At 73.5% G+C, this 56,430-nt stretch carries 52 protein-coding genes and 1 riboswitch; of the genes, 14 read left to right on the top strand and 38 right to left on the bottom strand.

Annotated elements, in window-relative coordinates:
* Positions 1-82: 82 nt before the first annotated feature.
* Both ACERUN_RS09595 and ACERUN_RS09590 read right to left on the bottom strand, forming a co-directional pair.
* Entirely contained in the window at positions 83-733 is a 651-nt protein-coding gene (locus ACERUN_RS09595; RefSeq protein WP_370289684.1) for a DsbA family protein, read from the bottom strand.
* A gap of 64 nt (positions 734-797) precedes the next feature.
* The gene (locus ACERUN_RS09590; RefSeq protein ID WP_370289682.1) at positions 798-1,088 is read right to left on the bottom strand and encodes a helix-turn-helix domain-containing protein; all 291 of its coding nucleotides are present in this window, start codon (positions 1,086-1,088) and stop codon (positions 798-800) included.
* Between the two features lie 143 nt (positions 1,089-1,231).
* Between ACERUN_RS09590 and ACERUN_RS09585 the strand changes: the two genes are divergently transcribed.
* Positions 1,232-1,582 (top strand): hypothetical protein, encoded by a 351-nt coding sequence (locus ACERUN_RS09585; protein ID WP_370289681.1) that lies wholly within the window; start codon positions 1,232-1,234, stop codon positions 1,580-1,582.
* A gap of 97 nt (positions 1,583-1,679) precedes the next feature.
* Here ACERUN_RS09585 and ilvC read toward each other — a convergent pair whose 3' ends face one another.
* The 5 genes from ilvC to ilvD all read right to left on the bottom strand — a co-directional run bounded on the left by ilvC (position 1,680) and on the right by ilvD (position 7,891).
* A complete protein-coding gene (gene ilvC, locus ACERUN_RS09580) occupies positions 1,680-2,705 on the bottom strand; it encodes a ketol-acid reductoisomerase (RefSeq protein ID WP_370289679.1) in 1,026 nt (341 codons plus the stop codon).
* 52 nt (positions 2,706-2,757) lie between these two features.
* Positions 2,758-3,297 (bottom strand): acetolactate synthase small subunit, encoded by a 540-nt coding sequence (gene ilvN, locus ACERUN_RS09575; protein WP_370289678.1) that lies wholly within the window; start codon positions 3,295-3,297, stop codon positions 2,758-2,760.
* Positions 3,297-5,036 (bottom strand): acetolactate synthase large subunit, encoded by a 1,740-nt coding sequence (locus ACERUN_RS09570; protein WP_370289677.1) that lies wholly within the window; start codon positions 5,034-5,036, stop codon positions 3,297-3,299. Before ACERUN_RS09570 ends, ilvN begins: the two co-directional genes overlap by 1 nt.
* 276 nt (positions 5,037-5,312) lie before the next feature.
* On the bottom strand, positions 5,313-5,963 hold the full coding sequence (locus tag ACERUN_RS09565; RefSeq protein ID WP_370289676.1) for a GNAT family N-acetyltransferase: 651 nt from the start codon (positions 5,961-5,963) through the stop codon (positions 5,313-5,315).
* 80 nt (positions 5,964-6,043) lie between these two features.
* Positions 6,044-7,891: a dihydroxy-acid dehydratase gene (ilvD, locus tag ACERUN_RS09560; protein WP_370289675.1), complete on the bottom strand. Its 1,848-nt coding sequence runs from the start codon at positions 7,889-7,891 to the stop codon at positions 6,044-6,046.
* Between the two features lie 80 nt (positions 7,892-7,971).
* On the opposite strand from ilvD, the gene ACERUN_RS09555 reads away from it, so the two are divergent.
* From ACERUN_RS09555 to ACERUN_RS09540, 4 genes are all read left to right on the top strand, one after another.
* Positions 7,972-8,940 carry a DMT family transporter gene (locus tag ACERUN_RS09555; protein WP_370289674.1) on the top strand — a complete coding sequence of 323 codons (969 nt, stop codon included), beginning with the start codon at positions 7,972-7,974 and terminating at the stop codon, positions 8,938-8,940.
* Positions 8,941-9,020: 80 nt separating this feature from the next.
* Positions 9,021-9,374, top strand: coding sequence for a hypothetical protein (locus ACERUN_RS09550; RefSeq protein ID WP_370289673.1), 354 nt, complete (start codon positions 9,021-9,023; stop codon positions 9,372-9,374).
* A 33-nt stretch (positions 9,375-9,407) separates the two neighbouring features.
* Positions 9,408-10,337, top strand: coding sequence for an alpha/beta fold hydrolase (locus tag ACERUN_RS09545; protein WP_370289671.1), 930 nt, complete (start codon positions 9,408-9,410; stop codon positions 10,335-10,337).
* Between the two features lie 77 nt (positions 10,338-10,414).
* Positions 10,415-11,608 carry a sorbosone dehydrogenase family protein gene (locus ACERUN_RS09540; protein ID WP_370289670.1) on the top strand — a complete coding sequence of 398 codons (1,194 nt, stop codon included), beginning with the start codon at positions 10,415-10,417 and terminating at the stop codon, positions 11,606-11,608.
* Positions 11,609-12,012: 404 nt separating this feature from the next.
* Here ACERUN_RS09540 and ACERUN_RS09535 read toward each other — a convergent pair whose 3' ends face one another.
* The 8 genes from ACERUN_RS09535 to gatC all read right to left on the bottom strand — a co-directional run bounded on the left by ACERUN_RS09535 (position 12,013) and on the right by gatC (position 21,854).
* Positions 12,013-12,744, bottom strand: coding sequence for an ECF transporter S component (locus ACERUN_RS09535; RefSeq protein ID WP_370289686.1), 732 nt, complete (start codon positions 12,742-12,744; stop codon positions 12,013-12,015).
* A 173-nt stretch (positions 12,745-12,917) separates the two neighbouring features.
* Complete coding sequence (locus ACERUN_RS09530; protein WP_370289685.1) at positions 12,918-14,555, bottom strand: ABC transporter ATP-binding protein; 1,638 nt, start codon at positions 14,553-14,555, stop codon at positions 12,918-12,920.
* On the bottom strand, positions 14,555-15,745 hold the full coding sequence (locus ACERUN_RS09525) for an energy-coupling factor transporter transmembrane component T (RefSeq protein WP_370289669.1): 1,191 nt from the start codon (positions 15,743-15,745) through the stop codon (positions 14,555-14,557). The genes ACERUN_RS09530 and ACERUN_RS09525 overlap by 1 nt, the downstream gene beginning before the upstream one ends.
* A gap of 12 nt (positions 15,746-15,757) precedes the next feature.
* Positions 15,758-16,684 carry a hypothetical protein gene (locus ACERUN_RS09520; protein ID WP_370289668.1) on the bottom strand — a complete coding sequence of 309 codons (927 nt, stop codon included), beginning with the start codon at positions 16,682-16,684 and terminating at the stop codon, positions 15,758-15,760.
* Positions 16,681-18,270, bottom strand: coding sequence for a hypothetical protein (locus ACERUN_RS09515; protein WP_370289667.1), 1,590 nt, complete (start codon positions 18,268-18,270; stop codon positions 16,681-16,683). Before ACERUN_RS09515 ends, ACERUN_RS09520 begins: the two co-directional genes overlap by 4 nt.
* Before the next feature lie 94 nt (positions 18,271-18,364).
* A riboswitch (cobalamin riboswitch) is annotated at positions 18,365-18,451 on the bottom strand.
* A gap of 90 nt (positions 18,452-18,541) precedes the next feature.
* The gene (gene gatB / locus ACERUN_RS09510) at positions 18,542-20,035 is read right to left on the bottom strand and encodes an Asp-tRNA(Asn)/Glu-tRNA(Gln) amidotransferase subunit GatB (protein ID WP_370289666.1); all 1,494 of its coding nucleotides are present in this window, start codon (positions 20,033-20,035) and stop codon (positions 18,542-18,544) included.
* Entirely contained in the window at positions 20,032-21,558 is a 1,527-nt protein-coding gene (gene gatA, locus ACERUN_RS09505; RefSeq protein ID WP_370289665.1) for an Asp-tRNA(Asn)/Glu-tRNA(Gln) amidotransferase subunit GatA, read from the bottom strand. Before gatA ends, gatB begins: the two co-directional genes overlap by 4 nt.
* Entirely contained in the window at positions 21,555-21,854 is a 300-nt protein-coding gene (gene gatC, locus ACERUN_RS09500; RefSeq protein ID WP_370289664.1) for an Asp-tRNA(Asn)/Glu-tRNA(Gln) amidotransferase subunit GatC, read from the bottom strand. Before gatC ends, gatA begins: the two co-directional genes overlap by 4 nt.
* A 43-nt stretch (positions 21,855-21,897) precedes the next feature.
* Between gatC and ACERUN_RS09495 the strand changes: the two genes are divergently transcribed.
* Positions 21,898-22,326, top strand: coding sequence for a hypothetical protein (locus ACERUN_RS09495; protein WP_370289663.1), 429 nt, complete (start codon positions 21,898-21,900; stop codon positions 22,324-22,326).
* 18 nt (positions 22,327-22,344) lie between these two features.
* On the opposite strand, the gene ACERUN_RS09490 is transcribed toward ACERUN_RS09495, so the two are convergent.
* Together ACERUN_RS09490 and ligA are read right to left on the bottom strand one after the other, a co-directional pair.
* Entirely contained in the window at positions 22,345-23,415 is a 1,071-nt protein-coding gene (locus ACERUN_RS09490) for an alpha/beta hydrolase family protein (protein ID WP_370289661.1), read from the bottom strand.
* A gap of 17 nt (positions 23,416-23,432) precedes the next feature.
* Positions 23,433-25,574 carry an NAD-dependent DNA ligase LigA gene (gene ligA / locus ACERUN_RS09485; RefSeq protein WP_370289660.1) on the bottom strand — a complete coding sequence of 714 codons (2,142 nt, stop codon included), beginning with the start codon at positions 25,572-25,574 and terminating at the stop codon, positions 23,433-23,435.
* A gap of 189 nt (positions 25,575-25,763) precedes the next feature.
* Between ligA and ACERUN_RS09480 the strand changes: the two genes are divergently transcribed.
* Complete coding sequence (locus tag ACERUN_RS09480; protein WP_370289659.1) at positions 25,764-26,375, top strand: TetR/AcrR family transcriptional regulator; 612 nt, start codon at positions 25,764-25,766, stop codon at positions 26,373-26,375.
* 33 nt (positions 26,376-26,408) lie between these two features.
* Positions 26,409-27,983: an MFS transporter gene (locus tag ACERUN_RS09475; RefSeq protein ID WP_370289658.1), complete on the top strand. Its 1,575-nt coding sequence runs from the start codon at positions 26,409-26,411 to the stop codon at positions 27,981-27,983.
* 83 nt (positions 27,984-28,066) lie between these two features.
* Here the strand turns inward: ACERUN_RS09475 and ACERUN_RS09470 are convergent, their stop codons facing one another.
* From ACERUN_RS09470 to ACERUN_RS09425, 10 genes are all read right to left on the bottom strand, one after another.
* Entirely contained in the window at positions 28,067-28,618 is a 552-nt protein-coding gene (locus ACERUN_RS09470; protein ID WP_370289657.1) for a type 1 glutamine amidotransferase domain-containing protein, read from the bottom strand.
* Between the two features lie 68 nt (positions 28,619-28,686).
* On the bottom strand, positions 28,687-29,712 hold the full coding sequence (locus tag ACERUN_RS09465) for a methionine synthase (RefSeq protein ID WP_370289656.1): 1,026 nt from the start codon (positions 29,710-29,712) through the stop codon (positions 28,687-28,689).
* Positions 29,709-30,869: a tRNA 2-thiouridine(34) synthase MnmA gene (mnmA, locus tag ACERUN_RS09460; protein WP_370289654.1), complete on the bottom strand. Its 1,161-nt coding sequence runs from the start codon at positions 30,867-30,869 to the stop codon at positions 29,709-29,711. Before mnmA ends, ACERUN_RS09465 begins: the two co-directional genes overlap by 4 nt.
* Before the next feature lie 3 nt (positions 30,870-30,872).
* Positions 30,873-32,066, bottom strand: a complete 1,194-nt coding sequence (locus ACERUN_RS09455) for a cysteine desulfurase family protein (protein WP_370289653.1) — start codon at positions 32,064-32,066, stop codon at positions 30,873-30,875.
* Between the two features lie 76 nt (positions 32,067-32,142).
* Positions 32,143-33,273 (bottom strand): glutamate 5-kinase, encoded by a 1,131-nt coding sequence (gene proB, locus ACERUN_RS09450; RefSeq protein WP_370289652.1) that lies wholly within the window; start codon positions 33,271-33,273, stop codon positions 32,143-32,145.
* A complete protein-coding gene (gene obgE / locus ACERUN_RS09445) occupies positions 33,266-34,828 on the bottom strand; it encodes a GTPase ObgE (RefSeq protein ID WP_370289651.1) in 1,563 nt (520 codons plus the stop codon). Before obgE ends, proB begins: the two co-directional genes overlap by 8 nt.
* Positions 34,829-34,948: 120 nt before the next feature.
* Entirely contained in the window at positions 34,949-35,203 is a 255-nt protein-coding gene (gene rpmA / locus ACERUN_RS09440; protein ID WP_370289650.1) for a 50S ribosomal protein L27, read from the bottom strand.
* A gap of 39 nt (positions 35,204-35,242) precedes the next feature.
* A complete protein-coding gene (rplU, locus tag ACERUN_RS09435; RefSeq protein ID WP_370289649.1) occupies positions 35,243-35,545 on the bottom strand; it encodes a 50S ribosomal protein L21 in 303 nt (100 codons plus the stop codon).
* Between the two features lie 213 nt (positions 35,546-35,758).
* Positions 35,759-39,100 carry an Rne/Rng family ribonuclease gene (locus tag ACERUN_RS09430; RefSeq protein WP_370289648.1) on the bottom strand — a complete coding sequence of 1,114 codons (3,342 nt, stop codon included), beginning with the start codon at positions 39,098-39,100 and terminating at the stop codon, positions 35,759-35,761.
* 412 nt (positions 39,101-39,512) lie between these two features.
* A complete protein-coding gene (locus ACERUN_RS09425) occupies positions 39,513-40,241 on the bottom strand; it encodes a TIGR03936 family radical SAM-associated protein (protein ID WP_370289647.1) in 729 nt (242 codons plus the stop codon).
* 78 nt (positions 40,242-40,319) lie between these two features.
* Between ACERUN_RS09425 and ACERUN_RS09420 the strand changes: the two genes are divergently transcribed.
* The gene (locus ACERUN_RS09420) at positions 40,320-41,189 is read left to right on the top strand and encodes a DUF4190 domain-containing protein (RefSeq protein ID WP_370289646.1); all 870 of its coding nucleotides are present in this window, start codon (positions 40,320-40,322) and stop codon (positions 41,187-41,189) included.
* Between the two features lie 109 nt (positions 41,190-41,298).
* Positions 41,299-41,661 carry a GntR family transcriptional regulator gene (locus ACERUN_RS09415; RefSeq protein ID WP_370289645.1) on the top strand — a complete coding sequence of 121 codons (363 nt, stop codon included), beginning with the start codon at positions 41,299-41,301 and terminating at the stop codon, positions 41,659-41,661.
* A 222-nt stretch (positions 41,662-41,883) separates the two neighbouring features.
* On the opposite strand, the gene ACERUN_RS09410 is transcribed toward ACERUN_RS09415, so the two are convergent.
* Positions 41,884-43,830: a TIGR03960 family B12-binding radical SAM protein gene (locus ACERUN_RS09410; RefSeq protein ID WP_370289644.1), complete on the bottom strand. Its 1,947-nt coding sequence runs from the start codon at positions 43,828-43,830 to the stop codon at positions 41,884-41,886.
* Positions 43,831-43,914: 84 nt separating this feature from the next.
* On the opposite strand from ACERUN_RS09410, the gene ACERUN_RS09405 reads away from it, so the two are divergent.
* The gene (locus ACERUN_RS09405) at positions 43,915-45,030 is read left to right on the top strand and encodes a calcium:proton antiporter (protein WP_370289643.1); all 1,116 of its coding nucleotides are present in this window, start codon (positions 43,915-43,917) and stop codon (positions 45,028-45,030) included.
* Here ACERUN_RS09405 and ACERUN_RS09400 read toward each other — a convergent pair.
* A complete protein-coding gene (locus tag ACERUN_RS09400; RefSeq protein WP_370289642.1) occupies positions 45,014-46,423 on the bottom strand; it encodes a copper resistance protein CopC in 1,410 nt (469 codons plus the stop codon). The two genes, ACERUN_RS09405 and ACERUN_RS09400, sit on opposite strands and share 17 nt — an antisense overlap.
* 56 nt (positions 46,424-46,479) lie before the next feature.
* On the opposite strand from ACERUN_RS09400, the gene dapD reads away from it, so the two are divergent.
* Both dapD and ACERUN_RS09390 read left to right on the top strand, forming a co-directional pair.
* On the top strand, positions 46,480-47,421 hold the full coding sequence (gene dapD / locus ACERUN_RS09395) for a 2,3,4,5-tetrahydropyridine-2,6-dicarboxylate N-succinyltransferase (protein ID WP_370289641.1): 942 nt from the start codon (positions 46,480-46,482) through the stop codon (positions 47,419-47,421).
* A gap of 91 nt (positions 47,422-47,512) precedes the next feature.
* The gene (locus tag ACERUN_RS09390; RefSeq protein WP_370289640.1) at positions 47,513-48,472 is read left to right on the top strand and encodes a hypothetical protein; all 960 of its coding nucleotides are present in this window, start codon (positions 47,513-47,515) and stop codon (positions 48,470-48,472) included.
* A 29-nt stretch (positions 48,473-48,501) separates the two neighbouring features.
* Here the strand turns inward: ACERUN_RS09390 and ACERUN_RS09385 are convergent, their stop codons facing one another.
* From ACERUN_RS09385 to fdxA, 4 genes are all read right to left on the bottom strand, one after another.
* Positions 48,502-49,281: a hypothetical protein gene (locus ACERUN_RS09385; protein ID WP_370289639.1), complete on the bottom strand. Its 780-nt coding sequence runs from the start codon at positions 49,279-49,281 to the stop codon at positions 48,502-48,504.
* A 117-nt stretch (positions 49,282-49,398) separates the two neighbouring features.
* Positions 49,399-49,560, bottom strand: coding sequence for a hypothetical protein (locus tag ACERUN_RS09380; RefSeq protein WP_370289638.1), 162 nt, complete (start codon positions 49,558-49,560; stop codon positions 49,399-49,401).
* 184 nt (positions 49,561-49,744) lie between these two features.
* Positions 49,745-50,899, bottom strand: coding sequence for a succinyldiaminopimelate transaminase (gene dapC, locus ACERUN_RS09375; protein WP_370289637.1), 1,155 nt, complete (start codon positions 50,897-50,899; stop codon positions 49,745-49,747).
* Positions 50,900-50,904: 5 nt separating this feature from the next.
* Positions 50,905-51,231, bottom strand: a complete 327-nt coding sequence (gene fdxA, locus ACERUN_RS09370; protein ID WP_370289636.1) for a ferredoxin — start codon at positions 51,229-51,231, stop codon at positions 50,905-50,907.
* A 72-nt stretch (positions 51,232-51,303) separates the two neighbouring features.
* Between fdxA and ACERUN_RS09365 the strand changes: the two genes are divergently transcribed.
* Positions 51,304-52,278, top strand: a complete 975-nt coding sequence (locus ACERUN_RS09365; protein ID WP_370289635.1) for a GNAT family N-acetyltransferase — start codon at positions 51,304-51,306, stop codon at positions 52,276-52,278.
* Here ACERUN_RS09365 and ACERUN_RS09360 read toward each other — a convergent pair.
* The 5 genes from ACERUN_RS09360 to ACERUN_RS09340 all read right to left on the bottom strand — a co-directional run.
* Positions 52,262-53,272, bottom strand: coding sequence for a glycine betaine ABC transporter substrate-binding protein (locus ACERUN_RS09360; protein WP_370289634.1), 1,011 nt, complete (start codon positions 53,270-53,272; stop codon positions 52,262-52,264). The two genes, ACERUN_RS09365 and ACERUN_RS09360, sit on opposite strands and share 17 nt — an antisense overlap.
* Complete coding sequence (locus ACERUN_RS09355) at positions 53,272-54,111, bottom strand: ABC transporter permease (RefSeq protein ID WP_370289633.1); 840 nt, start codon at positions 54,109-54,111, stop codon at positions 53,272-53,274. The genes ACERUN_RS09360 and ACERUN_RS09355 overlap by 1 nt, the downstream gene beginning before the upstream one ends.
* Complete coding sequence (locus tag ACERUN_RS09350; RefSeq protein WP_370289632.1) at positions 54,108-55,298, bottom strand: ATP-binding cassette domain-containing protein; 1,191 nt, start codon at positions 55,296-55,298, stop codon at positions 54,108-54,110. The genes ACERUN_RS09355 and ACERUN_RS09350 overlap by 4 nt, the downstream gene beginning before the upstream one ends.
* On the bottom strand, positions 55,295-55,948 hold the full coding sequence (locus ACERUN_RS09345) for an ABC transporter permease (RefSeq protein WP_370289631.1): 654 nt from the start codon (positions 55,946-55,948) through the stop codon (positions 55,295-55,297). Before ACERUN_RS09345 ends, ACERUN_RS09350 begins: the two co-directional genes overlap by 4 nt.
* Before the next feature lie 130 nt (positions 55,949-56,078).
* A partial coding sequence (locus tag ACERUN_RS09340; protein ID WP_370289630.1) for an N-acetyltransferase family protein occupies positions 56,079-56,430 on the bottom strand: 352 nt, incomplete at its 5' end.

Here is a 56,430-nt window from a genome sequence, read left to right as displayed (position 1 = left end):
AATGTTGCGGTTTGGCGCCAAACCGCAACCCGCCGGACCACCGACACGCCCGACACCGGCGGGCCGAGAGGCCTCGGGACGCTCAGCCCTCGCGGGTCTCCCAGGCCTGGTCGAGGGCCTGCGCGAACAGCTCGGTGGGCTGGGCCCCGGAGATGCCGTAGCGGCCGTCGACCACGTAGAAGGGCACGCCGCTGCTGCCGTAGGCGCGCGCCTGCGCGACGTCGGCGAGGACGTCGTCCAGGAACTCCTCGCTACCGAGCACCTGCTCGACCCGGTCGGCGCCGAGTCCGGCATCCGCGGCCGCGTCGCGCAGGGTCTGCGGATCGCCCAGCGATGCCCCGCGGGTGAAGTAGGCGGCCATGAGCGCCTCGACGATCGCATCCTGGGCGGCCGCTCCCCCCTCGGCGCGGGCCAGGTGGATGAGGCGGTGGGCGGTGAGGGTGCGCGCGTGGAGCGCGTGCTCGTAGTCGAACTCGAGGCCCTCCGCGCGGGCCAGGTCGTCGACGCGACCCATCATCTCGCGCGTCCCGGCGTCGTCGGCGTTGAACTTGCGCCCGAGCACGGCCAAGGTGGTCTCGCTGCCGACCGCGGGGGCGAACGGGTCGAGCTCGTAGCTGCGATAGACCACCTCGACCTCGTCGCGGTGGGCGAAGCCCTCGAGTGCCGCGGCGAAGCGTCGCTTGCCGATGTAGCACCAGGGGCAGACGACATCGGCCCAGATCTCCACGCGCATGGCCGCCTCAACGTCACGCGCGGCGAGCGTTGTTCCCACCGGGCAGCAACCGGCGGATCGCGGCTCAGTCGCGCGCCGGCAGCTGCGGCTCCCAGTCGGGCAGCAGGTCGACGACCGGCACGCCGAGCACCTGGCTGAGCGACACCAGGGTCAGCAGCTGGGGGTTCATCGGGTGCCCCGGACGCGACTCGCCCTTCTCGAACTTCTGGTAGGTGAAGCCGGCGATGCCCGCCAAGTGGGCAACGCGCTCCTGGCTCATACCCGTCGCCATGCGGGCGCGGTGGAGGTTGACCCCCAGCTCGCGGGCGTAGGCCACCCAGCTGCGGTCACGTGAGGAGCGCTTGGTCGAGGACACCCCTGCATCATCTCCAGATGACCACGTCAGATCGACCATACTTACATGGTGAATCATCCCTGTGGACGACGGGAGCCGGCGACCTCGATTGAGTCGGCACCCGTTCCTACGGTGCCGGCACGCCGATCTCGAGGAGCACCACGATGTCACACGACCGATCCACGCAACCTCCGCCGCCGACCTGGCTCAGCGAGCCCTGTCCCACCTGGTGCACTCGCGAGCACCTCGACGACGACCACCCCGACGACCGCTTCCACCAGAGCGAGGCCCGGTTCGTCGCCGCCATCGCCTCGCCTGCTGCGGTGCCCGACCCCGCGGCACTGGCCTCGCTCGACCTCGTCGTGCGCGCCGGGCGCCACCTCGGCCACGATCTCACCTGGATCCAGGTCAGCGCCGCTGAGGCCGCCCACCCCACCCTGGTGCTGTCGCTCGACTCGGCGCTCCTGCTCGGTGGGGCGATCGCCGCCGCCGCAGCAGACGTCGGACGGGAGTGAGGCGGCCGGCGTGCCGGGACGAGCAGGAAGCACGACGCCCCCGCGCCGAGGAGCGCGGGGGCGTCGTGGGCAGCGGCGCTCGAGGCACCGCGGAGGATCAGCGTGCGGCCGAGCCCTCGGTGTAGTCGTCGTCGGTCTGCTTCCACGAGAAGTGGCCGCGCAGGGTCTTGCCCACCGCCTCGATCGGGTGCTGGGCGCCCTTCTCGCGCAGGGCGAGGAACTCCGGCGCACCGGCGTCCTGGTCGCCGATGAAGCGCTCGGCGAAGGCACCGCTCTGGATGTCGCCGAGCACCGCCTTCATGTTGTCCTTCACGCGGGGGTCGATGACGCGCGGGCCCGACACGTAGTCGCCGTACTCGGCGGTGTCGGAGACCGACCAGCGCTGCTTGGCGATGCCGCCCTCCCACATGAGGTCGACGATGAGCTTGAGCTCGTGCAGCACCTCGAAGTAGGCGATCTCGCCCTGGTAGCCGGCCTCGGTGAGGGTCTCGTAGCCGTACTGGATCAGCTGCGACACGCCGCCGCAGAGCACGGCCTGCTCGCCGAAGAGGTCGGTCTCGGTCTCCTCGGTGAAGGTGGTCTTGATAACGCCCGCGCGGGTGCCGCCGATGCCCTTGGCGTACGACTTCGCGATCTCCCAGGCCTGGCCCGAGGCGTCCTGCTCGACGGCGATGATGTCGGGGATGCCGCGACCGGCCACGTACTCGCGGCGCACGGTGTGGCCGGGGGCCTTGGGGGCGACGAGGATGACGTCGACGCCGGCCGGGGGCTGGATGTAGCCGAAGCGGATGTTGAAGCCGTGGCCGAACACGAGCGTGTCGCCCTCGGTGAGCGCCGGCGCGATGTCCTCGGCGTAGAGGTGGCGCTGCACCTGGTCGGGGGCCAGGATGACGATGACGTCGGCCTCCTCCGCCGCCTCGCGCGGGGTGAGGACCTTCAGGCCCTCCTCCTCGGCCTTGGCGCGGCTCTTCGAGCCCTCCTTGAGGCCGACGCGCACGTCGACGCCCGAGTCGCGCAGGTTCAGCGCGTGGGCGTGGCCCTGGCTGCCGTATCCGATGACCGCGACGTGCTTGCCCTGGATGAGGGACAGGTCGGCGTCGTCGTCGTAGAAAATCTCAGCCACTTCGGGCCTCTCCTTGTTGGGGTGGGGTTGGGAGTTGGTTCGGGGTGCGGGATCAGGCGTTCGCCGCGGGCGGCACGGGCACCGCCACCGGCTTGCTGCGCTCGGAGATCGACCGCGAGCCGCGACCGATCGCCACCATGCCCGACTGCACGAGCTCGCGGACGCCGAAGGGCTCGAGCACGCGCAGGAAGTCGGCGATCTTGCCCTCGTTGCCGACGATCTGCATGGTGATCGCCTCGGCGGAGACGTCGATCACCTTGGCCTTGAACAGCTGGACGATGTCGAGCACCTCGCCGCGGTTCTCCGGGGTCGCGCCGACCTTCACCATCACGAGCTCGCGGTTCACCGAGGACGTCGGGTCGAGCTCGACGATCTTGATGACCTCGACCAGCTTGTTGAGTTGCTTGGTGACCTGCTCGAGCGGCAGCGACTCGACGTTGACCATGATCGTCATGCGCGAGATCTCGGGGTGCTCGGTGGGGCCGACGGCCAGCGACTCGATGTTGAAGCCGCGGCGGCTGAACAGCGCCGAGATCCGGGCGAGGACGCCGGGCTTGTTCTCGACCAGGACCGACAGGGTGTGCTTGGCCATCAGAGATCCTGCTCGCTCCACTCGGGCGCGAGGTCGCGCGCGTACTTGATGTCGTCGTTGCTCGTGCCGGCGGCGACCATCGGCCACACCATGGCGTCGCGGTGCACCCGGAAGTCGACCACGACCGGGACGTCGTTGATCTCCATCGCCTTCTCGATCGTGGCGTCGACGTCCTCGGGCGTCTCGCACGCGAGGCCCACGCAGCCGTAGGCCTCGGCGAGCTTCACGAAGTCGGGAATGCGCTTGGAGTGCAGGTCGGTGTTGGAGTAGCGCTCGTTGTAGAACAGCGACTGCCACTGGCGCACCATGCCGAGCGACTCGTTGTTGATCACCGCGACCTTGATCGGGATGTCGTTGATCGCGCAGGTGGCGAGCTCCTGGTTGGTCATCTGGAAGCAGCCGTCGCCGTCGACGGCCCAGACCGTGGACTCGGGCTTGCTGACCTTCGCGCCCATCGCGGCCGGCACGGCGTAGCCCATGGTGCCGAGGCCACCGGAGTTGATCCAGGTGTTGGGGTTCTCGTAGCCGATGAACTGCGCCGCCCACATCTGGTGCTGGCCCACGCCCGAGGAGAAGATCGTCTCGGGGCCGGCGATCGCGCCGAGGCGCTCGATCACGTACTGCGGGGCGAGTCCGCCGTCCGCCGGCTTGTCGTAGCCGAGCGGGTAGCGCTTCTTGACGTCGGCGCAGAAGGCCACCCAGCCCTCGTAGTCGCCGGTGTTGCCGGCGTCGGCCTCGGTGCGCAGCACCGTGATGAGGTCGACGAGCACCTCGCGGACGTCGCCCACGATCGGCACGTCCGCGTGACGGTTCTTGCCGATCTCGGCGGGGTCGATGTCGGCGTGGATGACCTTCGCGCCGGGGGCGAAGGAGTCGAGGTTGCCGGTCACGCGGTCGTCGAAGCGGGCGCCGAGGCTGATGAGCAGGTCGGCCTTCTGCAGCGCGCCGACCGCGGCCACGGTGCCGTGCATGCCGGGCATGCCCAGGTGCTGCGGGTGGCTGTCGGGGAAGGCACCGCGAGCCATCAGCGTGGTGACGACCGGGATGCCGGTGAGCTCGGCCAGCTGCAGCAGCTCGCGGTGGGCCCCGGAGCGGATGGTGCCGCCTCCGACGTAGAGCACCGGCTTGCGTGACTCCAGCATCAGGCGCGCGGCCTCGCGGATCTGCTTGGCGTGCGGGCGGGTGACGGGCCGGTAGCCGGGGAGGCTCAGCTCGCTGGGCCACTGGTAGGAGGTCATCGACTGGAGCGCGGACTTCGTGACGTCGACGAGCACCGGGCCGGGGCGACCGGTGGAGGCGAGGTGGAAGGCCTCGGCGATGCGCACGGGGATCTCGGCCGGATCGGTGACGAGGAAGTTGTGCTTGGTGATGGGCATCGTGATGCCCCGGATGTCGGCCTCCTGGAAGGCGTCGGTGCCGATGAGGCTGGCGCCGACCTGGCCGGTGACGGCCACCACGGGCACCGAGTCCATGTAGGCGTCGGCCAGCGGGGTGACGAGGTTGGTCGCACCCGGACCCGAGGTGGCCATGCAGACCCCCACGCGGCCGGAGGCGGCAGCGTAACCCTGGGCGGCGTGACCGGCGCCCTGCTCGTGGCGCACGAGGATGTGCCGGATGCTGGAGTCCATCAGCGGGTCGTAGGCGGGGAGGATCGCCCCGCCCGGGATCCCGAAGATGTCGGTCACACCGGCCGCCTCCAGCGACCGGACCAGGCTCTGCGCCCCGGTGATCTCGCTCATCCGACTCATTCCTCACTCTGTGCCGCACCGTCGCGGTGCTCGCCCTCGTGGGGCGGTTGATCTCTGACCCAACAAAAAACCCCTCGGTTGCGAGGCAACGAGGGGAGGGACGTGCTGTCTGCGGCGAGACGCCTCAGGCGGCACGTCCGGTGGGTACGAGGAGCGTCTTACGCATGGCGCCAGACTACGCGGCGTCGCTCGCGGCGTCGAATGTACGGGCGGGGCGTCCCACATCCCGGGACATCCGTCTCATCCTGCGGCTGGCGCCGAGGCCTCTCAGGACGACGCCGCGGCTGCCGGGATCAGGTCGGCGAGCCGGGCTACCTGGCCACCGGCGGCGTCGAAGTTGTCGGGCGCGAGCCAGCGTCGGTGGGCCTCGCGCAGGGCCGGCCACTCGTCGTCCACGACGGAGAACCAGTCGGAGTCGCGGCTGCGCCCCTGGGTGACCATGTGGCGGCGGAAGCGGCCCTCCTCGGTGAACCCGAGGCGGGCCGCAGCGCGGCGCGACGGCTCGTTGAGGCTGTCGCACTTCCACTCGAAGCGGCGGTAGCCGAGGTCGTCGAGGGCGTGCGCCATCAGCAGGTGCACCGCCTCGGTGGCGGCGCGGGTGCGCTGCAGCGAGCGGCCGAACAGCACTCCCCCGAGCTCGATCGTGCCGTGGCCGGGGTGCACGTTGAGATAGGTGGCGAGCCCGGCAGCGCGCCCGGCCGTCTCGCCCTCGAGCGGCACCAGGGCGAACCCGACCCGGTCCTCGGACTCCACCTGGTCGGCCAGGTGCATCCACAGCGTCGGCAGCGACGTCGGCCGCGGGACCGGCCGGTAGACCCAGAGGTCGTCGTCCTCGGCGCCGCACGTGGCGGCGTACAGGTCGGCGTAGGCCGCCGAGGTCAGCGGGCGCACCTCGACGTAGCGACCGCGGAGGGTCACCGGCTCGGGGTAGGGACGCGCCGACCAGTCCGCCACCGCCCGCCCCACCGGTCGACCGTGGAGCCGGTGCTGCTCCGGCGTCACTCGGGGACGAGGCGGTAGGCGCCGTCGGAGGCCGAGGTCGCCATCGAGGCGTACGCCCGCAGCGCCGCCGTGAGCGGGCGGTCGCGGTCGAGCGGGGTGTAGGGCTTGTCGCGCTTCTCCTGCAGCACCCGCCGCTCGGCGATCACCTCGTCGCTCACGGCGAGGTGGATCGAGCGGTTCGGGATGTCGATCTCGATGGGGTCGCCGTCCTCGATGAGGGCGATGAGGCCGCCGCCGGCCGCCTCGGGCGAGATGTGGCCGATGGAGAGCCCGCTCGTGCCGCCGGAGAAGCGGCCGTCGGTGATGAGCGCGCACTTCTGACCCAGACCGCGGCCCTTGAGGAAGGCGGTCGGGTAGAGCATCTCCTGCATGCCGGGGCCGCCCTTGGGGCCCTCGTAGCGGATGACGACGACGTGCCCGGCCTCCACCTTCTTGCTCAGGATGCCCTCGACCGCGTCGTCCTGGGACTCGAAGACGATCGCGGTGCCGCGGAAGGTGTGGCACTCCTCCGGCACGCCGGCGGTCTTCACCACGCAGCCGTCGACGGCGATGTTGCCCGACAGGATCGCCAGGCCCCCGTCGGCGGTGTAGGCGTGCTCGACGTCGCGGATGCAGCCCTCGGCGGCGTCGGTGTCGAGGGAGCCCCACACGTTCTCGGTGCTGAAGGGCTCGGTGGTGCGCACGCCGCCGGGCGCGGCCTGGAAGAGGTCGAGGGCGGCGGCGCTGGGGGTCTCGGCACGGATGTCCCAGGCGCCGAGCCAGGAGTCGAGGTCGGGCGCGTGCACGCTGTGGACGCCCTCGTTCAGCAGCCCTCCGCGGCGCAGCTCACCCAGCAGCGCGGGGATGCCGCCGGCCCGGTGGACGTCCTCCATGTGGAACTTCGGCGAGTTCGGCGCGACCTTGCTCAGGCAGGGGACGCGCCGCGAGATCGCGTCGATGTCGTGCACGTTGAAGTCGAGCTCGGCCTCACGGGCGGCGGCGAGCAGGTGCAGGATCGTGTTGGTGGAGCCGCCCATCGCGACGTCGAGCGCCACGGCGTTCTCGAAGGCCTCGCGGGTGGCGATGTTGCGCGGCAGGACGCTGTCGTCGTCCTGGTCGTAGTAGCGACGGCACAGGTCCATGACCACGCGGCCCGCCTCCTCGAAGAGGGCGCGCCGCTTCGCGTGCGTGGCCAGCGTGGAGCCGTTGCCGGGCAACGAGAGGCCGATCGCCTCGGTGAGACAGTTCATCGAGTTGGCGGTGAACATGCCCGAGCACGAGCCGCAGGTGGGGCACGCCGAGCGCTCGATGACATCGAGCTGCTCGTCGCTCACGCGCTCGTCGGCAGCGGCCACCATGGCGTCGACGAGGTCGAGCTTGGAGTGGACGACGCCCTCGATCGCCGTGGTCTTGCCGGCCTCCATCGGCCCGCCCGACACGAAGACCACCGGGATGTTGAGGCGGAGCGAGGCCAGCAGCATGCCGGGAGTGATCTTGTCGCAGTTGGAGATGCAGACGATGGCGTCGGCGCAGTGCGCGTTGACCATGTACTCGACCGCGTCGGCGATCAGCTCGCGGCTCGGCAGCGAGTACAGCATGCCGCCGTGGCCCATCGCGATGCCGTCGTCCACGGCGATGGTGTTGAACTCCTTGGCCACACCGCCGCTGGCCTCGATCGACTCGGCGACGATCTTGCCGACGTCGCGCAGGTGCACGTGGCCGGGCACGAACTGCGTGAAGGAGTTCGCGATCGCGATGATCGGCTTGCCGAAGTCGGAGTCGGTCATGCCGGTGGCGCGCCACAGGGCGCGCGCGCCGGCCATGTTGCGGCCGGAGGTGGAGGTCGCCGAACGGAGGGTGGGCATGGCCCCAGGCTACGCCTGCGCCCGGCGCCGCCAGGAGCCCGGTCGCGGTGCGGAACACCGTGCGCCGTTACGGTCGGGAGGTGGCGACAGCGGGGGTCTCGGGAGGTCCGGACGGCGTGCTCGCGCGCGGCGGACCGCACCGTCCGTCGCTGGGGGTCGCCGTGGCGCTCGTGCTGCTGGGCATCGGCTCGGTGCAGCTCGGCGCCGGGTTCGCCAAGCTCCTCTTCGACGACCTCTCCCCCGCCGCCGTGGTGTGGCTGCGGCTCATCACCAGCACCCTGGTGCTGCTCGCGTGGGCCCGCCCCCGCCTCGCCGGTCGTGGACGACGCGCCTGGCTGGTCGCCGTCCGCTACGGGGTGTGCCTGGGCACGATGAACTGGGCGATCTACCAGTCCTTCGCGCGCATCCCGATCGGCGTGGCGGTGACGATCGAGTTCATCGGCCCGCTGCTGCTGGCCGCGGTGGGGTTCCGTCGTCCACGCGACCTCGCCTGGGTCGGGCTCGCGGCGGTGGGCGTGGCGCTCCTCGGCTTCGAGCGCACGGTGCTGGACCCGGTGGGCGTGGGCTTCGCGCTGCTCGCCGGGGCGGCGTGGGCGGGCTACCTCACCGGCAGCGCGGCCACCGGAAGGGAGTGGGCCGGGCTGGACGGGCTCGCGGTGGCGAGCCTGGTGGGCGTCGCCGTCGTGACCCCCACGCTGCTGCTCCCGACCCTCGGGCCGGAGTCGGGCGCCGCCGGGGCCGCCGGCCTGCTCGAACCACGCGCCCTCCTGATCGGCGCGGCGGTCGGCCTGCTCAGCTCAGTGGTGCCCTACAGCGCCGAGCTCACGGCGCTGCGCACCCTGCCCACCGCCACGGTCGGCGTCATGATGAGCCTCGAACCGGCGGCCGCGGCCCTCGCGGCGCTGGCGGTCGTGGGCGAGACGTTGGCGCCGGCGCAGTGGGCCGCGATCGGGTGCGTGGTGGTGGCGAGCGTGGGCGCCACCCTCGCCGCCCGGGGCCGCTCGCCGGTGGGGGCCGAGGTGCCGGCCGACCGGTTCACCGAGCCGTAACCTCGCCCTGACCCCGTGCACACCCGCGGGCGCTAGCGTCGGTGACACCCCACCGGAACCCCCCACCGCGAAGGTCCCGCATGTCCCCCGTGTCCCACCTGCCGACGTCGGCGGCGCTGCCGGCTCCCCTGTCCCCCCTGTCTCCTGGACGGGTCCGACGCGTCGCGCACACCCTGCAGCCCCTGCTGGCCCCTGCCCTCGCCCCCGTGCTGCGGCCGGTCGCCGCCCTGCGGGCGTGGCCGACCACCGCGCACCACCAGGCGCGGCGCAACGCCATGGTCGCCCTCACCGAGTGCACCCGACGCCGCGCCGAGCGCGAGGACGTCGAGCGCTACCTCGCCGCGCGGGCGGCAGCGGCCGACGGGACGGCGCACGGGGCAGCGGACGGCGAGCGGGCGTCGTCCACCGTGACGGTCGTCTCGCGCCACGCCTGACCCGCATCCACCGCCGTCGGGCAGAATCAGCCCATGGCGACCTCAGCTCCCGGGGACCGCGTGCGACGGGCCTCCCTCGCGTTCCGCGACATCCTCTCCGACGACGGCACCCACGTGCGGGCCTGGACCAACGATCCCGACGGGGTGATCGACGGCCCGACCGTCGTGCTGTGCAACGGGCTGGGCACCAACGCCTACATGTGGCCGTGGCTGCTCGACCCCGACTGCGGGGTGCGGGTGGTGTCGTGGAACCACCGCGGCGTGGGGGGCTCGGAGCGGCCGCGCGACCGCGGCCACATCGAGATCGAGCACGTCGTCGCCGACGGCCTCTCGGTGATGGACCACTTCGGCATCGACAGCGCAGTGCTGATGGGCTGGTCGATGGGGGTCAACACCGCCTTCGAGCTCACCTACCGCCACCCCGAGCGGGTGCAGGGCATCTTCGCCATGTGCGGCGTGCCGGGCGACACCTTCGCCACGATGCTGGCGCCGTTCCACCTGCCGCGACCGGTGGCGCGGGCCCTGACGGTGAACCTGTGCCGCGTCGCGCAGCACGTGGGAGCCGTGGCCAACCCGATCGTGCGGCAGATCCCCGCCGGGCCCGGGCTCGTGCGGGCACTGGGGCGCACCGGGTTCATGTTCCCCGTGCCGGACGCCGACGCCACCGCCGTCGGCGTCAAGGAGTTCCTGACCACCCCGGTCGACTGGTACGCCCGCCTGGCGCTCGCCACCTCCCGGCACCCGCGCGTGCGGCTGAGCCGCATCCAGGTGCCGACCCTGTTCGTGGCCGCCACGTGGGACGTCCTGGCCGGCGCCCGCGACATGGCTAGCGCCTCGCGCCGCCTGCAGGAGCGCGGCGTGCCCAGCGAGTACGTCGAGCTCAACGGGTCGCACTTCATCCAGCTCGAACGCCCCGACGAGGTGCACCGCCTCCTCCTCGACTTCGTGCGGCGGACGGCGTGAGTCCCCGGCCGCGATCGCGCGGCCGGTTCTCGGGTCCGTCGCGCCGACACGGTCGCGGTGCCGCAGCCGCGGCCACCGTGGTCGTCGCCTCCGCCCTGCTCGCCGGGTGCTCCGGCGGCGGCAACGAGGTGACCATCGACATCCGTCGACCCGATGCCGCCGGCAGCACCACCCCCGGGGCCACCCCCTCCACCCCGGCGCCGTCCTCGGGCGCGGCAGCACCCTCGGCGTCCGTGCCCTTCACCGCCGACGGCGAGCCGAACGCGATCGGCACCGTCGCCACCGGTCTCACCTCCCCCTGGGGCATCGCCTTCCTGCCCGACGGCCGCGCGCTCGTCACCGAGCGCGACACCGCCCGTGTGCTGCTCCTCAGCCCGCGCGACGGCGGCTACGTCCGCTCCGGCGCGAGCGGTCGGACGCAGGCCGTGAAGGCGCGCGTCAGCGAGGTCGGGCAGCTGCGCATCGCCCGCCCGCGGGGCGAGGGCGGCCTCCTCGGCGTCGCGGTGTCGCCGACCTACGAGCAGGACCGGCTCGTCTACTTCTACGTCTCGACCGAGCGCGACAACCGCGTGGTCCGCGCCCGCCTCAGCGGCGGTCGGCTCTCGCCCACCACCCCGGTGCTCACCGGCATCCCGGTGAACAGCACCCACAACGGCGGCCGGCTGCTCTTCGGACCGGGCGGTTACCTGTTCGTGAGCACCGGCGACGCCCAACGCCGCGAGGAGGCCCAGCAGCGCGACTCCCTCGCCGGCAAGATCCTGCGGATCACCCCCGACGGCGCCCCCGCCCCCGGCAACCCCTTCGGCTCGCCCGTGTGGTCGCTCGGCCACCGCAACGTGCAGGGCCTCGCGCTCGACGCGGACGACTCGCTGTGGGCCTCGGAGTTCGGCGACCAGACCAGCGACGAGCTCAACCGCATCCTGCCCGGCAACGACTACGGCTGGCCCCGGGCCGAGGGACGCGAGGGCTCCACCGATCCCTCGCTCACCGCCCCCCAGCTCACCTGGCCGACCGAGGACGCCTCACCCTCGGGGCTCGCCGCCACCGACGGCTACCTGTGGATGGCCGCCCTGCGCGGCGAACGGCTGTGGCGCATCCCGACCCGCTCGGGTCAGGTCGAGCAACCCACCGCCCACCTCACGGGGCGCTACGGGCGCCTGCGCTCCGTCGTCCGCGCACCCGACGGGCGGCTGTGGCTGGCCACCAGCAACACCGACGGCCGCGGCGAGCCCCGCCGCGGCGACGACCGCATCGTCGTCCTCGAGCCCTGAGGCCCTCCGCGCCCGGCTGCGGGTGGTGGCCGGCGCCGCGCCGGGCGGGATGTCACACGCCGTCCACCCCACTACCCACCGCTTCTCAGTCGCCGACGCCCCGAAACCGCCCCCGGACGACGGACACGCGGCAGGTAGATCGTGCAACGGCGTGTTACATCCGCGCCCGTCGCGCTGGACCGGGCAGGAGGCACGGCGGGTGGTCGGCGCCGCGCCGGGCGAGATGTAACACGCCGTCCACCCCACTACCCACCGCTTCTCAGTCGCCGATGCCCCGAAACCGCCCCCCGGACGACGGACACGCGGCAGGTAGATCGTGCAACGGCGTGTTACATGCGCGCCCGGGGCGCCAGGCAGGGCCGGGCGGGTGCAGGAGGCGCGGTGCAGGGTGGTGAGCGCCGCCGCTACGCCGCCACGTGGACGACGCGCGCCCGCCGCGCGGCGCGGCGCAGGGTGGTGAGCACCGCCGGGCCGAGGAGCACCAGGCCGGCGGCGGTGGTGATCGCGCGGCCGGTGTCCCAGCCGGCGGTGGAGGTGAAGAGGGTGTAGAGCCCGAAGCGGTGGAGGTTCTCCAGCAGCGGGGCTCCGGGCACGTACGACAGCACGGTGGAGTCCTGGCCGGGCACGTCGAGGCCGAGGGCGAAGGGCCAGCCCTGGAGGTTCATCAGCAGGCCGTAGAGGTAGGCCGCGATCACGCCGTAGACCACGAGGACGGCGATCTCGCGGCGTCCGCGCAGCGCGCGCGGCAGCAGACCGGCACCGAGGCCGACCCAGGCGATGCACAGCATCTGGAAGGGCAGCCAGGGGCCGACGCCGGCGGTGAGCAGGGCGGAGGCGAAGAGGCTCAGGCTGCCGAGCACGAATCCGAAGCCCGGCCCGAACACCCGCCCGCCGAGGATGACGAGGAAGAACACCAGCTCGACGCCGGCGGTCCCGGGGCTCAGGGTGCGCAGCACGGCGTTGACCGCCACGAGCACGCCCAGCACCGCCAGCACCCGAGCGTCGATCCCGCCCTCGCTGAGCTCGGCGAGCACCACGCCCAGCACGAGCGGCAGCAGCGCGAGGAAGAGGAACGGGGGGTCGACGCGCGTGCTCCCGGGTTCGACCTCGAGGAACAGCGGCCACGCCAGCATCATCAGCCCGATCACCGAGGTGATCGCGAGCACCAGCGCCGAACGGCGGCCGACGGGCACCGCCCAGCGCCTGTCACCAGCAGCACCGGCCGCTTGACCGGCCGTGCGCCCCGCCGTGCGCCCGACCGTTCGCCCAGCCGTGCGCCCGGCCGGCGTGCGCTCGCGCTCGACGGCACTCACGAGACGCTCCCCGCCAGCGCGGCCGCGACCTCGTCGACGCGCAGCCAGCCCGGCCCCAGGATCTTGGTGACCTGCGGCGCGAAGGACGGCGACTCGCTCACCGCGGTGCGCACCGGCCCCGCCGAGAGCACCTCGCCCTCGGCCAGCACCACGAGGTCGTCGGCCGCCTCCGCCACGAACTCGACGTCGTGGGTCGCCACGAGCACCGCCCGCGGACCGCCGGGGCCGTCGTCGGCGGCGAGCTCGCGCAGCACCGCGGCGAGCGCCCGCTTGCCGGGGTAGTCGAGGCCGCGGGTGGGTTCGTCGAGCAGCAGCAGCGGCGGACGCGCGGTGAGCACGATCGCCACCGCCAGCGCCAGACGCTGCCCCTCGGAGAGGTCGCGCGGATGGGTGGCGTCGTCGATGGCGGGGGCCAGGCGCTCCAGCAGGGCGCGGCAGGTGCCGGCCGGCGCGTCGGCGTCGCGGTCGGCGGCCCGGCACTCGGCCCCCACCGACTCGAGGTAGAGCAGGTCGGCCGGGCTCTGCGGCACCAGCCCGGTGGTGGCGCGCCGCTGCGCGGCGGAGCGCTCGGCCGGGGCACCACCGGCGACCCGGACGCTGCCGGCGCTGGGCTCCTGCCGGCCCTGGAGGGTCCACAGCAGGGTCGACTTCCCGGCGCCGTTGCGGCCCATCAGCGCCGTCACCGTGCCGGCACGCAACCGCAGGTCGACCTCCTGCAGCACCGGGCGTCGTCCACGGGCCACGCCGAGGCCGCGCACCTCGACGAGCGGACCGCCGTCCACCTCGCGCGCGTGCCGTGCCGTGACGACGGGGGGCCGGCCGAGGCGCTGGCGCAGCTCGCCGGCCCGGCGGCGCGCGTCGCGCACCGCGAGCGGCAGCGGCTCCCACCCGGCGAGGCGGCCGAGCTCGACGATGGGCGGGGCGGTGGGAGCCTCGCGCAGCACCACGGCGGGATCGCCGCAGACGAGCGTGCCGGGTCGGGCGGGGTCGGCCCCCAGGAGGAGGAGCCGGTCGGCGAAGGGAACCACGCGCTCGAGCCGGTGCTCGGCCACCACCACGGACAGGCCGAGGTCGTGCACGAGCCGGGTGAGGGTCGCGAGCACCTCCTCGGCGGCGGTGGGGTCGAGGGCGCTGGTGGGCTCGTCGAGCACCAGCAGGCGCGGGTGCATGGTCAGCACCGAGCCGATCGCGACGCGCTGCTGCTCACCGCCCGACAGGGTGCGGAGGTCACGGTGGCGCAGCTCCGCGATGCCCAGGAGGTCGAGGGTCTCCTCCACCCTCCGCCGCATCGTGGTGGGGTCCATGCCGAGCTGCTCCATGCCGAAGGCGAGCTCCTCCTCGACCGTGTCGGTGACGAACCACGCGGCGGGGTTCTGCCCCACGTAGCCCACCTGCTGCGCACGCTCGCGGGCCGGGCGCTCGACGATGCTCTCGCCGTCGAGCAGCACCTCGCCGCGCAGCTCTCCCCCGGTGAAGCCGGGCACCAGGCCGGCGAGCACCCCGAGCAGGCTCGACTTGCCCACACCGGTGGGGCCGGCGAGCACCACGAGCTCGCCGTCCTCGAGGTCGAGGTCGACCGCGTCGAGCACCCGGGGGCCGTCGTCGTAGCGCAGGCTCACCCCGCGCAGCTGCATCACGAGGCCACCGCCTCGTCCGCGGCCGCCTCGCGCGCGCCCGGCGCCGGAGCGCTGCGCCGCCGAGAGGCGGGGTGGACGACGGGGGGCGGCACCGCGACCTCGTCGGCGCCGCGCAGGGCGGTGGACGGCGGCGGCGCCACGAGCAGCGCGACCACCCCGACCAGCGCAGCGGCGAGGGCGAGCAGGCTCACCGTGGGCACGACCTCGACCCCGGGATGGGCGATGCGGCTCGCACCCGAGCCGACGAGCGCCATGAGCGCGGCCGCAGCGACACCGGCGAGCGCGACGAGGATCTCGGGCAGTCGCCAGCGATCGGGGCGGTACCGCGTGCGTTGCACCCCGCGGCCGGCGCTCACGAGTCCGACGAGCGCGAGCGTCAGGCCGAGGGCCAGCATCGGGATGCCGAGGGCGGGCGGCACGGTGCCGTCGAGCACCGCGTAGACACCGATCGCCACCCCCAGGAGGCCGAGGAGCATCAGCGCACCCGTGAGCCGGCGCCGAGCCGGCGGCACCTCGCCGGTGCGGCCGTAGCCGCGGGCGTCCATGCCCGCGGCGAGCGCCAGCGAGCGCTCGAAGGCGTCCTCGAGCACGGGCACCAGCAGGCGTCGCACCGCACGCAGCCGCGCCCAGCGCCCCGCCGGTGCGCCGCGCAGCTGCTGGGCCGCGCGCACCCGGGCGGCGCTGTCGGCCAGCTGCGGGATCACGGTGATCGCGACCGTCATGGCTGTGCCGACCTCGTAGAGCGCGGGCGGCAGCGACTTCATCAGCCGCTTCGGGTTGGCCAGCGCGTTCGCGGCGCCCACCGCGATGATCACGACGGCCAGCCGCAGGCCCTCGTAGCTCGCGGCCAGCACCTCCTCGCGGGTCAGCGGGCCGAGCAGCGAGATGCCGGCCGCGGCCTCGGGCAGCGGCAGCGACGGCAGCTGGAGCAGCACGTGGCCGGGCGCATCGCCGCCCAGCACGACTCGCAGGAGCACGCGGAAGACGACGGTGAACACGCCGAGCCACAGGTACAGGCGGAACGAACGCGACCACGGGTGGTCGGACCGGCACACGAGCACGGTGGCGCACACCGTGACCAGCAGCAGACCGAGGAGCAGCGGGTTGGTCGTCTGCGATGCGCACGCGGCGATCCCGATGGCCCAGATCCACCAGGCCACCGGGTGCAGGTCACGTGCGGTCCGCATCCGTGCTCTCCCCTAGCCGACCCGCCGACGCAGCAGGGGCACCGCGACCGCGATGGTGAGCACGCCCACCCCGATGAGGGCGCCGAGCCACACGGGCAGCCCGCCGCCGTCGTCCTCGACCGGGGCGGCGGCGGGGTCGACGCTCGGCAGGTCGTCGGTCGTGGCCGGCGAGGCCGCGCCCGCCGGAGCCTCCGCGCCCGCGGCGGCGGTGGACGACGCGCCGCCCGGTGTCGCCGAGGCGCTGGGCGCGCCGGCGCGGCCGGTCGCTGCGGCGGACGGCGAGGCCGACGCGCCGCCGGAGGCCGAGGGCTCGGCGCTCGACGTGGCGGCGGGGGCGCTCGCGGCGGCGGGCGGCGTCGTCCGCGGGCCCTTCGACGGAGCGGCACCGCCCTTGGTCGGTGCTGCGGCCGGCGCCGCGGGTGCGGCAGCGGTGCGCACGGCGGGCGTCACCGGCGGCTGGGCGTCGCCGCGCCCCTGGTGCCACGCGAAGGCGACGTAGCCGCCCTCGACCAGGCGCAGCGAGGTCGCCCCGCGGGTCGCGTACTTCCAGCCGCCGCCCTTGCCGTCGTTGGTCCACAGGCTCCAGTAGGCCGTGGCGGGAGAGGCGTCCTGGCAGGGGTCGGAGGCGGGCTTGCCGGACACCCGGCAGACGAAGTCGGGCTGCGACGTGGCGTAGGTCAGGTCGTAGCCGGCGGCCTCGAAGACCTTCGCCGCCGTGCCCCCGCGGGCCGAGCACCCCTTGGTCGTGCCGCCACCGAGCTCGGCGAAGTCGACGACGACCACGACCCCCTGTCGCCCCGAGCAGGACGACGCCGGGGCCGCCTGCGCCGCGCCGACGCCCGCTGGGGCCAGCAGGGCGAGCGGCCCGGCGAGTCCGAGCAGGGCGAGCGACGCGGCGAAGCGACGACCGCGCCGCGGGGAGGCGACGCGCCGGCTCATCGGACGGTGAAGCCGATGCTGCCGCGACGGTTCTCGAACTGGCCGCGGGCGACGACGGTCTTCGCGCCGGCGGTGCGACCTACCGCGAAGGTCACCCGGAAGATGCCCTCGGAGCTCGCGACGCCGGTGCCGACGATCGTGGAGCCGTAGCGCACGGTGACGTTCTCGCCGGCGACGAGGCCGGTGACGCGCACGGTCTGCGATCCGCCACGCGCCACGGTGGCGCTGCGACGGACGAGCGGCAGGGTCTTCGGAGCGAGCGCCACGACCGAGGCCAGGGCCCGCGCACCGGGCACCTGGACGGCGGCCGTGTAGCCCTTGGTGCCGGCTGGCACCGCGAGGGTGGTGCTGGGCGCGGTGCGGCCCACCACGGCGGCGGAGGTGCCGTTGAGGCTCACGCAGCCGCGCTCGCCGGGAGCGAGACCGGTGACGGTGAGCGGCACCCGGGAGCCCGCGGGCACGAAGCGCGGTGCGGTGACGGCCAGGTCCGCCGTGGCGGCCGGAGCCAGGGTCAGGGCGGGGAAGGCTTGGGCGGTGGCCAGGGTGATCTCGCTGCGCGAGCCCAGGCCGTCGACCAGGTCGGAGGCCAACGCCTCGTCGGAGTAGGTGATCGCGCCGGTCTCACCCTGCAGCGCCCGGTCGCAGGCGAACCCGGTGAGCTGGTGCGAGCGCACCCAGGCGGCGGCCTTCGTCGCGGCGGAGGTCTGACCGGCCGCGGCGAGCGCGGTGGCGGCCAGGCCGGTGGAGTTGGTGTTGTAGGGCAGGAACGCGCTCTGGCCGAACGAGCCGTCGGCGGCCTGCTGCGACTTCAGCCAGAGCGAGGCCTGCGCCACGGCGGCAGCGATGCGCTCGTCGCCGGTGATCGGCTGCAGCGCCGCGATGGCCAGCGAGGTGGTGTCGACGTCGGAGGTGCAGGCGGAGGCCGGGTCGGTGCCGTCGGCGTGGAAGCCCCAGCCCGCGCCGGCGCACCGGTAGGTCAGGAGGTAGGTGAGCGCCTGCTGGCCCTCGCCGCTGAACGGCTCGCCCGCGTCGGCGTCGGGGCCGATGAGGGCGGCGACGGCCGCCGACTGGTTGAACAGGTCCTCGTAGGGCACCTCGATGGTGCCGTCGAGGTAGGTGGAGTCGAGCCCGCCGTCGGTGTCGCGCACGACCTGCTCCAGCCGCTGCAGCAGGCTGGGCTCGCCGCCCACGAGCGAGATGTCCGCGCCCGCGGCGGTGTAGAAGCCGGCCGCCTTCGCGACGCGGCTGGCACGGGTGCGGTCGCCCGGCTCGCCGAGGTAGCCGGCGAGCGCGCCGTCGATGCCCTCGCGGACGCGGGCGAGCAGCGCGGGGTCGGCGCCTGTGCGGGCCAGGCCGAGACCGAGGTCGAGGGTCGCCGTCACGTCGGGGGCGGCGGGCGTGCCGAGGAGGTCGTCGTCGCCGAGCTCGTCGGCCAGCCAGGCCACGGCCGAGGCGGTCGCCTGGGAGGCGGGCACGGCGGCACGGGCGGGGGCGGCGGTGCCGGCGAGGCCCGTCGACAGGCCGGTGGCGACGACGGCGGTGGCGGCGAGCGTCGCGCTGAGGCGGCGACGAGCGCGCTGGTTCACGAGGATCACGGTGGTCCTTCCCGCTGCACACAGCAGGGGACGGCGCGTCCACCTGCTGCTTTCCACGACAGCGTCGGTGTCAGGACGCCCGGGCAGGTGTTCCGGCTCGCCGTCGCGATCCCTCGCGGGATCCGGACGGCCTACGGTTGCGGGTCAGCGCCGGCTTCGGACCGGCTTCCCCCACCGCGGGCGTGGTGAGTGTTGACCGCACCCTACCCCCGCTCGGCGGAGGTGTCGGCATCCCCGTCCGGAGTGGGACGGGGATGCCGGATCAGGCCAGCTTCTCCAGGATGAGCTCGCGCACGCGGCCGGCGTCGGCCTGGCCGCGCATCTCTTTCATCACCGCACCGATCAGGGCTCCGGCGGCGGCGTGCTTGCCGTCGCGGATCTTGTCGGCCACGTCGGGGTTCGCGGCGATCGCCGCCTCCACCGCGGCCGAGAGCGCACCGTCGTCCGAGACGACCTCGAGGCCGCGGGCGGCCACGATCTCCTCGGGCGTGCCCTCGCCGGCGAGCAGGCCGTCGAAGACCTGCCGGGCGAGCTTGTCGTTGATCCGCTTGGCGTCAACCAGCGCCTGGACGCCGGCGACCTGCTCGGGGGTGACGCCGAGGTCAGCCAGCTCCACGCCGGTGTCGTTGGCACGCCGGGCGAGCTCGGAGAGCCACCACTTGCGGGCCGCCTGCGGGGCGGCGCCGGCCGCGACGGTGCGCTCGACCAGCTCGAGCGCACCGGCACCGACGGTGTCGCGCATCTCGAGGTCGCTGAAGCCCCACTCGCCCTGCAGGCGGGTGCGCTTGAGCGCGGGGTTCTCGGGCAGCGTCGCGCGCAGCTGCTCGACCCACTCGCGGCTCGGGGCCACCGGCACGAGGTCGGGCTCGGGGAAGTAGCGGTAGTCCTCGGCGTCGGACTTCTCACGCCCGGACGACGTGGTGCCGTCGTTCTCGTGGAAGTGGCGGGTCTCCTGCAGCACCGCGCCGCCGGCGTCGAGGATGCCGGCGTGGCGCGACATCTCGAAGCGCACCGCACGCTCGACCGAGCGCAGCGAGTTGACGTTCTTGGTCTCCGAGCGGGTGCCGAGCTTCTCCGAACCCTTCGGGGCGAGGGACAGGTTGACGTCGGCGCGGATCGATCCCTGGTCCATGCGGGCGTCGGACACACCGAGCGCCACGATGATGTCGCGCAGCGCCGAGACGTAGGCCTTGGCCACGAGCGGAGCCTTCTCGCCGGTGCCGAGGATCGGCTTGGTGACGATCTCGATGAGCGGGATGCCGGCGCGGTTGTAGTCGACCAGCGAGTGGTCGGCGCCGTGGATGCGACCGTCGGTGCCGCCCACGTGGGACGACTTGCCGGTGTCCTCCTCCATGTGGGCGCGCTCGATGCCGATGCGGAAGACCTCGCCCTCGACCTCGACGTCGAGGAAGCCGTCGAAGCAGATCGGCTCGTCGTACTGCGACGTCTGGAAGTTCTTCGGCATGTCCGGGTAGAAGTAGTTCTTCCGGGCGAAGCGGCACCACTCGGCGATCTGGCAGTTCAGCGCCAGGCCGATGCGGATGGCCGACTCCACGGCCTTGGCGTTGACCACCGGCATAGCGCCGGGCAGGCCCAGGCAGGTGGGGCACACCTGGGTGTTCGGCTCGGCACCGAAGGCCGTCGGGCAGCCGCAGAACATCTTGGTGTTGGTGTTGAGCTCGACGTGCACCTCGAGACCCAGCGCGGGGTCGTACTTGGTGAGCACCACGTCGAAGTCGACGAGCGTGTCCGTCATCGCAGGTCCTCCAGGTCGGGCGCCGTCGTCAGGATCGGTGCACCCCAGCGGGCGGTGAGCGCCGCCTCCACGGCCGCACCCACGCGGTAGAGCCGGTCGTCGGCCAGGGCCGGCGCCAGCACCTGCAGGCCGACCGGGAGGCCGTCCTCGTCGGCGAGACCCGCCGGCACCGAGATGCCCGGCACCCCGGCGAGGTTGGCGGGGATGGTGGCGAGGTCCTGCAGGTACATCGCGAGCGGGTCGTCGAGCTTCTCCCCCAGGGCGAACGCCGTGGTGGGCGAGGTGGGCGAGACGAGGACGTCGACCTGCTCGAACGCCGCGGCGAAGTCGCGGCTGATGAGTGTGCGCACCTTCTGCGCCTGGCCGTAGTAGGCGTCGTAGTAGCCGCTCGACAGCGCGTAGGTGCCGATCATGATGCGGCGCTTGACCTCGTCGCCGAACCCGACGTCGCGGGTGGCCCGCATGACCGCCTCGGCACTGGGGTCGCCCTCGGGCACGACCCGCAGGCCGTAGCGCATCGCGTCGAACTTCGCGAGGTTCGACGAGCACTCCGCCGGCAGGATCAGGTAGTAGGCGGCCATCGCGTGGACGAAGGTCGGGCACGAGATCTCCACGACCTCCGCGCCGAGGTCCTTCAGCAGCTGCACGGACTCCTCGAAGCGCGTCATCACCCCGGCCTGCCAGCCGTCGCCGGCCAGCTCGGTGATCACACCGACCCGCAGGCCGGCGAGGTCGCCCGCGGCGCCCTGGCGGGCGGCGTCCACGAGGCCGGTGACGGGGGTGGGCACCGAGGTGGAGTCGCGGGGGTCGTGCCCGCCGATGAGCTCCTGCAGCAGCGCGGAGTCGAGCACCGTGCGGGTGACCGGGCCGACCTGGTCGAGGCTGTTGGCGAGCGCCACCAGGCCGTAGCGCGACACGGCACCGTAGGTGGGCTTGACGCCCACCGTGCCGGTGACGGCGCCGGGCTGGCGGATCGAGCCGCCGGTGTCGGTGCCGAGCGCCAGCGGCGCCTCGAAGGCCGCCACCGCTGCGGCCGAGCCGCCGCCGGAGCCGCCGGGGATGCGGGTGAGGTCCCACGGGTTGCGCGTGGGGCCGTAGGCCGAGTGCTCGGTGGAGGAGCCCATCGCGAACTCGTCCATGTTGGTCTTGCCCAGGATCGGCAGGCCGGCCGCCTTGATCGTGGCCACGACCGTGGCGTCGTAGGGCGGCACCCAGCCCTCGAGGATCCGCGAGCCGCAGGTCGTGGGCAGGCCGCGGGTGGCCAGCACGTCCTTGACCGCGATCGGCACGCCGTCGAGCAGGTGGCGGGTCTCGCCGGCGGCGCGACGGGCGTCGGAGGCGGCGGCCTGCTCGAGCGCGCCCTCGGCGTCGACGTGCAAGAAGGCGTGGACGCCGCGCTCGGCGTCGCCGTCGACGGCGGCGATCCGGTCGAGGTGCGCCTGCGTCAGCTCCACCGAGGTGGTCTCTCCGGCGGCCAGCGCATCGGCCAGCTCGGCGGCGGTGCGCGTGATCAACTCGCTCACTGCTCCTCCCCCAGGATCCGCGGCACCCGGAAGCGCTGCTCCTCGGCCTCCGGCGCGCCCGACAGGGCCTCCTCGGCGCTCAGGCCGGGCACCACGACGTCGTCGCGGAAGACGTTGGTCATCGGGATCGGGTGCGACGTCGGAGGGACGTCGTCACCGGCGACCCCGCTGATGGACGCGACCGCCTCGAGGATGACGTTGAGCTGCGGGGCCAGGTGGTCCAGCTCGGCGTCGTCGAGGTCGATCCGGGCGAGATCGGCCAGGTGGGCCACCTCGTCGCGGGAGATCTGAGCCATGGCGGCCATCCTAGGGCCCGGGGACCTCCCTAGAATCCGGCGGGTGCACGCCCCTCACCCCGCTCGGCTGCCCCAGCGCGTCGTCGTCACCGGCCCCACCGGGCCCGCCCTCGACGCCTTCGCCGTCCGTGTCGCCCTCGCCCTGGACCTTCCCGCGGTCGGCGCCGCCGACCTCGGGGCCCCCGGCGCCGCCGAACGGCTCGCGGCCTTCGAGGGCTGGCTCCTCGTCGTCGTGGACGACGCCCCGCCCGCCGTCGTGCTCGACCGCGCCGAGCTCGTCGTCCACGCGGTGCCGGAGGCGCGCGGCGCGCTGCGGGGGCTCGTGCGACGCGCCAAGCGCCGTCTGCTGGCGGATGCGGCCGACGAGGCGCCCGCCTGGTTCGCCGCCGTCGAGGCCCAGCGGTCGCCGGACGTCGCACGTCTCGACGGTCCCGACGAGGTCGAGGAGTGGCTCACCACCCTCGCGCGCTGAGACGCGGACGAGGCACTCTCACAGCCGGGATCGCAGGAAGCGCAGCGTCACCTGCATCGAGCGATCGAACTGCGGGCCGAAGGCGTGGCCCTCACCCTCGTACTCGCGCAGGGCGACCTCGACGCCGGCGGCACGCATGGCCCGCGCGGTGGCGCGGCTCCACCGCGGCGGGCAGGTGTCGTCGGCCTTGCCGTGGTGGATGAGCACGGGTTCGGTGATCGCCGCGAAGTAGGGACGAGCGCTGACCCCGCGCCACAGCCGGGGGTTGTCCTCGGGGGCGCCGTGGCGGCGCACGATCGCCGCACCCACGCCCACCGTGTCGAGATCCGGGCGGTTGAACTGGTCGAAGTTCTCAGCCGCCAGCGAGCTCACCGGCGCGAACACGACGCCCGCGCGCACCAGGCCGGGGTGCGTGATGAGCGCGTTGTAGACGATCCCGCCGCCCATCGAGCGGCCGACCAGGGCGACGCGGTCGTCGTCCACCGGGCCGCTCCACGAGCGCAGGGCGAGCACCGCGTTGAGCACGTCCTCGGTGTAGCCCAGGCGGAGGTCGGTGCCACCCGAGGGATCGGGGGCCGAGTCGGCGTGGCCGCGGTAGTCGGCGTGCAGGACGACGAAGCCGCGATCGGCCAGCCAGGCCCGCTCGCGCGTCATGCCCTGGCCGTTGACGTAGATCGACGGCTCGATGTAGCCGTGGGCCAGCACCACGGCGGGGAACGGCCCGGCGCCGTTCGGCACGGCGAGCCGGCCGGTGACGCGCAGGCCACCGCTGCGGTAGCTCACCTCGTACTGGCGGTGGCGTGCCGAGCCGAGCACCTCCCGCCCGATCCGCAGGCCTCCGCCGTCGAGCCGGCGCTGGGCCAGCGCGGCCAACGACACCGGCTCGCTCGGGTCGCCCAGCACACCGGCCGCCGAGGGCGTCGGGCTCGCGGCACCGGAGGTCGACGCCGAGGAGCCTGAGGTCGGCGCCGAGGACGACGCGCCCGCCGACGGCGCGGGGCCGACCGACCGCTCGGGCTCCGTGGAGCAGGCCGCGAGCGAGGCGAGCAGGATCGCGGCGACGAGGGCTGCGCAGAGGCGGCGGAGCATGCGGCCAGTGTGCCGGGTCAGTCGGCGTCGGCGGCCGTCTCGGAGCCGGCCTCGTGGTCCGCGGCGGACTCCGCAGGGGGCGGTGGACCCTCGGCGAGCAGCCGCACGAACCCCTCCTCGTCGAGCACCGGCACACCCAGCTGCTCGGCCTTCTCGGCCTTGGAGCCGGCGTTCTCACCGACCACGACGAAGTCGGTCTTCTTCGACACCGAGCCGGCCGCCTTGCCGCCGCGGGCGAGGATCGCCTCCTTGGCGGAGTCGCGCGAGAAGCCCTGGAGCGAGCCGGTGACCACGACGCTGAGCCCCTCGAGCGTGCGGGGCAGCGACTCGTCGCGCTCGTCGGCCATCGCGACACCGGCCGCGGCCCAGGCGTCGACGATGCGGCGGTGCCAGTCGACGTCGAACCACTCCACGACGGCCTCGGCGATCGTGGGCCCGACGCCCTCGGCGGCGGCGAGCTGCTCCTGCGAGGCGGCGCGGATGGCGTCCATCGTGGCGAACTCGGTGGCCAGCGCGCGGGCCGCGCTCGGGCCGACGTGGCGGATCGACAGGGCCACCAGCACCCGCCACAGCGGCACCCGCTTGCGGGCGTCGAGGTTCTCGAGCAGCTTGATCGCGTTCGCGGTGAGCTGCGGGCCCTCCTCGCCCTTCTTCGGGGCCCGGGTGAACAGCGGCGTGCGCAGCAGCCGATCGGCGTCGAGGTCGAACACGTCGCCCTCGTCGGCGATCGCGCCCGCCTCCAGCAGGGCAGTGGCCGCCTCGTACCCGAGGCCCTCGATGTCGAAGGCGCCGCGGCCCGCGACGTGGAAGACCCGCTCGCGCACCTGGGCCGGGCAGTGCCGGTGGTTGGGGCAGCGGCGGTCCTTGTCGCCCTCCTTCTGCTCCACCAGGGGCGTGCCGCAGCTCGGGCACTCGGTAGGCATCTCCCAGGCGGGCAGGCCCTCGGGCCGCAGCGCGAGCACGGGCCCGACGATCTCGGGGATGACGTCGCCGGCCTTGCGCAGCACGACGGTGTCGCCGGGGCGGACGTCCTTGCGGGCGACCTCGTAGGCGTTGTGCAGGGTGGCCATCTCGACGGTGGAACCCGCCACCCGCACCGGCTCCATGCGGCCGAAGGGAGTAACCCGCCCGGTGCGCCCGGTGTTGACCTCGATGGCCACCAGCAGCGTGTTGACCTCCTCCGGCGGGTACTTGAACGCGATCGCCCACCGGGGAGCGCGACTCGTCGAGCCCAGGCGGCGCTGCAGCGAGGTGTCGTCCACCTTGACCACGACGCCGTCGATCTCGTGCTCGACACTGTGGCGCTGCTCGCCGTAGCGCTCGATGTAGGCCGCCGCTCCGGCGAGGTCGGGGACGACGGCCACGCGGTCGGAGGTCGGCAGCCCCCAGGCGCGCAGCGCCTCGTACGCCTGCGACTGCGCGAGCGGCTGGAAGCCCTCCCGGGCACCGATGCCGTGACAGACCATGCCGAGGGCGCGGGTGGCGGTGACGCGCGGATCCTTCTGGCGCAGCGATCCGGCCGCGGCGTTGCGCGGGTTGGCGAAGGGAGCCTTGCCGGCCTCGGTCATGGCGAGGTTGAGCGCCTCGAACGCCTCGACGGGCAAGAACACCTCGCCACGCACCTCCACCAGCGCGGGCACCGGGTGCTCCTCGGTGCCGGTGAGGCGGTGCGGGATGCTCGCGATCGTCTTGACGTTGGGCGTGACGTCCTCGCCGGTGCGCCCGTCGCCGCGGGTGAGCGCGCGCACGAGTCGACCCTGCTCGTAGAGCAGGTTGATGGCCAGGCCGTCGACCTTCAGCTCGCACAGCAGCGCCGGGGCCTCCACGCCGTCGCGACCCAGCCGGGCGTACCAGGCGGCCAGCTCGTCGAGGTCGAAGGCGTTGTCGAGGCTCTCCATGCGCTGCAGGTGGTCGACCGCGGTGAAGTCGGTGGCCACCGCTCCCCCGACCTTCTGGGTGGGCGAGTCGGGCGTGCGCAGCTCGGGGTGGGCCTCCTCGAGCTCCTCCAGGCGACGCAGCCGGGCGTCGAAGTCGGCGTCGGAGAGCGTGGGGTCGTCGAGCACGTAGTAGCGCCAGCGGGCCTCCTCCACCTCGTCGACGAGGCGGCTGTGCTCCTCGCGGGCCTCGGCGGGGACGACGGAGGTGACGGCGTCGCTCATGGGGGCCAGTGTGCCGGTCCCCTCCGACACGCGGTGCAGGAGGCGCACGCCAGCGGGCGACCGGCAGGCGACCGGCCAGCGGAAAGGGACTGGACAGAACGGTACCGTTCCGTTCTATCCTGAGGTACGGAACGGTTCCGTTCCATCTTCTGCGTCTCCACTGCACCACCGCACCCGAAGGGCACCGCCGTGAACCTCCGCTCCCCCCGCCTGCGTGCCGATCACGTGGCGGCACGTCCTCGGGTCGAGGGCGACCGGGAGCAGGAGATCCTCGACGCGGCCATCGACGTCCTCACCGACGCCGGCTACGACCGCCTCACCATGGACGCCGTGGCCACCCGCGCACGGGCCTCGAAGGCCACGCTCTACCGGCGCTGGGAGGGCAAGGCGGCGCTCGTGATCGACGCCCTGCTCTCGCAGAAGACGCCGATCGCCGAGCCGCCCGACACCGGCAGCCTGCGCGCCGACCTGATCGCGATGTTCTGCGGTCACGGCGGCCTCACCGACGACCGCCAGATCGCCCTGCTGAGCAGCGTGATCACCGCCATCGGGCGCGACGCCGAGTTCGCCGCGGCCTTCCGCGACCGCTTCATCGCTCCCAAGCTCGCCGTCAACCGGGTCGTCTACGAGCGCGCCGCGGCCCGCGGCGAACTGCGCGACGACCTCGACCTCGACCTCCTCCTCGCCGCCCTGCCCGGCATCGTGCTGCACCGCACGTTCCTGCTGGGCGAGATCCCCACCCCCGAGCTGATCGCGCGCGTCGTCGACCAGCTGATCATCCCGGCCGCCACCCGCGGCTGAGACACCTCCACCCACCGTTCTGAGGACACCACCGTGACCGACACCCAGTCGCCCGACCTGCCGCAAGGCAGCGCCGAGGCCTTCACCGAACCGGCACCGACCCGTCACTACGGCTGGGCGCTGGTGCTCATCTGCTCCGCACAGCTGATGGTCGTGCTCGACTCCACCATCGCCAACATCGCCCTGCCGTTCATCGGCAAGGACCTCGCGATCGACCAGTCCAACCTGTCGTGGGTCGTCACCGGTTACGCGCTCTGCTTCGGCGGGTTGCTGCTCCTCGGGGGTCGCCTCGGCGACCTCTACGGACGCCGACGCATCTTCATGACCGGCGTGATCATCTTCGCCCTGGCATCGGCCCTGGGCGGCCTCGCCCAGAACGAGGCCATGCTGCTGGGCTCGCGCGGCCTCCAGGGTCTCGGCGCCGCACTCGCCTCACCCACGGCGCTGGCGCTGATCACCACGACCTTCCCTGCCGGCCCCCAGCGCAACCGCGCCTTCTCCGTCTTCGCGGCGATGGCCGGTATCGGCGCCGCGATCGGCCTCATCCTCGGCGGCTGGCTCACCGACCTCGACCCCGGCTGGGGCTGGCGGCTGACCTTCCTGATCAACGTGCCGATCGGGCTGGCCGCCGCCGCGCTGGCGCCGCGCCTGCTGCCCGACACCGACCACCACGCCGGTCGCCTCGACCTCCCCGGTGCCGCACTCGCCACCGGCGGTCTGCTCGCACTGGTCTACGGGATCACCCGCACCAGCAACGTCGACCCCGACACCGTCAGTGCCGCGAACCCCAGCGGGTCCAGCTACGGCTGGGGTGACCCGGTGGCGCTCGCGGCCATGGTCGCCGGTGTCGTGGCCCTGGCAATGTTCATCCTCGTGGAGCGGCGCACCAAGGAGCCGATGATGCCGCTCTCGATCTTCGCCAGCCGCAACCGCGCGGTGGCCTTCGTCGCGATGATGATCACCCCGGCCGCGATGTTCGCGATGTTCTTCTTCCTGTCCCTCTTCGTGCAGAACGTGATGGGCTACTCGCCGCTGCGCACGGGATTCGCCTTCCTGCCCTTCTGCGTCGGCATGATCTTCGGCGCGACGTCCTCCTCGAAGCTGATCGCCCGGGTCGACCCCCGCTTCCTGGCGGGCACGGGCACCCTCCTGGCCGGAGCAGCACTCTTCGCCTTCTCTCGCCTCGAGATCGGGAGCGTGAACTACTGGACCGACATCGCACCCTTCATCGTGCTCATGTCGCTGGGCATGGGCCTCACCTTCGTGCCCATGACCCTGGTGGCGGTCCACGGCGTGCGCAGCCAGGACGCCGGCATCGGGTCCGGCGTGCTCAACACCATGCAGCAGGTGGGCGGCGCGCTCGGTCTCGCCACGCTGTCGGCTGTGGCGGCGCACTACACCACCTCGAAGGTCGGCGAGCTCGTGCAGGCCGGAGGCGACCCCACCGACCCGCGCGTCGGCCTGACCGCCTTCGCCGACGGTGCGACCCACGCCTTCCTCGTGGGCGCCTTCATGATCTGGACGGCCTCACTGATCGTCTGGTCGCTGCTGAGCGTCAAGCACACCGAGCTCGCGGGCGAGGCGCCCGAGGGCGTCCACGTCGGCTGAGCCACGCCCCCCGAAACGACGCGAACGGGCCCGCCGGAGCAGTGCTCCGGCGGGCCCGTTCGTGCGTGTGCGGCCCGTGGGGATCAGCCGACCGGCACCGCGGCCGCCGCCTGCGCGATGGCGTCGACGAAGGCCGGGACGTCGTCGGGGTTGCGGCTGGTGATGAGGCCTCGGTCGACCACGACCTCGGCGTCCACCCAGTCGCCGCCGGCGTTGCGGATGTCGGTCTCCAGGCTCGGCCAGCTGGTGAGGCGCCGGCCCTCCACGAGGCCGGCCGAGACGAGCAGCCAGGGGCCGTGGCAGATCACGGCGAGGGGGATGCCCGCCCCCGAGGCCTTGCGCACGAGGGTCTGGGCCTTCTCGTCCACGCGGAGGTGATCGGCGTTCACGGTGCCGCCGGGCACCACGAGCGCGGCGAGGTCGTCGAGGTCGATGGCGTCGAAGTCGCCGTCGACCTCCACCATCGACGTGGGCTTCACGTCGCCCTCGACCGCCTGGATCGCCTCGCCGTCGCGCGAGTGCACGGTGACGGTGGCACCCGCCTCCCGCAGGCGGTCGCGGGGCCCGACGATCTCGGCCTCCTCCACGTGGTCGCTGGCGATGATGGCGATGCGTCGGCCGGTCAGGTCGTACACAGGGGGCTCCTCGAGATCGGATGGTCCGCGGGTGTGCGGTGACCCCGCGGTACCCCGTCGCGCCCGCGCTAGCCGAGCGAGCGGGCCGCGGCGGCCACGAGCGTGACGGCGCGACGCGCCTGCGCGCCACCGAGACCGGCCAGCCCGCACGCCGGTGTGAGGACGACGCTCCTGCCCACCGCGTCGAGGTCGAGGCCCACGAGGTCGATCCAGCGCAGCACGCGCTCGACCACCTCGCGGTCGCCGGGGAGCCCGTCACCGGGCACGGTCGGCACGACACCGAGACCGATGGTCGTGCCCGCCTCCAGCGCCTCCGCGGCGGCGTCCACCCCGTCGGCACCAAGGAGGCCGAGATCGATCAGCACGCCGCGCACGCCAGCTCCGCGTAGCAGGGCGATCGGCACGTCCGGCGCGCACGAGTGCACCCACGGCGTCGCTCCGGCGGCCTCGATCGCGCTCGCGACCCGCGCGAGCGCCTCGCTCGCCTCGGGCGGGTGCACGGTGCGGTGCCGCGAGAAGCCCGAGGCCGTCGGCACGGCTCCGGCGAGCACGGCGGGCAGCGCCGGCTCGTCCAGCTGGACGACGACCTCGCTCGCCCCGGGCACCCGGCGGCGCACGTCGTCCACGTGGGTGCGCACGGCCTCGGCGAGCCCCTCGGCGAGCTCGCGGCGTGCGCCGTGGTCGGCGAGCAGCTTGTCGCCGCGCGGGCGCTCCACGGTCGCCGCGAGCGTCCACGGCCCGACCACCTGCACCTTCACCGGCCCGGTGAGCTCCTGGGTGCGCTCCTCGAAGGAGTCGAGGTCCTGCGCGAGCAGGCTGGCGGCCCGGCGCTGGTCGAGCGGCGGCGCCCCGGAGGTGCCGGTGAGGCGCCACCCCTCGGGCTGCAGATCGGCATCGAGGACGACGCCCAGCAACCCCAGCGTGCGCCCGAGCATGCCGGCGCCGGGGCCGCGTCCGGGCACCTCGGGCAGGTGCACGAGGCCCCGGTGCTGCGGCAGGTCGCCGAGCTCTCCCAGCACGACGGCCAGCGCCTCCTCGAAGTCGCGCTGGGTCTCGCCGGGGAAGGAACCGACGCCGGTGGCGCGCACGCTCACGCCTCGTCACCCACGGAGGAGAGCGAGGTGTCTCCCACCTCGGCGGCACCGACCCGGTGCGTGCTGGCGATCGTGCCGGACCCGACCACCCGGGTGCCGTCGTAGACCACGACGGCCTGGCCGGGCGCGATGCCCTCGGCGTGATCGAGCAGCGTGACCTCCAGCCGGTCGTCGCCGACGCGCACCTCGGCCCGGTGCTCGGCGCCGTGCGCGCGCAGCTGCACGGTGATCTGCTCACCGCTCAGCACGGTGCCGGCCGGCAGCGGCGCACCGCACCAGCGCAGCTCGGTGGCGTGCAGCGCGTCGATCGCGAGGCTCGCGCGGGGGCCCACGGTGACCGTGCCGGACACCGGCTCGATGTCGAGCACGTAGCGCGGGCGGCCGTCGGGCGCGGGACGACCGAGGCGCAGCCCGCGTCGCTGGCCGATGGTGTAGGCCCACGAGCCCTCGTGGTGGCCGAGCACCTCGCCCGTGGCCTCGTCGCGCACCTCTCCCCCGCGGTTGGGCGCGCGATCGCCGAGCTTCTCGCTGAGCCAGCCGGCGTTGTCGCCGTCGGCGACGAAGCAGATGTCGTGGCTGTCGGGCTTGTCCGCGACGAGCAGGCCGCGGGCGGCCGCCTCCTCGCGCACCCGACTCTTCGGGGTGTCGCCGAGCGGGAAGAGCGAGTGGCGCAGCTGGTGCTCGTCGAGCACGCCGAGCACGTACGACTGGTCCTTGCCGGCATCGACCGCCCGGTGCAGCTCCACCCCGCCGTCGGCGGTGGTGCGCACGGTGGCGTAGTGGCCGGTGACCACGGCGTCGAAGCCGAGTGCCAGCGCCCGGTCGAGCACGGCGGCGAACTTGATCTTCTCGTTGCAGCGCAGGCACGGGTTGGGCGTGCGCCCGGCGGCGTAGGTGTCGATGAAGTCCTCGACGACATCGGCGTGGAAGCGCTCGGAGAGGTCCCACACGTAGAACGGGATGCCGATCACGTCGGCGGCGCGCCGGGCATCGTTGCTGTCCTCAATCGTGCAGCAGCCGCGCGCGCCCGAGCGGTAGGAGGCGGGGTTGCGCGAGAGGGCCAGGTGGATGCCGGTGACCTCGTGGCCGGCCTCGTGGGCCCGCGCGGCGGCCACGGCCGAGTCGACACCGCCTGACATGGCGGCGATCACGCGCACGGCTCAGGCCCTCGCGGCGCGGGCGCGCTCCACGCACGGCGCGATCGCGGCCACCACGGCGGCGACGTCGTCGGCGGTGGAGGTGTGCCCGAGCGAGAACCGCAGCGACGAGCGGGCCTCGTCGTCCTCGCGGCCCATGGCGAGCAGCACGTGCGAAGCCTGGGGCACGCCGGCCGAGCAGGCCGAGCCGGTGGAGCACTCGATGCCGCGGGCGTCGAGCAGCATGAGCAGGGAGTCGCCCTCGCAGCCGGGGAAGGAGGCGTGGACGACGCCGGGCAGCCGCAGCGGCGACCCGTCGGCGGCGAACGCCTCGGCCGGGCCGTTGACGACGACGTCGGGGACGGCCGCGCGCAGACCGCGCACGAGCAGCTCGCGCAGGTCGGCGAGGCGGGCAGCGTGCGCTGCCTGCTGGGCCACCGCCTGCTCCACCGCGGCGGCGAAGCCAGCGATCGCCGGCACGTCGAGGGTGCCGCTGCGCAGGTCGCGCTCCTGGCCGCCGCCGTGCAGCAGCGGGGTGACGCCGACCTCGCGACGCACCACGAGCGCGCCGACGCCCACGGGCCCACCGACCTTGTGGCCGGTGATCGTCACGGCGTCGAGCCCGCTGGCGGCGACGTCGAGCGGGAGGACGCCGAGCGCCTGCACGGCGTCGGAGTGCACGGGGATGCCGTGCTCGTGGGCGAGGCGCACGACCTCGGCGAGCGGCTGCACGGCGCCGCTCTCGTTGTTGGCCCACATCACCGACACCAGGGCCACCACCCGCGGGTCGCGCTCGAGCGCGGCGGCGTAGCGATCGAGGTCGAGGCGACCGTCGTCGCCCACCGCGAGCAGCTCGAGGTCGGCTTCGCCGGCCTCCACGAGCCACTGCAGCGGGTCGAGCACCGCGTGGTGCTCCACAGCGCTGGCGAGGACGAGGCGGCGATCGGACTCCCCGCCCTGCCGGGCCCAGGTGATGCCCTTGACGGCCAGGTTGTCGGCCTCGGTGCCGCCGGAGGTGAACACGATCTCGCCCGGGCGGCAGCCGATGGCGGCGGCGATCTGCTCGCGGGCCTCCTCGACGACGCGGCGGGCCCGGCGTCCGGAGGCGTGCAACGAGCTGGGGTTGCCGACCACGGCCAGCTGGCGCGTCATGGCTTCGAGCGCCGCAGGGACCATCGGCGTGGTCGCGGCGTGGTCGAGGTAGACGGTGCGGCTCATGGCAGGGCCCAGCCTACGGGCAGCGGACCGCGGCGCGGAGCGGGCCGGCGACGGCCACGACCCCGCCCCGCGCACGTCACAGCACGACGAGCGCGTCGCGGTGCACGACCTCGCGCTCGTAGGCCGCGCCGAGCTCGCGGCGCAGCTCCTTGGTGGAACGGCCGAGCAGCGCGGGCAGCTCGGCGGCGTCGAAGTTGACGAGGCCGCGCGCGACCGGGCGGCCGTCGGCGTCCACGAGGTCGACGGGGTCGCCCGCGCCGAACTCGCCGCGCACAGCCGTGATGCCGGCCGGCAGCAGCGAGGCGCGCTTGTCGACCACCGCCCGCACGGCGCCCGCGTCGAGCACGAGCGCACCCTTGCCCTCGGTGGCGTGCCGCAGCCACAGCAGCCGGGCCGGACGGCGCTTGCCGGTGGCGTGGAACAGCGTGCCCACGGCCTCGCCGGCCAGGGCGGCGGCGGCCCGGCCGGCCGAGGTGAGCACCACGGGGATGCCGGCGCCGGTGGCGATCGAGGCGGCCTCCACCTTGGTGACCATGCCGCCGGTGCCGACGCCTGCGGAGCCGACCGAGCCGATCTCGACCTCCGCGAGGTCCGCGCGCCCCCGCACGTCGGAGATGAGCCGGGTGCCCTCGCGCGAGGGCGGGCCGTCGTAGAGGCCGTCGACGTCGCTCAGCAGCACGAGCAGGTCGGCCTGCACGAGGTGCGCCACCAGCGCGGCGAGGCGGTCGTTGTCGCCGAAGCGGATCTCGCTCGTGGCCACGGTGTCGTTCTCGTTGACGATCGGGATCACGCCCAGCTCGAGCAGGGTCGCCAGCGTCTGGTGGGCGTTGCGGTAGTGCGAGCGGCGGGTCACGTCGTCCAGGGTGAGCAGCACCTGGCCCGCGGTGAGGCCGTGGCGCGCGAGCTCCTCGGTGTAGCGGTGCACGAGCAGGCCCTGGCCCACCGAGGCCGCCGCCTGCTGGGCGGCCAGGCCACGCGGACGCCGACGCAGCCCGAGGGGCGCGAGGCCTGCGGCGATGGCGCCCGAGGAGACGAGCACCACCTCGGCACCGCGCCCGCGCGCGGCGGCGAGGACGTCGACCAGCGCCTCGACCCGACCGGGATCGATGCCGCCCGCGGCGGTGGTCAGCGACGACGACCCGACCTTGACCACCACGCGGCGCGCCTGGGTGACCGCGTCGCGGACGGCGGCACCCGCATCACTCACCGGGGTCCTCCTCCAGCCAGGCCTCGTCGTCGCTGACGGCCGGCCGCGCGTCGGGGTCCTCCTCGGAGCCGATCTGGTAGGAGGTGGGTCCGTACACGTCGGGGCGGTCGATGCGGCGGGCGACGTCGGCGCGGGTCTCGCCCTCCGCGCGGTCCCCGAGCGCCTCCTGGATCTCGCGGCGACGGGTGGCCGCCGGACGCTCCTCGTGGAAGCGGTCGTCCTCGCCGCGGCGCGACAGGATCTCCGCGCCGGCGTCGATGCCGGGCTTGAAGTCGAAGACGACCGCGTCGTCGGTGGGCCCGATCAGCACCGCGTCGCCCTCCTCCGCACCGAGCTGCAGCAGCTTGGCCTCGACGCCCAGGCGGTTGAGCCGGTCGGCCAGGTAGCCCACCGCCTCGTCGTTGCTGAAGTCGGTCTGACGCACCCAGCGCTCGGGCTTGACACCCACCACCCGCCAGCCGGCGCCGGTGGGGCGCACGGTGAAGCCGTCGTCGTCCACCGCCTTGGGGCGCACCACGATGCGGGCGGGGATCTCGGTGGCCTTCGCGCGGCGGGCCTCGAGCACGATCTCGGCCATGGCGAAGATCAGCTCGCGCGTGCCCTCGCCCGAGACAGCCGAGACCTCGAAGACGCGCAGGTCGCGCTGGCGCAGCTCGTCGATGACGAGCTCGGCGATGCCGCGCCCGTCGGGCACGTCCACCTTGTTGAGGACGACGAGGCGCGGGCGGTCCTCGAGGCCGCCGTAGCGGCGCAGCTCGTCCTCGATCACCTCGAGGTCGTCGGCGGGATTGCGACCCGGCTCCATGGTTGCGGTGTCGAGCACGTGCACGATCGCGGCACAGCGCTCGATGTGGCGCAGGAAGTCGTGCCCGAGTCCGCGCCCCTCGGCCGCACCCTCGATCAGGCCGGGCACGTCGGCCACGGTGAACGTGGTCTCACCGGCGGTGACCACGCCGAGGTTCGGCACGAGGGTGGTGAAGGGGTAGTCGGCGATCTTCGGCCGCGCCCGGGAGATCGCGGCGATCAGGCTCGACTTGCCGGCGCTCGGGAAGCCGACGAGGCCGATATCGGCGACGACCTTGAGCTCGAGCACCAGCTCCAGCTCGTCGCCGGGCTCGCCGAGCAGCGCGAAGCCGGGCGCCTTGCGCGCCTTGGAGGCCAGCGCGGCGTTGCCCAGACCGCCGCGACCGCCCTGGGCGACGACGAGCTCGGTGCCGGGCGCGACGAGGTCGGCCATCACCTCGCCGTTGCGGTGCTTGACGACCGTGCCGGCGGGCACGGCGAGCACGAGGTCCTCGCCGTGGGCGCCGTTGCGACGATCGCCGGCGCCGTGGCCGCCGTGGCCGGCGCGGCGCCGCGGGCTGTGGTGGTAGTCGAGCAGCGTGGTGACGCCGGGGTCGACGCGCAGGATCACCGATCCGCCCGGGCCGCCGTTGCCGCCGTCGGGGCCGCCGAGCGGCTTGAACTTCTCACGGTGCACGGAGGCCACGCCGTTGCCGCCGCGGCCGGCCGAGACGTGCAGGACCACGCGGTCGACGAAGGTGGGCACGGCCATGGCGGGAGTCTTTCGTGAGAGGAGCAGGAGGAGAACAGCGGAGCGAAAACACCGAAGGCCGCCCCGAGTCCGGGGCGCCCTTCGGATGAAGCTGCAGAGGTCAGGCTGCGCGCAGCGCCGTCACTCGGAGGGGACGACGTTGACGACCCGACGGCCGCGACGCGTGCCGAACTCGACGGCACCCGGGACGAGCGCGAAGAGGGTGTCGTCGCCACCGCGGCCGACACCGGCGCCCGGGTGGAAGTGGGTGCCGCGCTGACGGACGATGATCTCGCCGGCGTTGACGACCTGGCCGCCGAAGCGCTTGACGCCGAGGCGCTGGGCGTTGGAGTCGCGGCCGTTCTGGGTGGACGCCGCGCCCTTCTTGTGTGCCATCGATTCAGTCCTTTGGAAGAGTGCCGGAGCGGGTGGGGCTCAGAGCGAGATGTCGGTGACCTTGACCTGGGTGTACTTCTGGCGGTGACCCTGGCGCGTCTTGTAGCCGGTCTTGTTCTTGTACTTCTGGATGACGATCTTCGGGCCCTTGGCGGCGCCGAGCACCTCGACGGTGACGGCGGCCTTGTCGAGGCCGGTGGAGGTGACCGACTCGCCGTCGACGGCCAGGACGACCGGGAGGGTGAGGGTCTGACCGACCGGGGTCGCGACCTTGTCGATCTCGATGACGTCGCCCACGGCAACCTTCTGCTGCTTGGCGCCAGCGCGCACGATCGCGTACACCGCGGTCTCCTTCGTCGGTACTACAGGTCGTTCGGGTCGGTGGTCTGGGGCGCAACGCCGGAAGCGGCGCCGCACAGACAGGGCACGCCGAAGCGTGCAACGAGGTTCCATGCTACGGGTGGGCCCCTCCCCGTGCAAAACGAGCGGGGTCGGGGCCGCCACCCTGCCGGGCAGGCCGCCTCCTCGCGAGGACGCGGCCGGCCCGCGGTGGGCTCAGCGCTTGCGGGCGCCGCCCTTCTTCTTGACCGGGACGTGCTCGATCGAGGGCTCGCCGGCCTCGCCGTCGGCCGGTCCGGACTCGGGCGCCGACCCCGGCGAGTCGGACGACGACGCTGTCGGGGCCGACTGGGCGCCGGGCGTCGTCCGCGCCGAACGGGTGCGGGTGCGGGTGGTGACCTTCGGCGGCGGCGCGCTCGGCGTCTCCGGCGCGCTGGGCGCCTCGGCGGCGGTCGGCTCCGCCACCACGATCGCCACGGTGCCCTCGGCGGGCTGACCGGCCGGACGGGTGGCGGCCGCGCGACGGGTCCGCGTGGTCACCCGCGTCCCGGACGCCGGCACGGGGTCGGCCTCGGGCTCGGGGGCGATCTCCGCGGCCGGCGCAGGGGCGGCCGGGGGCGTGGGCTCGGGGATGGGCTCGGGCTCGACCGGCTCGAGCGTGGCCTCGGTGACCACGTCGGCGCCGCCCTGGGCCGCCTCCTGCGCGGCCTCCACCGCGCCGTCGAGCAGGTCCTGGGCGGTCTCGCCGGTCGCGGCGGGAGCCGGCGCCTCGACGTCCGGAGCCGGCGCGGCCTCGGCGACGTCCGGGGCGTCCTCGGGGGCCGGCTTGGCCATCGCGGCGACGTCCTTCGGCGACGGCACCGGCTTGGGAGCCTCGACGGCACCCTCGCCGTCCTGGCCGCCACGACCGCGGCGGCGTCGTCCCCGACGCTCACCGTCACCGTCGCCACCCTGCTGGCCGCCGCCCTGGGGCGAGCGCTTGGGCTCCACGGGCAGCTCGTGGACGACGATGCCGCGGCCCTGGCAGTGGCTGCAGTTCTCGCTGAAGGCCTCCACCAGGCCGGTGCCGATGCGCTTGCGGGTCATCTGCACGAGGCCGAGGGAGGTGACCTCGGCGACCTGGTGGCGGGTGCGGTCGCGGCCCAGGCACTCGACGAGGCGGCGCAGCACGAGGTCGCGGTTGGACTCCAGCACCATGTCGATGAAGTCGACGACGATGATGCCGCCGATGTCGCGCAGCCGCAGCTGGCGCACGATCTCCTCGGCCGCCTCCAGGTTGTTCTTGGTGACCGTCTCCTCGAGGTTGCCCCCGGAGCCGGTGAACTTGCCGGTGTTGACGTCGACGACCGTCATCGCCTCGGTGCGATCGATGATGAGCGAGCCGCCCGAGGGCAGCCACACCTTGCGGTCGAGGCCCTTGGCGATCTGCTCGTCGATGCGGTGGACGGTGAACAGGTCGGGGGTCTGGGCGTCGGGCACGTGGTGCTCGACGCGGTCGAGCAGGTCGGGGGCCACCCCCTCCACGTAGTCCTTGACCGTGGCCCACACGTCGTCGCCCTGCACGACGAGCTTGGAGAAGTCCTCGGTGAACAGGTCGCGCACGACCTTGAGGGTGAGGTCGGGCTCGCCGTAGAGCAGCTGCGGGGCGTTGCCCTTGGCGACCTTGGCCTCGATGGCCTCCCAGCGCGAGGTGAGCCGCTCGACGTCGCGGGTGAGCTCCTCCTCCGAGGCGCCCTCGGCCGCGGTGCGCACGATGACGCCGGCCGTCTCGGGCACGATCTCCTTCAGCAGGGCCTTCAGGCGGGCCCGCTCGGTGTCGGGGAGCTTGCGCGAGATGCCCGAGGTGGTGCCGTCGGGCACGTAGACGAGGAAGCGACCGGCCAGGCTGACCTGGCTGGTGAGACGCGCACCCTTGTGACCGATGGGGTCCTTGGTGACCTGCACGAGCACGGTCTGGCCCGACTGCAGCACCGACTCGATCTTGCGGGGCTGGCCGTCCTTGTGCCCGAGCGCCGACCAGTTCACCTCGCCGGCGTAGAGCACTGCGTTGCGGCCCTTGCCGATGTCGATGAAGGCCGCCTCCATCGAGGGCAGCACGTTCTGCACCCGGCCGAGGTAGACGTTGCCGATCATCGAGGTCTGCGACTCGCGGGCCACGTAGTGCTCCACGAGCACCTTGTCCTCGAGCACCGCGATCTGGGTGAGGTCCTTGCGCTGGCGCACGGCCATGACGCGATCGACCGACTCGCGGCGGGCGAGGAACTCGGCCTCGCTCACGATCGGCGCCCGGCGGCGACCCGCCTCGCGGCCCTCGCGGCGGCGCTGCTTCTTGGCCTCCAGCCGGGTCGAGCCGGCCACGGCGGTGATCTCGTCCTCGGGGTTGCGGGGCTTGCGCACCCGGGTGACGGTGTTCTCGTCGTCACCCTCGTCGCCGCCGCCCTCGCCCGCACGGCGGCGCCGACGACGACGACGCGACGACGAACCGCCGCCCTGGCCCTCGCCGGCCTCGGCGTCGCCTGACTCGCCCTGCTCGTCGGCACCGTCGGCACCGTCGGCACCGTCGGCGCTGCCGCTCTTGGCGGTCGCGGCACCGTTGCTGTCAGCCACGGCTGCGGCGTCCTGGGAGCCCGCGGTGGCGTCGGAGTCGGTCGCACCGCCCGCGTCGGCGGAGGCCTCGGACTGCTCGCCCGCGTGCTCGCCGGCCGGCTTGCGCCGGCGACGTCCACCGCGGCGGCGACGACGGCGCGCGCCCGAGCCCGGGCCGGAGCCCTCGGTCTCGTCGCTCTCGTCCCCGTCGGTCTCGTCGCCGTCGGACTCGTCCCCGTCGGACTCGTCGGCGTCGGTCTCGTCGGCCTCGGCCTCGGCGGCGTCGGTCGCCACCTCGGCGCCCTCGGCGGCGGCGTCCTCAGCGTCCTCAGCGACCTCGGTGCCCTCAGCGTCCTCGGCCGCCGGGGCGTCGTCGTCCGCGGCGGCGTCAGCAGCGGCCTCCTCGGGCACGGCGACCGTCGCCGGCGTCAGCGGAGCGGGGGGCTGGAAGAGGACGGCGGGTGCGCCGGCGGCATTGGCCTCGTCCGTCGCAGCCTCGTCGGGGGCCGCGGGCGCAGCAGTCGCCTCGTCGTCGAGCGCGAGCTGCTCGTCGGCGGGCGCAGCGGTCTTCTTCGCGGCGCGCTTGGCAGGCGCCTTCTTCGCGGCGGTCTTCTTGGCGGCGGTCTTCTTGGCGGCCGTCTTCTTGGCCGCGGTCTTCTTCGCCGGGGCGGGAGCCGCGGCCTCGGCGATCGCGTCGCCGGCCTCGGCTGCCACCTCGACGGGGGCGTCCGCAGGAGCCTCGGCAGGAGCGGGGTCCGCGGCCTTCGGGGCCGCGGCCTTCTTCGCGGCACGCTTGGCAGGGGGCTTCTCGGCGGTCTTCTTCGCCGCGGTCTTCTTGGCGGCCGCCTTCTTCGCGGGCGCCTTCTTGGCCGGGGCCCGCTTCGCGGTCTTCTTCGCCGGGGCCGCTCCGTCGCCCTCGGGGCTCTCGGCGCTCTCGGGCGCGGTCGGGTTCTCGTTGGATGCGTCGGTCATGAGCGCTGCTCCTCACCCGACGCTCGCGCGCCGGGGTGTCGTCGGCGCCTGCCGCGAGCGGCCACGCGCCGTAAAGCCTTCGTGGGACGACACCCTCCGCACTGCGCGTCACCGGGCACCCGCGGGCCACCTGCCGCGGTCGCGCTGTGCGTCGCGTCGGGTGGTGCTGGTCCCACTGTGCCGTCCGGTCAGGGTCGCCGGGCGGCGAGAACGTCGTCGGTTACGTCCCGCACCGTTCTGTGGAACGTGCAGGTTGCGAACCTGTGGCGAGTATCGCACACCGCCTCGGCGAGCCCCATCTCCCACGCTCCCCCGCCCCCCGCCGAGGGGTCAGCCGTGGAGCGGCGACAGGGCGCGATCCGGCCGCCGACAGGGCGCGATCCGGCCGCCGAGAGGGCGAGGTCGGGCGCGGTCAGCGTGTGGCGAGCGGGTCGGCCAGCGCGGCCGCGGCACGATCGAGCACGCCCTGCTCGAGACGGGTCAGCAACACGGTCGGTGTGGCGTCCGCTGCGGCCACCAGCCGCACGCCGGTGAGGACGTCGTCGGGGCGCACGGCCGGGGTCGCGTGCTCGAGCAGCAGCTCGAGAGCACCGGACGACGAGCCCTCCCGCGGCCCGAAGGCCACGACCGCGGCACGGCAGTCGAAGGTGCGCAGACCCTTCTTCGTCATCCGCTCGACCTCCACCGACTCCTCGGCAAGGAAGCGCTGCACCTGGGCGGCGAGCACCGCGGGATCGGTGTCGGTGGGCTCCAGCAGCCACCTGCTGCCGGTGAGCAGGTCGGACAGCGAGCCGGGCAGCGACGTCGCGCCGTCCACGACCGTGACGACGTCGAGCCCGTCGGGCAGGACGGCGTCGAGGGCGGCTCCGACCTCGGCCGGCTCGCGTACCGCGGCGAGGCCGAGCTCGACGTACTCGCTCTCGCTCGCCGCGCCCGTCGGTGCGGCGCCCGCGTAGGAGATGCGCGGGTGCGGGTGGAAGCCCGACGAGTACGCCATCGGGATGCCCGCGCGGGCGACCGCACGCTCGACCGCGCGGCTCACGTCGCGGTGGCTCGTGAAGCGCAGCCGACCCCGCTTGGCGTAGCGGATGCGGATGCGCTGGACGGGAGGCGCCTGCTGCTCGGGCTGGTTGCGGGGCACCCGCGAGAGCGTAGTGGCGCGGCGGCGCGCCGATCACGGGTGGCCCCGCGCCCGACATCAACCCTTAGGGTGACGCGCGTGAGCGATCCTTACGGCGGCAACGGCGGCAGCGACAATCCCTACGGGTCCCAGGGCGACGACCCCTTCAAGAAGGACCCCGCGGGCAACCCGAGCGCGGGCGACCCCGCAGGCAGCACTCCCGGCGGTGCTCCCGGGGGTCCCGGCGGCGGCAACCCCTACGGCGGCCCGAGCAACCCCTACGGCGCCCCGGGCGGCCAGCCGGGCGGCTACCCGCCGCCCCCGCCCGCCCAGCCCGGCGGCTACGGCGCCCCGCCCCCGCCGGGATCCTTCGGCGGCTACGGCGCGCCGGCACCCTTCGGCAACGAACTGCCGCCCAAGACCGACGGCGTCTCGATCGCCTCACTCGTCACCGCGCTGCTGTGCTGCACCGGCCCCGTCGCCGTGGTGCTCGGCATCGTCGGCATCCGCCGCACCAAGGGCGGCCAGCGCAAGGGGCGCGGTCTCGCGATCGCGGGCCTGGCGATCGGCGTCCTCGCCACGATCGGCCTCATCGGCGGCGGCATCGCCATCGCGGTCTTCGCCCAGTCGGCCATCAGCCTCGACGAGGCGGAGGCCGGCCAGTGCTTCAACACCAGCGACGACAACCCCGACACCATCGTGCTGCTCGAGAAGGACTGCACCGAGAAGCACGACGGCGAGATCATCGCCACCACCGAGGTCACCGCCGAGAACCTCGACGCGGCGAAGGACCAGAGCGCCAGCATCTGCGCGTCGCTCGTGGACGAGGACCAGCTGCAGCAGCTCGACGCCGTGCGGCCGCCGCTGGACTTCAAGGCGATCACCGAGACGCCCGACGACATCGGCGTCGGCGACCACATCGTCTGCTACGTCACGAGCGACACGAAGCTCACCGCGCCCGTCCTCTGACGACCCGCCTCACCGCGACGCCGCGGCGTGGACGACGGCCTCCGAGCAGGAGGCAGTCCCCGCGCCGCGGCGTCGTCGCGTCCTGCGGTGCATTTGCGAGCATGGACCCATGACCGGCCCGATGCTCCACGTGGACGCCGACGCCGCCGAGCCGCCCTTCGAGCAACTGCGTCGCCAGGTGAGCGAGCAGGCGTCGTCCGGGAGCCTGGCCGCGGGCACCCGCATGCCGACCGTGCGGGCGCTCGCCGCCGTGCTGGGGATCGCCGCCAACACCGTCGCCCGCGCCTACCGTGAGCTGGAGGTCGACGGCGTGCTCGACACCCGCGGTCGCGCCGGCACTTTCGTGGCGGGCTCCGGCGTGGACGCCGAGGCGCGCGCCGCCGCCCGCGCCTACGCCGAGCGGGTCACCGCCCTCGGCCTCTCCCGCGAGGACGCCGTCCGCCTCGTCGAGCGGGCGCTCGGATCGCCGTGAGGCGTCGCGGATGAGCCGGAGATGAGCCTCAGCGACCGGCCGCGGCGGGTTGTAACACGCCGTCCACCCGACTAGGTGACAGTTGTCAGTCGTTCATGGGCCGAACTCGGGCGCTGAACGACCGACAACCGGCGACAAGACGGGTGGACGGCGTGTTACAGCGCCGCACGCGCCACGCACCGCCCACGCAGGCACGCGCCCGGTGGACAGGTGGCGCTGGGCTCAGACGACCGAGAGCGGCAGCAGCTTCTGCCCGGTGGGTCCGATCTGGATCTCGGTGCCCATCTCAGGACACACGCCGCAGTCGTAGCAGGGCGTCCAGCGGCAGTCCTCGACCTCGATGTCGGCGCCGTCGGCGGTGGCGAGGGCGTCCTCCCAGTCGGCCCAGAGCCAGTCCTTGTCGAGACCGGAGTCGAGGTGGTCCCAGGGCAGGACCTCGTCGTAGGTGCGCTCGCGGGTGGTGAACCACGCGACGTCCACGCCGGTGCCGGCGAGGCCGCGCTCGGCGGCGGCCATCCAGCGCTCGAAGGAGAAGTGCTCGCTCCAGCCGTCGAAGCGGCCGCCGTCGCGCCAGACCTCCTCGATCACGCGACCGACGCGACGGTCGCCGCGCGAGAGCAGCCCCTCGACGACGCCGGGCTGGCCGTCGTGGTAGCGGAACCCGATGGCGCGGCCGTAGCGCTTGTCGGCGCGCACGGCCTCGCGGAGCAGGCGCAGACGCTCGTCGGTGGTCTCGTGGTCGAGTTGCGCGGCCCACTGGAACGGGGTGTGGGGCTTGGGCACGAACCCGCCGATCGAGACGGTGCAGCGGATGTCGTTGCGACCCGAGACCTCGCGGCCGGTGGCGATGATGCGCTTGGCGAGCTCGGCGATCTGGAGGACGTCGTCGTCGGTCTCGGTGGGCAGACCGCACATGAAGTAGAGCTTCACCTGGCGCCAGCCGTGGCTGTAGGCGGCCGCGACGGTGCGGATGATCTCCTCCTCGTTCACCATCTTGTTGATCACCGCGCGCATGCGGTCGCTGCCGCCCTCGGGGGCGAAGGTGAGGCCCGAGCGGCGCCCGTTGCGCGAGAACTCGTTGGCGAGGGTGATGTTGAAGGCGTCGACGCGGGTGCTCGGCAGCGAGAGCGACACGTTGGTGCCGTCGTAGCGGTCGGCGAGGCCGGTGGCGACGTCGGCGATCTCGGTGTGGTCGGCGCTGGAGAGCGAGAGCAGGCCGACCTCCTCGAAGCCGGTCTTGCGGATGCCGTTCTCGACCATGTCGCCGATGGTCTCGATCGAGCGCTCGCGCACCGGGCGGGTGATCATGCCGGCCTGGCAGAAGCGGCAGCCGCGGGTGCAGCCGCGGAAGATCTCCACGCTGAAGCGCTCGTGCACGGTCTCGGCCAGCGGCACGAGGGGGTTGCGCGGGTAGGGCCACTGGTCGAGGTCCATGAGCGTGTGCTTGCGCACGCGCTCGGGCGCCTCGGGGTGCGTGGGGACGACGGCCGCGATCGCGCCGTCCGCGCCGTAGTGCGCCTCGTAGAACTGCGGCACGTACACCGATCCGGACACCGCCAGGCGGCGCAGCAGCTCCTGGCGCCCGCCGGGTCGGCCCTCGCCCTTCCACTCACGCACGAGCTCGCTGATCTTCAGCACGACCTCCTCGCCGTCGCCCAGCACGGCGGCGTCGATGAAGTCGGCGATCGGCTCGGGGTTGAAGGCCGCGTGGCCGCCGGCGATGACCACGGGGTGGTCCTCGGTGCGGTCGACGGCGTGCAGCGGGATGCCGGCGAGGTCGAGTGCGGTGAGCATGTTGGTGTAGCCGAGCTCGGTGGAGAAGCTGACGCCGAACAGGTCGAAGGCGCCGACGGGGCGGTGGGCGTCGACGGTGAACTGGGGGATGTCGTTCTCGCGCAGGACCTTCTCGAGGTCGGGCCACACCGCGTAGGTGCGCTCGGCGAGGATCCACGGGCGCTCGTTGAGCACTTCGTAGAGGATCTGCACGCCCTGGTTGGGCAGGCCGACCTCGTAGGCGTCGGGGTACATGAGCACCCAGCGCACCTCGGCGTCGTCCCACGGCTTCGAGACCATGTTGAGCTCGCCGCCGACGTACTGGATCGGCTTCGAGACCGACAGCAGGTGCGGCTCGAGGCGAGGGAAGACGGACTCGACGGAGAGCGCGGACATGACCCGGATTCTACGGGCGCATCCAGCCCGGACGGCCATCAGCGGCACCCCACCGCTACCACCGCCCCCGCTAGGGTCCTGAGCATGGGCGCTGCAGCGGGACGATACGGGTGGGCCGCCGTCATGCCGCCCCTGGCCGCGGTCGTGCTGGCCTTCACCTGGGGCAGCAAGCCCGGCCCCCTCGTCGCCTCCCTCGTCGGCGTCGCGCTGATCGGGGCGGTCGTGGCCGGCGTCCACCACGCCGAGGTCGTCGCCCACCGGGTGGGTGAGCCGTTCGGTTCGCTGATCCTCGCCGTGGCCGTGACGACGATCGAGGTCGGCCTCATCGTCACCCTCATGGCCTCCGGCAGCGGCGAGACTGCCACCCTGGCCCGCGACACCGTCTTCGCCGCGCTGATGATCACGCTCAACGGCATCGTCGGCATCTCGCTGCTCGTCGCCGCGCTGCGCCACCACCTGGCGGTCTTCAACGCCGAGGGCACCGGATCGGCCCTGGCGACGGTGGTCGCACTGGCCGGGCTGACGCTCGTGGTGCCGACCTTCACGGTGAGCGAGCCGGGGCCCGTCTTCAGCGGCTCCCAGCTGGCCTTCGCAGCAGTGGCCTCGCTGGCGCTCTACGCATCCTTCGTCTTCACCCAGACCGTGCGCCACCGCGACTTCTTCCTGCCGGTGCCCACCGCGCCCGGCGCCACCGCTCCCCCGGCCAACGACCTCGACGAGGACGGCCACGCCGACCCGCCGAGCGACAAGGAGACCTGGACGAGCTTCGGCCTCCTGGTGCTCGCGCTCGTCACCGTGGTGGGGCTGGCGAAGGTCGAGAGCTACCCCATCGAGGACGCCGTCGGCGCGCTCGGCCTGCCCCAGGCCACCGTGGGTGTGGTGATCGCGCTGCTCGTGCTGCTGCCCGAGAGCATCGCGGCGGTGCGGGCGGCGCTGCGCGATCGCGTGCAGATCAGCCTCAACCTCGCCTACGGCTCGGCGATCGCCTCCATCGGCCTCACGATCCCCGCGATCGCGGTGGCCTCGATCTGGCTGGAGGGCGACCTCGCGCTCGGGCTGGAGCCGCTGCAGCTCACGCTGCTGTTCCTCTCCGCCGTCGTCGGCGTGCTCACGGTGGTGCCGGGCCGCGCGAAGCCGCTCAACGGCGCGGTGCACCTGGTGCTGATGGCGGCGTTCCTGTTCCTCACTGCCGCGCCGTAGCGGCAGCGCCGGGCACGGCGTCGCCCTCGGGCGCGGCCTGCGTGAGGAACCCGGTGACCCCCAGCAGCCCCACGACGACGACGGCCTCCACCGCGACCGCTCGACCCACCCGCTGTGCGGCGGCACGCCGGGCGGCGTGGCCGTCGTCCGCGAGGACGGCGGGCAGCAGGCGCCAGCGGTTGTGCGCGGCCAGCAGCGCGACGACGCCGGCGAGGGCCACCTTCACCAGCAGCAGCCGGCCGTAGGTGTCGGAGACGAGCAGCTCCCAGGAGCCGAGGATCCGCCAGCCCTGCAGGGTCCCGGTGATCGCGACGGCCACCAGCAGCCCGGCGGCCAGCGAGGAGAAGGCGCTGAGCACCCCGGCCGCGTCGCGCGGACGACCGGCCAGCGCAGGCAGCGTCAGGGCGAGGCCGACGAGTCCGCCGAACCAGGCGGCCCCGGCGGTGAGGTGCAGCGCGTCGGTGAGCACCAGCAGGGCGCTCGGCTCGTAGGCGCGGGAGTGACCGACCAGCGCGGGCGCCCACACGCCGGCCGCTGCGGCCACGCCCAGCGGCACCGAGGGCTGCGCCGGCGGGCGCGCGGCCGCGGGATCACCTCGCGTCGTCCACAGCGCGGCGACGAGTCCCAGCGCCACCAGGCCCAGCACGAGCACGTCGGAGCCCACGAGATCGGGGTCGAGCACGGCCGGATCGAGGATCTCGCCCAGCCCGAGGCCGATGCGGTAGGCGCCGGCGAGCGGCACCGCGACCGCCCACGCACCGATCGCTGTGCCGGCGGCGACCCCGAGCACGCGACGCAGCCGGGCGCGGAGCGGCGCGGGCAGGCGGGTGGCGCGCGTCGTCCACACGAGGAAGAGGGTGAGGCCGCCGGCCAGCAGCAGGGCCGCGTAACCCACCCCGTGCACCACCGCCTGGACGACGGGCACCGCACCGCCGTCGGGCAGCAGGTCGGCGGCAGAGACGCTCCCGGAGGCCGCGCCCACTGAGAAAACCAGCACGCCCGCGAGCGGATGGCCGTCGTCGGAGACCACCCGCCAACGCAGCGCGACCGTGCCGCGTAGGCGCTCGGCCAGCGCAGCGGGCAGGCCGGCCGTGACGGCACGCCCCCCGGCGTCGACCTCGGCCTCGAGCGCCACCGAGTCGCCCGAGGGCAGGCGCAGCCGCACGGCCCCCGGGACAACGTCGACGGGCTCGTCGAAGCGCAACGTGACCGACGAGGGCGCCTGCTGCAGCACCGCACCGTCGCGCGGGTCGCTGCCCACCAAACTGGCGTGGGCCGCCGCGGGGGCGGCGCCGGCCGCGACGAGAGCGGCCACAGCGGCGAGCACGGCGAGCAGCGCGGCCACCCGGCGCCGGGCGCGCGGCGCCCTGGCGGGTCGGCAGGTGGGCGGCACGGCGCCATCTTGCCCGACCACCGCGCCGACGCCACGACGCCCTAGACTCAGCGCACGTGACCGCCGCATGGGGCTACGGCCTGACCACCTACGCCGCCGACAACACGACCGTGCTCGACGCCTGGTTCCCGACCCCGGCGCTCGGCGAGAGGCCCGCCGACGCCGTCGCACCGGCCGAGCTCACCGCGCTCGAGGGCGGCGACGACGCCCGCGGGGTGACGCGCCGCGTCGAGCTCGTCGAGGTGTCCGACCTCGGCGAGGCGCCGTCGTCCACGGTGGAGGTGTGGCTGCGCCTGCACCTGCTCTCGCACCGGCTGGTCGCCCCGCACGGGCAGAACCTCGACGGTGTCTTCGGCCTGCTCACCAACGTGGTGTGGACCTCGGCCGGCCCCTGCGCGATCGAAGGCTTCGAGCTCACCCGGGCACGCCTGAAGGCCTCCGGGCAGCACGTCACGGTCCATGGCGTCGACAAGTTCCCGCGCCTGGTCGACTACGTGATCCCGAGCGGTGTGCGCATCGCGGACGCCGACCGCGTGCGTCTCGGCGCGCACCTGGCCGAGGGCACCACCGTGATGCACGAGGGCTTCGTGAACTTCAACGCCGGAACGCTGGGCGCCTCGATGGTCGAGGGCCGCATCTCGGCCGGCGTCGTCGTGGGCGACGGCTCCGACGTGGGCGGTGGCGCCTCGATCATGGGCACGCTCTCGGGCGGCGGCAAGGAGGTCGTCTCGATCGGCCAGCGCTGCCTGCTGGGCGCCAACGCCGGCATCGGCATCTCGCTGGGCGACGACTGCGTGGTGGAGGCCGGCTGCTACGTGACCGCGGGCACCAAGGTCACCGTGATCGAGCCCGGCCAGGAGCCGCGGGTGGTCAAGGCGCGCGAGCTCTCGGGGGCCAGCAACGTGCTCTACCGCCGCAACTCGGTGAGCGGCGCGGTGGAGGCCGTGCCGTGGAAGGGCGAGGGCATCGCGCTCAACGCCGCCCTGCACGCCAACTGAGCCGGCCCACCGGCGCCGCCGCATCGATTCTCGGGATGTTCCTCTGAGCTCCTCAGGCAAGCCTTACCACCGTCCCGACAGACTGGGGGCTGTGGGACGAGGTGCACTCAACGTCGTGATCGGCCTGACCGTGGTGGCGGTGGTGGCCGCGGTCGGGATCGCCGTGCTGCGCGTCACGAACACCATCACGGGTGGGGCGAGCGGCGACTGCGAGGTCACCGTCGGCGATCAGCGCGTGGAGATCAGCGCCGAGCAGGCCGAGAACGCCTCGCTCATCGCCGCGATCGCGGTGCGCCGCGAGCTGCCCGCCCGGGCGGTCTCGATCGCGCTGGCCACCGCCTATCAGGAGTCGAAGCTCGAGAACATCGACTACGGGGACCGCGACTCGGTGGGCCTGTTCCAGCAACGCCCCTCGCAGGGATGGGGCAGCCGCGACGAGCTGCTCGATCCGGTCTACGCCACCAACGCCTTCTACGACGCGCTCGTGAAGGTCGACGGCTACGAGGACCTCGAGATCACCGTGGCCGCCCAGGAGGTGCAGCGCTCGGCGTTCCCCAACGCCTACGCCGACCACGAGGACGACGGCCGCGTGCTCGCCTCGGCGCTCACCGGCAACTCCCCCGCCGCGTTCAGTTGCGACCTGGACGGCGGGGCGCCGTCGTCCGATTCCGAGCTGACGCCGTCGGGCCTCACCGCTCGCGCCGACGCCGTGCGCCTGGAGATGCTCGACACCTTCGGGCGGCTCTCGCTCGGCGGCTACGCCCCCGGCGGGGTGAGCACCGGACACATCCCCGGCTCGGCGCACTACGAGGGTCGCGCGGTGGACGTGTTCTTCCGCCCCGTCAACGCCGTCAACAAGCGACAGGGCTGGGCCCTGGCCCAGTGGGCCGTGGCCAACGCGGCGCGCCTCGAGATCCGCACGATCATCTTCGACGGGCGCATCTGGACCGCAGGTCGAGCCGGGTGGCGCGCCTACGACGCCCCCGACCGCCCCGGCGACCGGGCGGTGCTGGAGCACCGCGACCACGTGCACATCGACGTGTTCCGCTGAGCCGGGCCGGGCCGGGCCGGCGCAGCAGGTCACTCGTGCAGGTAGAGGGCGCTGAAGATCAGGCGACCGCGGACCTTGTCGACCACCGCGAACAGGTTCTCGCCCAGGCCGCTGACGTACCAGGAGCACGCGTACTCGCCGCTCGACCGGTCGCTGCGCACGATCCGGCTGCAGCCCCCGAACACGGCCGGACGCCGGCCGTCGACGACCTCCTGGTCGTAGGTGCGCAGGTCGTCGATGACCGCCGTCGAGGCCTCGCCCTTCATCTCGTCGAAGCGCCGAGCGAGGGCGAGGTCGAAGAGCCGGTCGCGTCGGGCGGTGAGCCGCTGCTCGACCGCGACGAGGTTGCGGGTGGCCTCACCGCCGATGAGGCGGCGGGCGGTCGCCGTCCACCCCTCGCTGGTGTGGCGCAGGTAGAGCCAGTAGGCGCGGTCCTCGACCCGCACGGCGCTGTTGCCGGGGAAGGCGCTGCCGACGATGCGGCACGCGTAGACCGGGTCGCCGGGCCGACTCGCGACGCTGCGCCGGCAGTCGATGTCGTACGGGCCCACCGACCAGGTGCGGTCGAGGAGGAAGGTCGAGACCGCCGGGGTGGCGAAGGAGCGCACCGATGCGGCATCGCCGCGGTCGGCGAAGATCAGGATCCGCCGGGTGCGGGCCTCGATCGCCGCCACCGGGAGCGGGGCGACGCCCTGCGCCGCGCGAGCAGTGTCCGAGCGCGTCGCCGGCTCGGCCACGCTGGGAGCGGCGACGGAGACAGCCACGGTGGCGGCCAGCGTGAGGATCAGGGCCCCGAGACGAGATCGCATGACCGCGATCGTAGCGATGCGCGCTGCCCGAGGCGGCGATCCGCGTGGGTGCGATCGGGCCGGCCGGTCACTGGGTTCAAGGCCCCTCAGTGCACCCCGGCCGCTCGAGGCATGGAGTCAGGCTTCCGGCCGGAAGAGGTTGAAGATCGACGAGCCGACCAGCCGCCCGGACTGCGGGGTGAAGCGCAACCGGTAGAGGGCGTAGTCGTCGCTCACCTCGCAGTAGAGGTCGCAGTCGTATCCCTTCGAGGGGACCACCCGACGTCCGGTCGCTACCACGCGACACTCGTCGCCGACAAGGAATCCCGTCTGGATCCGGGCACCAGCGGCGCCGCGAGAGCGATGGGGAGCACGAGGACCAGCGCGACCCGAGAGGCGCGATTCGTCATGCCGGTCAACCTGGCAGCGCGCCGCGGGTGCAGGCAGGCGTCGGCTCGGCTCGCTGACCCTCGGACGCGCTCCGTCAGCGCGCGGCGAGCCGTGCGACAGCGGCGTCGACGCGCTCGTCGGTGGCGGTGAGCGCGATGCGCACGTGGTGCTCGCCGGCCGCGCCGTAGAAGGAGCCCGGCGCCACGAGAATGCCGAGGTCGGCGAGCTCGGCGGCCAGCTGCCAAGAGTCGGGGCCGGCGGGACCCTTCGTCGTCCAGAGGTAGAGCGAGGCCTCGGAGTGCTCGATCGTGTAGCCGGCCGCCTCCAGGGCGGCCCGGAGGCGGGTGCGGCGCGCGAGGTAGCGCTCGCGCTGCTCGGCCACGTGCTGCTCGTCGCCGAGCACGGCGGCCATGGCGCGCTGCTGCGGGCCGGGCATCATCAGACCGAGGTTCTTGCGCACGGCGAGCAGCTCGCCGATCACCGCGCGGTCACCCGCGACGAAGCCGCACCGGTAGCCCGCGATGTTGGAGCGCTTGGACAGCGAGTGGACGACGAGGATGCCCTCGCTCGAGCCGCCCGAGATGTCGGGGTGCAGCACCGAGCGGGCCTCGCCCTCCCACACGCAGTCGAGGTAGCACTCGTCGGAGACCACCAGCGTGCCGCGCTCGCGCGCCCAGTCGACCACCTTGCGCAGGTGCTCAACCGGCAGCACCCGACCCGAGGGGTTCGACGGCGAGTTCAGCCACAGCAGGCTCGGCGTCTCGGGGCCCAGCGCGGTCAGGGAGTCGGTGGCCACCGCCCGTGCGCCCACGAAGGCAGCGCCCACCTCGTAGGTGGGGTAGGCGAGCTCGGGGTAGACCACGAGGTCGTTCGGGCCGAGCCCCAGGTGCGCCGGCAGGGCGGCGATGAACTCCTTCGAGCCGATGAGCGGCAGCACCTGGTCGATGCCGAGGCCCGGCACCCCGTGGGTGCCGGCCAACCAGTCGACGACGGCCTGGCGCACGTCGGGGATGCCCAGCACCGTGGGGTAGCCGGGCGAGTCGACGGCGTCTGCGAGGGCCGCTCGGGCCACCTCGGGCGTCGGGTCGACCGGCGTCCCGATCGACAGGTCGACGATGCCGCCGGGGTGCGCCCGCGCCTTCTCGGCGTAGGGCGCGAGCCGGTCCCACGGGAAGTCGGGGAGCCGACCGGAGACCGGTGCGCCCGAGCGGGCCGGAGTCGGCCCGCTCGTGGCGCTGCGTCCGGTCAAGGTGCTCAGTGGTCCTGGTTCTGCGGGGGCAGCGCAGCGATGAACGCCTGGTCGGCGTCGATCTCGCCCATCTTCGCGGCGCCACCGGGCGAGCCGAGCTCGTCGAAGAACTTCACGTTCGCGTCGTAGTAGTCCTTCCACTCCTCCGGCACGTCGTCCTCGTAGAAGATCGCCTCGACCGGGCAGACCGGCTCGCAGGCGCCGCAGTCGACGCACTCGTCAGGGTGGATGTAGAGCATCCGCTTGCCCTCGTAGATGCAGTCGACCGGACACTCGTCGACGCACGCGCGGTCCTTGACGTCGACGCACGGCTGGGAGATGACGTAGGTCATCGGATCCTCCTGGACCAGACGGTGGGACGAACACGAATGTCTTTCGTGACAGGCGAAGCCTAGTATCCCGGCGTGCCCGATGCGCCGACACCCCCGGAATCCGGGCGCCATCTTCTCGGCCCTCACGTGGTCGGTCAGCGCGTGGTCGTCAGGCGGCTGCTGCGCGGCGTGGCCGGCCCGTCCGGCGGTCCTGCGTTCACCGACCTCCTCGGCACCTGCGTGGCCTGGGAGGCCGACCACTGCCTCATCCGTCCCGACCGGGCCCCCGCGGACGACGCACCCGTGCGCATCGAGCTCGGCGACCTGGTCTCGGGCAAGCCCGTGCCGCCCCGCACTCCCCCGCGCCTGCGGGTGGGCGTGCGCGAGGCGGAGCTGCGCACCGCGTCGCTGTGGCCCGACCTCGAGCGGGTGCCGCTCGGCGAGTGGCAGCTGCGCCACGAGCCGCGGCCGGTCGGGCGTGCGCGCAAGCGCGCCAACTCCTGCCTGGCGATCGGCGATCCCGGCCGGTCCGTGCACGACGCGCTGGAGGCTGTGATCGCCTTCTACACCGCGCGCGGGCGCGATCCCCTGCTGCACGTGGAGGCCGGGTCCGACGTCGAGTCGGCCGTGTTGACCGCCGGCTGGCGTCGGCTCCCCCACGGCGAGGCGCAGCTGCGCCTGGCCGGCATCGCGCAGGTGCGCCGGGCCCTCGGACGACGCCGCGCCGACGTCGAGCTGGAGGTGCGCGACACCCTGGCGTCGGCCAGCATCGGCACCGGGTGCGATCCGACGGCCGAGGCGCAGGCCCGCCTGGACGGCGACTGGCTCGGCCTATTCGGGCTCACCGTCGACCCGGGCCACCGCCGACGTGGGCTGGGCGGCGACGTCGTGGCCGAGCTGCTCGACTGGGGCACCCAGCAGGGCGCCCTGACGGCCTGGCTGCACGTCGAGACCGACAACCCGACGGGCCTGGCGTTCTGGGACTCCCTCGGCCTCACGCCGCACCACGTCGTCCGCTACTACGCGCCGCCCGAGGCTGCGTCGTCCGGATTCAGCTCGGGGAGATGAACCCCTCGTCGACCAGCCAGTCGCGCGCCACGTCGGTGGGCTCGCGACCGTCGACGTCGACCTCGGCGTTGAGCTTGATGAGCACCTCGTCGGTGAGTTTCGCGGTGACCGGTGCCAGGAGGTCCTCGATCTCGGGGTGCTCGCGCTCGAGCCGGGAGTCGAGCACCATCGAGACGTTGTAGTTGGGGAAGTACTTGCGGTCGTCCTCGAGCACCACGAGGTCGAGGGCGAGGATGCGTCCGTCGGTGGTGAAGACCTCGCCGAAGGTGCACGAGCCCGAGGCGGTGGCGTCGTAGATGGCGCCGGTTTGGAAGGTGCGCAGGTTCTTGGTCGGCACGCCCTCCGGGGAGTCCAGCGGCACGTCGTAGGTCTTCAGCATGCCTTCGAGGCCGTCGTTGCGGTCACGGAACTCCGACTCGACGCAGAAGGTGCGCTCGGCGGCCGGGACCTTCGCGATCTGCGAGAGCTTCGAGATCTTGTACTTCGCCGCCGTCGCCTTCGTGACGGCGAAGGCGTAGGTGTTGTTCATCGGCGCGGGCGGGAGCCAGACGAGGTTGTTGCGCTTCAGGTCGAGGTCGCGCACGGCCTCGTACTGCTGGGTCTGGTCCTTGATGGCCTCGGGCTGGGTGAGGTACTGCAGCCATCCGGTGCCGGTGTACTCCCACATGGCGTCGATGTCGCCCGAGAGCTGCGCCTGGCGCGCCGAGGCGCTGCCCGGGATGTTGGTGAGGTCGCTGACCTCCGCGCCCGCGGCGTTGAAGAGGATCAGCGCGATCTTGCCGAGGATGATGTTCTCGGAGAAGTTCTTCGACCCCACCTTGATCTCGGCGCCGTCGAGACGGGGCGCCTGGGCCAGCGGCCCGGCCAGGTCGGCGTCGGGCACGTTGCCGCCGGCCGTGCGCAGACCGCAGGCCGATAGCGCGAGCGCGCACACGCCCGCGAGGACGACGCCCGCCCTCCCGCGGCGGCGGGGAAAGGTGGCACGCGACGTCATCACAGCCCTCTCGGTCGCACGAGAACCTCGAGCACGCGGCCCACCCACTCGACGGCGAGCGCCAGAGCGGCCACGAGCAGGGCGCCGGCCACCATGACCTCGAAGCGGAAGAGTGAGATGCCCGAGTTGATGATGCCGCCGAGTCCGCCGCCGTCGATGAAGGTGGCGAGCGCGGCGGTGCCGACGACGAGGACCAGAGCGGTGCGCAGGCCCGTCATGATCACCGGGATCGCGAGCGGCAGCTCGATGCGCACCAGCACGGAGAACGCCGACATCCCGATGCCGCGCCCCGCCTCGACGAGCGTGGGGTCGACACCGCGCAGGCCGGTGATGGTGTTGCGCAGCACCGGCAGCAGGCCGTAGAGGGTCAGCGTCAGCACGGCCACCCCGAAGCCCGTCCAGCCGGCGTCGTTGAGCCAGATGTAGAGCAGCACCAGGAGCCCCAGCGACGGCGCGGCCTGGCCGATGTTGGCCACGGCCACCACGCCCGGCGCGAGCCGGCGCAGGCGTCCGCGGGTGAGCAGCACGCCGAGCGGCACCGCGACGAGCACCACGAGCAGCGAGGCGACCACGGTGAGCTGGAGGTGCTCGAGGAACTGCGCGCGCACGGTCGACCACCGCAGCTGGCGCTGCTCGGTGGTGTCGAGGTCGGCGGTGCCGCGCCACAGGGCGTAGCCGCCGAGGATGAGCGCGGCGAGCACGGGCGGGGCGATGAGCATGCCGCGGTCCTCCCGCGGGAGCCGTGCCCACCAGGAGCGCTCGGCTGCCGGGCCGGTGACCGGTGCCGGGCTCCCGGCCGCGGGAGCGGACGGGCCGGCGTCGGTGGTCGCGACGCTCATCGCTCGGCCTCCAGGGCGCGCACGTGATCGGTGACGGAGGCGAAGTCGACGACGCCGAGGAACTGGTTGCGATCGCCGGTGACGATCACGCCGCCGTGCGAGCTCGAGAGCATCGTGTCGAGGGCGTCGTTGAGCGTGGCGCGCATGTCGACGTCCACGAGGTCGCCCTCGGGACGCACGATCGAGGAGCCGCGCAGCTGCCGGAGGAAGGGCCAGCCCACGGGGCGGCCGCGCTCGTCGAGGACGACGACGCTCCTCTCCCCGGCCGCCTCGGCGCGGCGGCGCACCTCCGCGACGTCCTCGCCGATGCGGGCGGTGACGGGGTGGACGAGCTCGACATCGCCCACGCGGGCCAGGCTCAGGGCCTTGAGCGCCGACCCGGCGCCCACGAAGTCGGCCACGAAGTCGTCGGCCGGCGTGGCGAGCACGGCCTCGGGGGTGTCGTACTGGGCGATGTGCGCGCCCTCGCGCAGCAGCAGGATGCGGTCGCCGAGCTTGATCGCCTCGTCGATGTCGTGGGTGACGCACACGATGGTCTTGCCGAGCTCGCGCTGGATGCTGAGCAGCTCGTCCTGCAGGCGCTGGCGGGTGATCGGGTCGACGGCACCGAAGGGCTCATCCATCAAGATCACCGGCGGGTCGGCCGCCAGACCGCGGGCCACGCCGACACGCTGCTGCTGACCACCCGAGAGCTCACGCGGGTAGCGACCGCGATAGCGCTCGGGATCGAGGCCGACGAGGTCGAGCAGCTCGGTGACGCGCTCGCGGATGCGGTCGGCGTCCCAGCCGAGCAGCTTCGGGACGACGGCGATGTTGCGCTCGACCGTCATGTGCGGGAACAGGCTGCCGCCCTGGATGACGTAGCCGATGCGGCGCCGCAGCTCGTTCTCGCTCTGCTGGCGCACGTCGACGCCGTCGATGGTGATCGTGCCCGAGGTGGGCTCGATGAGGCGGTTGATCATCTTCAGCGAGGTGGTCTTGCCGCAGCCGGAGGGGCCGACGAACATGACGATCTCGCCGGCGGGGATCGTGAGCGTGAGGCCGTCGACGGCGGCCGCCTTCTGGCCCGGGTAGCGCTTCACCACGTCGGTGAGCACGATCTCGGCGCCGCTGACCGTGCCGTCGCCGATGCCGTCGGCGGCGTCACCGGCCGAGGCCGCGGTGGGGGTGTTCTGGTCGATGCTCATGCGCGGATCCCTCGGGAGATGGTGAGACGCCCCAGCAGGAGCAGGAACAGGTCGGCCAGCAGCGCGACGATCACGATGCCGACCGTGCCGACGACGGCGTAGCGCACCGCGTTGACGCCGCCGATCTGCGTGAGACCGGTGTAGATGTAGACGCCCAGGCCGGGGCCGAGCACGAGGGCGGCGATCGCTGCCACACCCATCGACATCTGCGTGGAGGTGCGGATGCCGGCGTGGATCACCGGCCAGGCCAGGGGCAGCTGCACCCGCCAGAGCACGGCGACCTCGCTCAGCCCCATGCCGCGCGCGGACTCGACGAGGTCGGCGTCCACGCCCTGCAGGCCGGTGACCGCGTTGCGCAGGATCGGGAGGACCGCGTAGAAGGTGACCGCCACGAGGGCGGTGGTGGGCCCGATGCTGGTCACCGGCAGGAGCAGGCCGATGAGCGCGAAGGACGGCAGCGTCAGGCCGATGGCGCTCACGATGGTGGCCACGCCGCTCAGCGACGGGCGCCGCGTGACGAGCACCGCTAGGGCGATGCCGATCACCGTCGCGAGCGCGACGGCCTCTGCCACCAGGAGCGCATGCTGATAGGTGTTGAACGCGATCGTGCCGCGACGCTCGACGATGAAGTCCCACACGGGTGCGCTCACCTCCGTCCGATTCACGACCGGGCGGCTCTCCCCCGGCGGCGGTCATCCCACAAGACGGGGCAGTAACCGGTTCCACCTGGAACAACCGGGGTGCTCTCAGGACACCCTCAGGTGAGGCGCGCGGATCCGCTCAGCTGCGGCGCTCGAGGACGCTCGCCGCCAGGGTGGCGAGGGCATCGCCAGCGAGGCGGTTCGTCGTCCACTCCTGCATCGGCTCGGCACCCAGCGAGCAGTAGAAGGCGATCGCCGGCTCGTTCCAGTCGAGCACCGCCCACTCCACCCGCCGGTAACCGCGGGCGACGGCGATGGCCGCCAAGGCGGCGAGGAGATCGCGACCGAACCCGCGTCCGCGCGCGGCGGGCTGCACGAAGAGGTCCTCGAGATGGATGCCGGGCGTGCCGGTCCAGGTGGAGTACGTGCGGTACCAGATCGCCATGCCCGCCACCGCGCCGTCGGCCTCCGCGACGAGGGCGGAGGCCGAC

This window comes from Nocardioides sp., from assembly GCF_964229035.1.
GTDB lineage: Bacteria > Actinomycetota > Actinomycetes > Propionibacteriales > Nocardioidaceae > Nocardioides.
The sequence above is the reverse complement of the archived record's forward strand: the minus strand, read 5'-3'. Positions and strand labels throughout refer to the sequence as shown.

What these genes read in the sequence shown, in the direction of transcription:
- ACERUN_RS09405 (WP_370289643.1), top strand. Translation starts at nt 43,915, where the DNA reads ATGGGCGCTGCAGCGGGACGATACGGGTGGGCCGCCGTCATGCCGCCC.
- ACERUN_RS09595 (WP_370289684.1), bottom strand. Translation starts at nt 733, where the DNA reads ATGCGCGTGGAGATCTGGGCCGATGTCGTCTGCCCCTGGTGCTACATC.
- ACERUN_RS09545 (WP_370289671.1), top strand. Translation starts at nt 9,408, where the DNA reads ATGGCGACCTCAGCTCCCGGGGACCGCGTGCGACGGGCCTCCCTCGCG.
- ACERUN_RS09385 (WP_370289639.1), bottom strand. Translation starts at nt 49,281, where the DNA reads ATGCGATCTCGTCTCGGGGCCCTGATCCTCACGCTGGCCGCCACCGTG.
- ilvD (WP_370289675.1), bottom strand. Translation starts at nt 7,891, where the DNA reads ATGCCCACCCTCCGTTCGGCGACCTCCACCTCCGGCCGCAACATGGCC.
- ACERUN_RS09415 (WP_370289645.1), top strand. Translation starts at nt 41,299, where the DNA reads ATGACCGGCCCGATGCTCCACGTGGACGCCGACGCCGCCGAGCCGCCC.
- ACERUN_RS09410 (WP_370289644.1), bottom strand. Translation starts at nt 43,830, where the DNA reads ATGTCCGCGCTCTCCGTCGAGTCCGTCTTCCCTCGCCTCGAGCCGCAC.
- ACERUN_RS09350 (WP_370289632.1), bottom strand. Translation starts at nt 55,298, where the DNA reads ATGAGCATCGACCAGAACACCCCCACCGCGGCCTCGGCCGGTGACGCC.
- ACERUN_RS09585 (WP_370289681.1), top strand. Translation starts at nt 1,232, where the DNA reads ATGTCACACGACCGATCCACGCAACCTCCGCCGCCGACCTGGCTCAGC.
- obgE (WP_370289651.1), bottom strand. Translation starts at nt 34,828, where the DNA reads ATGGCCGTGCCCACCTTCGTCGACCGCGTGGTCCTGCACGTCTCGGCC.
- gatC (WP_370289664.1), bottom strand. Translation starts at nt 21,854, where the DNA reads ATGGCTCAGATCTCCCGCGACGAGGTGGCCCACCTGGCCGATCTCGCC.
- gatB (WP_370289666.1), bottom strand. Translation starts at nt 20,035, where the DNA reads ATGACGGACACGCTCGTCGACTTCGACGTGGTGCTCACCAAGTACGAC.
- ACERUN_RS09355 (WP_370289633.1), bottom strand. Translation starts at nt 54,111, where the DNA reads ATGAGCGTCGCGACCACCGACGCCGGCCCGTCCGCTCCCGCGGCCGGG.
- ligA (WP_370289660.1), bottom strand. Translation starts at nt 25,574, where the DNA reads ATGAGCGACGCCGTCACCTCCGTCGTCCCCGCCGAGGCCCGCGAGGAG.
- ACERUN_RS09360 (WP_370289634.1), bottom strand. Translation starts at nt 53,272, where the DNA reads ATGACGTCGCGTGCCACCTTTCCCCGCCGCCGCGGGAGGGCGGGCGTC.
- ACERUN_RS09455 (WP_370289653.1), bottom strand. Translation starts at nt 32,066, where the DNA reads ATGAGCCGCACCGTCTACCTCGACCACGCCGCGACCACGCCGATGGTC.
- ACERUN_RS09535 (WP_370289686.1), bottom strand. Translation starts at nt 12,744, where the DNA reads ATGATGCTGGCGTGGCCGCTGTTCCTCGAGGTCGAACCCGGGAGCACG.
- fdxA (WP_370289636.1), bottom strand. Translation starts at nt 51,231, where the DNA reads ATGACCTACGTCATCTCCCAGCCGTGCGTCGACGTCAAGGACCGCGCG.
- ACERUN_RS09530 (WP_370289685.1), bottom strand. Translation starts at nt 14,555, where the DNA reads ATGCAGCTGCGCGGGGTGAGCCTGCGCTACGACGACGGCCCCCGGGTG.
- ACERUN_RS09520 (WP_370289668.1), bottom strand. Translation starts at nt 16,684, where the DNA reads ATGAGCCGGCGCGTCGCCTCCCCGCGGCGCGGTCGTCGCTTCGCCGCG.
- ACERUN_RS09430 (WP_370289648.1), bottom strand. Translation starts at nt 39,100, where the DNA reads ATGACCGACGCATCCAACGAGAACCCGACCGCGCCCGAGAGCGCCGAG.
- ilvN (WP_370289678.1), bottom strand. Translation starts at nt 3,297, where the DNA reads ATGGCCAAGCACACCCTGTCGGTCCTGGTCGAGAACAAGCCCGGCGTC.
- ACERUN_RS09550 (WP_370289673.1), top strand. Translation starts at nt 9,021, where the DNA reads ATGTCCCCCGTGTCCCACCTGCCGACGTCGGCGGCGCTGCCGGCTCCC.
- rpmA (WP_370289650.1), bottom strand. Translation starts at nt 35,203, where the DNA reads ATGGCACACAAGAAGGGCGCGGCGTCCACCCAGAACGGCCGCGACTCC.
- ACERUN_RS09525 (WP_370289669.1), bottom strand. Translation starts at nt 15,745, where the DNA reads ATGCGGACCGCACGTGACCTGCACCCGGTGGCCTGGTGGATCTGGGCC.
- ACERUN_RS09490 (WP_370289661.1), bottom strand. Translation starts at nt 23,415, where the DNA reads ATGCTCCGCCGCCTCTGCGCAGCCCTCGTCGCCGCGATCCTGCTCGCC.
- ACERUN_RS09570 (WP_370289677.1), bottom strand. Translation starts at nt 5,036, where the DNA reads ATGAGCGAGATCACCGGGGCGCAGAGCCTGGTCCGGTCGCTGGAGGCG.